Below are 57,671 nucleotides of genomic sequence, written 5' to 3' on the forward strand. Positions count from 1 at the left end.
ATTCCATTGATCAAAACTAAAGCTACCCGGTTCCCCCATAAGGTGAATGATAGTATTTTCATAATAATAGTCCCAGTCGTATCTATCAAATTCAATATTATCATCATTAATATTCAGATTTTTAATAAAAAAATCATTTTCTGAATAATTTACTATATCGAAGTGGTCGCCCAAATTAATGCTCCCGCCACCAAAATCAAGCGTATTATCGGGTTGCCCATCTTCCAGATTACATCCACTGTCATCACAGTAGTCTTCAGGCCCGATAGCGGCAGCATAGCCAGAGAATACCATGCTTAAAAATACGATAAGTAATGCAGATTTATTAATATGTTTCATTATAATTAACATTCCTTGTAGTGATATGTTTATGTGACTCGCTAAATGGAATACATACAATTAAGCGAAGTTTTGTTATCAAATTGTTTTAGCCACAGGCTGCCGCTGATTAATAGCTACATGAAAATTTATCGACTCCATAATGAGTAATTGAAAAGAAAGTAATCGTTAAATATTTTTGTGCTTTGGGTGTTTCACACTGATAAGTGTTAATAGACAAATTTAGAGATGCCGTCTGTTAATGGCATATTAAAACGATATTTTTTAATATCCCCTTCCCCAGCAGATACAATCTTATCGCCGAGAGAGAATACATTAGAAATAAATGTCAATTAGCCTGGTTAATTATTTCACGGCAGGAATGATAAATATTCATACAGTGATTTAACACTCTCATTGACGTATAACTGAATAAAGGAAATTCAAACCATTACAATCCCATTTAATGACTATGGATATCACTATACTCGATCTATTAATCTGTTTAAAACCAATAATATAGATCATTTCCCTATAACATTGAGCTTAACTAGTCATATAGACTATTGGTTACCTATTGCGCAGATTTTTCGATCGCATTCGCTAAAAAAAGTGAATTTATATATCAACTCTATGACTCAATCTGGTTAATTATATTTTTAATTGAAATACAAAAAATAAGTAAAATCCTTATCTACATTGGATATATCCTACAGTCGTAAATGAATTTACGCACAATCAGGGTAATATATGGCCGTTTAAATGCAGCAGACTGGGTGATTACCCTGTTGATGGGGATAACGGTCAGTGGTCACAGACGAAACATCTAATTCAAATTTTCAAACCTCATTTTAGATCTGAAATTAGAGTCTCAAATGTAGATTATTATCTTATTAGAATTGGCGCTGCGCATTGCCGAGTGGTTCATCCCTATCGCGCGGCAATGATCCCACTGGAAAATTTCCAGATAGCATTTGTGGTTATTGGTGCGGTCGCATTACTATCGCTAGTAGACACATTGACGCTTAGCGGGATGCGGGCGATGAAGTGTGTAAGAAGCCAGTCAGACGCGGAAATGTAAAATAGTGATGTCGCAATGGCTTCCTTGCAGACTCAAGGGTATGTTAATCATATCAATTATAATATTGGCAACGAAAAATAAGGAATGCATATGATCGTTTTCGTCACTGGCGCAACCTCAGGTTTTGGTGAGGCTATCGCCCGCAAATTTATCAGCCACGGTCATCAGGTTATCGCGACAGGCCGTCGTCAGGAGCGGCTGGAAGAGCTAAAAACAGAACTGGGCGCAAAGCTGCATATCGTGCGGCTAGATGTACGAAATCGTGCGGCTATTCAGCAAGTTATCGACGAACTCCCCGCCGAGCTGAAAAATATCGACGTGCTGGTGAATAACGCCGGTTTGGCATTGGGGTTGGAACCAGCTCACCGGGCCAATGTTGAAGACTGGGATACCATGATTGACACCAATACCAAAGGTTTGGTGAATATGACGCGCGCGTTATTGCCGGAAATGGTGGCGCGTAATGTGGGTCATATTATCAATATTGGTTCTACCGCGGCTAACTGGCCTTACGCCGGTGGTAATGTGTACGGTGCTACCAAAGCCTTTGTTAAGCAATTCAGCTTAGGTCTGCGCGCTGATTTGCATGGCACACATATTCGTGTGACTGACATTGAACCGGGGATGGTTGGTGGTACTGAATTCTCCGCCGTCCGTTTTAAAGGTGATGGCGAGCGCGTGAATAAAACTTATGATGGTGCAAACCCGTTGACACCAGAAGATGTCGCCGAAGCCGTGTATTGGGTGGCCACTCTACCTGCTCGCGTTAATATTAACTCACTGGAAATGATGCCAGTCAGCCAATCCTTTGCTGGATTAAGTATTCACCGCGAAGGTTAATCCAACGCATAAAATCACTGGGGCATAGCTCATTTATCTTCATGGGCTGTGCTACCAGCTTACCCGAACGCCTACCGTACCGCCGATGGCATAATTGTCATTAACATTGCGGGTTGCAGTGATTAGATTCACATTGCCATAGACTCCATAGCGCCCGTTCTGCCATTCATAAGTTCCCCCGGCACCGACCCCCACCGATTGCCGTTCATCTCGGGTAGTAAAATCAATGCCGGATACTCTGGTTTTAGTGCCATTCAGGAACTCATTATAAACATCAAGATTACTGTAGAGGTGTGAGCGGCTGGTTGTGCCATTTTCTGCAATCCACACATTCTCTTTGTCCAGCGATACTCCCGCCCTTCCTCGCAAGCTATCTCCATCCTGAAGTGAAACTTCGCTACCATATGGGTCGCGGAACGTATCAAAATCTACCCGTGAATAGGTCAGTTGCAGTTGGGGTGTCAATGAGAAACCATTGCCTAGTTGATAATGTTTACCCGTTTCGACCGAGGAAGCATACCCCCTGCCCGAATTACCATTAGCAACCGGGTGCCCTTCTGTTGTGGAGTTCAAGTCACTGTCAAACCACATGGTTTGTAATTGGCCGTCGATATACACGCCATCGGCACTGTACCAAGTGAGCGTTGTACCTACGCCATAACCATTGGTATCAATATTGCCGTAACCAAAGTAAGAGTTAATATCGGCTTTTGCTTTACCGTAGGAGAAACTCACCCCGCCGGTTAGCAATGAGCCGTCTTGGCTTTGATGCAATGGCACATCGATGCCGGTTTGTAATTTCCACACATCGATATTGCGATGTGAGCTGCTGGTAGAGTTGGCGGGATCGACGACTTGATGGCTACCTTCGATACGCCCCCATGCCCATTGATTATCATTCGAATTATTTGAGTCGAGTTCAGTTTGTGTCTGAGACCAGTAACGATTGCCAACACGTTGTTGCAAGGTCGGCAGTGTGTTAAGTGCAGCTAGCACTTGCGGATACTGTTCATATAAAGGTACCCCCGCCTGATAGCGCGGGCTGCCGGGTACAACATCGGTTCCCGGATCTGACTCAGTTGACAGCAGTTCAGAGGAAAGAGACCAATCGCGTCCAGCAACCGCTGCATTTCCATTGGCCTGTAAAGTGTAAGCATAGGCTCCGGCAATGACGGCTTGTTGGCCTGCCCCTGTGACATAGTCGCCAGCCAGCAAGAAACTCCCATCAGGTGCTAAGCCGCCGACATCAATAACATTAATACCGTTAATGGTGGTATTGCCAAGGCCGCCTAAATTGGTCACCCGAACCGTAGTAGTACCGCTCGCATTACCTGATATCAGTAATTTATCGGTGGCAGAACTGTCATTGCCCAGCACCGACTCAATTTGCAGTACACCATTATCCCCCACATAGTTGCCATCGACCGTCAGGGTTCCGATGGAATTCCCAGGAGAAATAATACCGGCGTTAGTGGTGTTACCGACGATGCCATTACCTTCCAACTGGCCGCCAGCGAGGATCATCGCCGTGGCGCCAGAGAGATTGCCGTTAACCTGTAGAATACCCTGATCACTGGCCTGCAATGTGCCCGTAAAATCGCCTTGGTTGCTGTTGAATATGGTCCGGCCGGCAACGGCGTCAATCAGCCCGGAACCCACTAAACCTGTTGCGGAACCTGCCGTATTGTTAGCGCCACCATTCAGAGTGGCATCAAACACATAATTAGCTGAGGTATGATTGAGGATGATGCGCCCATCGCCAGCGCCAAACAGGATGCTGGCGGTAGTAAGGGTACCGGCCTCCGCTGGTGCTGTACCAAGCAACCCACCGATCGTCAGTGTGCCGCTGCTACCCGCGTTGTTGGCAATCGTGACATTGGATGCTGCAACATGGCCCTGATTAACGATGTCTAGCGCAGCATTACCACTGGTGCCCACGACCAGCGTGCCGGTATTGTTCCATTGCGAACCGTTGCCGTTGACCGTCACGGTGCCCACACTACCCACCTGCTGTCCCACCACTCCTGACGCACTCTCCACCAGGCCACTGTTAGTAATTTCTAACGTGCCGTTCCCTCCTTTCCCCACACTCAAATAGCCTGAGTTTAACCATCTTGAGCCTGCGCCACTGACCGTGACTTTACCTATACCCGTGGTCAGGTTGGACGCTATCTCGGCGTCAGTATTTGATACCAAACCACTATTAATGATGTTCATTACTGCATTACCACCGGCACCCATCCCAAATGAGCCAGAAATAATCCATTGCGAATCCACACCACTCACTGTCGTCGCACCGATACTGCCGACTTGGTTACCAATAATGCCGCGCGCACTGGAAGCAGAACCGCCGTCGAAGATATTCAGCGTCCCGTTCCCCACATAGCCGACATACAGGACATCCGAGTTGTTCCATTGTGCTCCGGCACCACTTATCGTCACGGCCCCGGTGCTATTAAGCGCAGCAATACTGCCTTTTAAACTGGATACAATACCGCCACTACTAATGTTTAACGTCCCATCGGTGCTCGAGCCTACATATAAATCGTCGCCCACATTCCAAGGTGAGGCGTGCGTCCCCGGCACGGTAACAGTCTGACCGCTATCAATATTGACAACAGCGTGGGCATTGATTGGATAAAGGAGGACAACAAAAATAGAACCGCAAGATAAAGAATAAATAAAACGGTTTTCGCTGGCCATTTCGCTACACCTATATATTTACTTCAATGACTGCATACGAAAGGAACCTTGTCAGGTGAAGAGAAATCACCGGTAATCAACCACTGAACATAGCCACGTTTTTTTTATATTGATTTATGCATTATCCTCTGCCCAAAAAACACACAAGTCATCTATAAATTATATAGCTTACATTCAGACAAACTGCACAAGTCGAGATTTCAATCAGTAGGCGCTTTTGCAACAATGGCCCCCTTAATTTACCCGCCAACCGGCGATAATAATAAGCATACCCGCCAAAGCGACTCCCGCACCGACCCAATCAAATACCGAAAGTTTGATACCATCGACCACGCGTAGCCAAATTAATGCTGTTGCCACATATACCCCACCATAGGCAGCATAGACGCGCCCACTGGCAGCAGGATGCAGTGTCAGTAACCACACAAATAGAGCCAAACTCGCAGCCGCCGGTAGCAATAACCAGATTGTTGCGCCTTTACGTAGCCATAAATAAGGTAAGAAACAGCCGATTATCTCAGCTAATGCGGTAACAAAAAAAAGTAACGATGTCTTTAACACATGCAGATCCCTTGGTTTTGCTGGCATAAATAACACCCAACCAGCAGTGATAATTAACATCAGGTTACTCTACATAGTCTAAACAAGACTGTCGCTAGCTAGTGTATCGGCTACGAGCAATGATATAATTTTTGCATCCGCTGATAGCGTGCCATTAATTACATGATGATTTAACATCACCGACTGATAAAGGACTTAAGACGATGAAGATAAATAGCTTGCCACGCCTGATCCGCGCATTTCTGCCGGTCGCTGTGCTTGCCTTGCCACTGACCTGGCAAACCCCGGCGTTAGCGCAATCGGCAACCTGCACTCAGGGCAGCACCTGTGTTTCTGTCGGTGGGAACAACGACCCAATGTCCAAAGAGCAGGCCCGGCAAAGCCAGCAGCAGTGGGATGACACCCATCGTCTGCGCAATAAAGTGAATAGCCGGGTAGAAAAGAATTTTGATAAATATGATCGTGCTGAAGATGCTAAAGATAACTGCGATCGTAGCGATAATCTGAACGCTTATTGGGAACCTAACACTCAGCGCTGCCTGGATCGTCTGTCTGGTCGCCAGATTAATCCGTAATGGGCCGCGATGTGTCAGATTTACTTGAGGTTATGTGAGTCTGGGCTATCCTTTAGGTACCATTTAAGAATCAATACGTTAGGCAAGCCATTCATCCACATAAGGATTTTATGATGAAAAAAACGCTTATTATCAGCACATTGCTACTTTCTCTGGCGCCATTGGCTGCTTTGGCATCTTGCGAAACTGTCAAAGCAGATATCACACAAAAGATCATCAATAATGGTGTCCCGGAATCCGGTTTTAAACTGGAGATCGTCCCTAATGATCAGGTTCAGCAAGCCGGTGGACAGGTTGTTGGCCATTGTGAAAATGATACCCAGAAAATTGTTTATACCCGCATCACTAGCGGCGAGTAATTTCTCAATTTTCTAGCAGGGCGTACCCTTAGGTGCGCCCTTTTGTTTTATAAGTCATCTTCGAGCTTACTCACATGCCAGCCAGTTGCTTTATATGAAACGACCTGCCCACCTTTATTATTACCGTGCGATGCTGCGCCGGCTATTGATCGCTATTATGCTCGGCATGATGTCGGCATTGATTGTGTGGTTGTTCCATCAGGCTATGTTAGGGTTGGAGTGGCTATTATTCGCCCGCACGGATGGCAGTCTGGTTGCGGCGGCCTCTTCTATTACCGGCTGGCGGCGGGCACTAACCCCAGCACTCGGGGGCTTGGCGGCCGGTTCACTACTGTGGGCCTATCAGCGCTACCAACATCGTAAACCCAGTGCGCCAACTGATTATATGGAAGCCATTGAAATTGGTGATGGTCGGCTAGATGTTTCCGCCAGTCTGGTAAAGTCGTTGGCCTCTTTACTGGTGGTTTCCAGCGGCAGTGCCATTGGTCGTGAAGGTGCCATGGTTCTGTTGGCCGCTTTATTTGCTTCCGTTTTTGCTCAGCGTTATGCCAAACCTAAAGAGTGGAAACTTTGGGTGGCTTGTGGTGCGGCGGCCGGTATGGCCAGTGCTTATCATGCGCCTCTGGCGGGTAGTCTGTTTATTGCCGAGATTCTGTTTGGCACCTTAATGTTAGCCTCTCTCGGGCCGGTGGTGATCGCCGCAGTCAGTGCATTGCTGACCACCAATCTGTTACACGGCGGTCAGGAGACTCTCTATCAGGTACAGGCGCTACCTTCACCCTGGCCGATACAGTATCTGTTGATGGCATTATTGGGATTACTCGCCGGTTTTTGTGGGCCACTGTTCCTGCGGGGTATGACCGCCAGTGGACATGCATTCCGCTCGTTGAATCTATCGCCCCCACTGCAACTTGCACTTGGTGGTATTATCGTTGGGCTATTATCGTTGATTTTCCCTGAGGTCTGGGGGAATGGCTACAGTGTGGTACAGTCATTTTTGACCACGCCACCCGGGGTGTTATTAATTGGCGGCATACTGATATGCAAGTTAATGGCGGTATTGGCGAGCAGCGGTTCAGGCGCGCCCGGCGGGGTATTTACCCCGACACTGTTTGTCGGGGCAGCATTGGGCATGTTATGCGGGCAGATGTTTGCCTGGTGGCCAATACTCGGAGACAACATTGCAGTACTCATGGCATTGACCGGTATGGCCACATTACTGGCAGCCACCACTCACGCGCCAATTATGGCCGCGCTAATGGTCTGCGAAATGACGGGGGAATATACCTTACTCCCCGGGCTGCTACTATCCTGTGTTATTGCCACAACAATAGCCCGCTGGTTACGCCCTAATTCAGTATATCATTCGCGTTAAAATAGGCTGACAATATTAAAACGACAGAAATTATTTATTTAGCTAAGAATTATCGTCTGCAATATTTATATTATCGACTCATAGCCGTCAAATCTAAATATTTTGCCAGCGGCTTTTGTTCTGGATGAGGCAGATAAGGTAATTGTCCTAACTGCGGTGCCGGTAAACGGTCGCGTAACATTGCGATGGTTTCAGCATAATGTGCCAGCCCAGGGTTAATTCTATTCGCGACCCAGCCCAATAAAGGTAATCCATCATTGATAATGGCTTGTGCCGTTAATAAGGCATGGTTAATACAGCCTAATTTAATCCCGACCACTAAAATAACTGGCAATTGTTCTTGTACAACCCAGTCAGAATAAAAGCGTTGGTCATTCATCATGACTTTCCAACCGCCACAGCCTTCGACCACCACCGTATCTGCTTTAGCCGATAATTGCTGCAACCCTTCGGTCATCTTGTTGTAGTTTATCAGGGTATCCGAGCAGGCATGGATTACATCGCCGACTAACGGATAGGGGTTAACTTCCTGATAATCAACTTCAATTGATGATGAAGCTTGTAAAATCAGTGCATCCTGATTACGAAATCCATCGGGAGTTTCTTTGCTCTCGATCGCCACGGGTTTATAACCCACCGCTGTTCTGCCATTTTGGCTTAAGGCCTGAAGTAAGGCCCGTGACACTACGGTTTTACCAACAGCAGTGTCGGTTCCCGTCACAAATATCCGCGTTAACATAACAATACTCCGCAATCTGGCCACTTCGACTCACGTTTTTCCGCATAACATTAGCGAAATTGGCAACATGGTTAAAAGTCTAGGCGATGCCAGAGATGGACAGCTTGCGTTAGCGCAATGTTTTGCCGAACTGGGAGAGGTTTTTAACAGATAGCGCCAAATAACGTTGAGCATACCCACTAATAATTAACTCTTAATTATTAGTGAATACTTTATCCTTGCAGTAATTTAACCAGTAACGAGCCGTTATATAACGCTTCTTTTACTAATGCCGCACCTGGCATTGTTCCCTGATTAAAAAATGCGGTGGGTTCAACTAAAATATTCTCGCTGTAAGCGGGCAGCGCTTGTTGCCGAATACAGGATGCTATTGCCGGATGTAGAATAGCCGCCGCTTTATTTAGTGGCGAGCCAACCAGAATTTTTTCCGGATTAAATAAATTAACCATGATGGCAATAATTCGCCCCACACTGTGGCCGACACCCAAGATAATATCTTTAGCTAATTGGTCACCTGCCAAGGCGGCATCACAAAGAGACTCAACACTTAATGGCGTACCATGTAATAACGAGCTCATCGAACCATTTAAGCGCTGCTGAGCAAGCTCCAACATGCTTTCAATACTGGCCACTGTCTCAAGGCAGCCATGATTACCGCAGTAACAGCGTTTACCATAAGGATCGACTTGAGTATGACCAATTTCTATCACACTGCGGCTACCCGCATGCAATACCCGACCGGCGGTAATGACCCCCGCCCCCACATTATGATCAATCACCACCTGAATAACATTTTGACAACCACGGGAGGCACCATACAGTGCTTCAGCCATGGTCCAGGCGCAAATATCGTGTTGCAGATAGACAGGTAATCCGGTTCGCTGCTCCAATGCGGGCCCTAGCAGCATTTCATCCACATCATAAAATGGCATTTTATGCACAATACCTGCCGGGGCATCAATAATGCCGGGCATGGTAATCGCAATGGCTGTCAGCCTTTCAAGCTTTTCCTGATGGCGGATAAAGAATTGATCAACTTCGCTGAGAATACGATTAAGAAGTGGCTCTGGGTGGCTGTCCGGTAATGGAATTTGATCTTCGACCACCAGTTTACTGCTGAGGTCGCGCAGTGCGAGCGTGATAGAACCTCGGCTGATACGTCCAGAGACATAATGCCAGGCTTCGGTGTCGAGTACCAAGCCAATTGCTGGCCGCCCACGACTACCAACATCTTGATATTCGGTCTCTTTTACCAGATGAGCTTCCACCAATTCACGCACAATTTTGGTGATGCTGGCGGGGGCCAGTTGCGCCCTCTTAGACAGTTCAATGCGGGATATCGGGCCGAACAAATCAATCAGCCGATAAACGGCCCCTGCATTGGTCTGCTTGATTTGATCAATATGCCCAGGCTGTCCATCCGTTATCACTAAACCGGCTCCTTCTCTGCCACCGAGTATTTTTCGCGCTTCTAAATAAAGATTATCGGCTATGTTGGGGCTTTTAGCATATGGCGTCAACTATTTGATTAGTTATGTGATTTACTGCACATAATCACTGATTTTCTTGCACACTGTGCTGGTTATTTATACGAACTAAGCCCCGGGAGATCCGCGACCATCAGGCGAATCAATGCTTCAGCAGGAGCCGTCACGGGACGATGCTTATGATTGACCAACCAGACCTCGGTGGTGGCACTGACCTCAGCCAAGGGTAAATATTTCACCCCATCCACTTTTACCCGCGTAAACGACGCCGGCAAAATAGAGACCCCTAATCCGGAAGAGACCAAGCCGACAATCGTCATCGCCTCGCCAACTTCTTGCGTAATATAGGGTGTGATACCGGCCCGGGCGAGCAGCGTGAGAATTTCATCATATAAGGCCGTGCCCACCTCCCGCGCAAAAAAGACAAAGGGTTGCTCGGCCAGCGAACTGTATTGAATGCTCGGTAACGCCGCTAATGGATGCTCTTCGTGAACGACGGCCACCAATGGCTCACGTAGCAATAGACGATATTGTAATGCATCCGGCAAGCGGGTATTGCGCATCACCCCAAGATCAAGCCGCCCATCCAATAGCGGTTCGATTTGCTGCTTGGTATTGACCTCCTGCATTTTAATATGCACTTGCGGATGCAGTTGACGGAACGCCCGTAAATTCTTCGACACCGCACTAATAAAAGGAGCGGATGAGGTGAAACCAATGGTGAGTTCGCCAGATTCTCCACGATGCAGGCGGGCCGCCTTCTCAGATGCTGAGTTTACCTGCGCCAAAATTTGGTAAGACTCTTTTAAAAACAGAGTGCCCGCTTGGGTCAGACTGACATTCCGATTATTACGAGCCAATAGCCGGGCACCGATTTGCTCTTCCAGGATTTGAATCTGCTGGCTCAATGGCGGTTGAGAAATCCGCAAGCGCTCAGCTGCCCGCCCGAAATGCAACTCTTCCGCCACGGCGATGAAATAACGCAAGTGCCTGAGTTCTATACTCATTCAACCTCATTGAGACTTTAAACGTCTTATTTTGAATAATTAATATATTAGACAAAAAACTCTACTATTTCTATGATCTTGCTATTGCAGCAGATTGTTTTGATTTTTTTGATTGAAGGAAATACCGTGACCAGCTCTTTGCGCCCTACAGATACTGTAGCGCCGACTCCCGCAGCAAATGATGATGCCAGCGTGTTAGTGGCAGAATCGAAAGTGACTCGTTTAGCTAAACGCCCCTATATTCAACGCGGTACGCCAGAATTTATCCGCGTCACACTGGCCTTCTTTTCGGCCGGGCTTGCTACCTTTGCCCTACTTTATTGTGTCCAACCCATTCTGCCGCTGCTGTCGCAGGATTTTAATATTTCGCCGGCGGGAAGCAGTTTGTCACTTTCGACAGCAACCGGGATGTTAGCTTTTGGCTTAATGTTTACCGGCCCACTTTCCGACGCCGTTGGACGCAAGTCAGTGATGGTCGTCGCACTGATGCTGGCAGCAATCTGTACACTAATTTGCTCATTTATGACCAGTTGGCATGGGATTTTACTGATGCGGGCGCTGATTGGTTTGTCCCTTAGTGGGGTAGCCGCCGTGGCGATGACCTACCTCAGTGAAGAGATTCACCCGAGCTTTGTTGCGCTATCCATGGGGCTATATATTAGCGGTAATTCCATTGGCGGCATGAGTGGTCGTTTGGTCACTGGGGTGCTGAGTGATTTCTTTTCATGGCGAATTGCACTGGCGGTAATTGGTTTATTTGCTTTAGCGGCTGCTTGCATGTTCTGGCGTATTCTTCCGGCGTCGAAACACTTCCGCCCTACTTCACTGCGGCCTCGGACACTTGCCATTAATTTTAAACTGCATTGGCGCGATTCAGGTTTGCCACTGTTGTTTGCCGAAGGTTTCTTGATTATGGGGAGCTTCGTGACCTTATTTAATTACATCGGTTATCGTTTACTGACACAACCTTATTATCTCAGCCAAGCCGTGGTGGGATTATTATCGATTGTTTATTTAACCGGATCTTATAGCTCACCCAAAGCAGGCTCTTTGACCAGCCGTTATGGCCGAGGGCCAGTATTAATGGCATCAATAGGCATGATGTTGGTGGGTGTTATAATTACTGGCTTTTCACCGATAATTACGATTTTTATTGGCATGATGGTATTTACCGCTGGTTTTTTCGCCGCACACTCAGTTGCCAGTAGCTGGATTGGCCGCCGCGCCCGCCGCGCAAAAGCCCAAGCCTCGTCGCTGTATTTATTTTGTTATTATGCCGGTTCGAGTGTAGCGGGAACATTAGGCGGTATTTTCTGGCTTAATTTTGGCTGGACTGGGGTGGTGGTATTTATCGCCATCCTACTGTTGCTAGCCTTGTATGTCGGGCAACGGTTACGTCAACTTCCCGAAGCGGCAAGAATTTAATCTCTTTAATTCGCTACCTGACGTCAAACTACAATTTGACGTCCTCTCATTTATGTACTTATTATTAAAGTGAAACTTAATACCACGAGTGACTACGTAAAGTATTTAGGGATTTTTTACGATAAATGTTTCTTTAATTTATTTGATGTTAGGAGAACGTATGACAGCTCATTTTTTGACGCTTTGGGATATTCTTGCAACCACATTTTCAATTTTCTTCTTTATAGCGTACTTGCTGATCCTGTTTCAGGTAATTTCTGACCTTTTCAGAGACCATGAATTAGGCGGTGTTTATAAAGCGATATGGATTCTGTTTTTACTCTTTATTCCATTACTCACCTCTTTGGTGTACCTCATTACTCGAGGCAAAGGCATGGCGCAGCGCTACCGCGCATCAGTACAGAAGTCTGTTGCTGATACTAATGACTATATCCGTCATGTCGCCGGCAAATCACCCGCTGAGCAGATTGCTGATGCTAAGAAATTATTGGATGAAGGCACCATCACTGAAAGCGAGTACCAGCAGTTGAAAGCCAAAGCTCTGGCTTGATTTATAACGTTATCCAGCATATTTAACGGATAGAAAAGGCTAAATGTCAGCATCCCTGCCATTTAGCCTTTATTGTTATTTCACTCCCTAAATAAAAAGCAAAAGCACATTTCAGCTTTACCACCATTCCCCCTATAATGCCCTTTCACTATTCGTCTATTTAATTGCGAGATTCAGGAATGAAACATTCACCGTTGCGGCGTTCGCTATTATTAGCGGGAATTACCCTCCCCTTAGTCAATTTTAGCCTGCCAGCCTGGGCTGCGGCCCCATCCGACTTATTAGGCAATCAATTGGCTGAACTGGAGCGGAAATCAAATGGTCGTCTAGGGGTCACCATGATTAACACCGCTAATGGCAGGAAAATTCAATATCGCGGAACTCAGCGCTTTCCTTTCTGTAGCACATTTAAATTTATGTTGGCCGCCGCAGTATTGGGCAAAAGCCAAACCCAGCCGGATTTGCTCAATAAACACATAAAATATCGTGAGAGTGACTTATTGTCTTATGCGCCGATTACGCGCAAGAATCTGGCTCATGGTATGACTGTCTCGCAATTATGTGCGGCCACCATGCAGTACAGTGATAACACCGCGGCAAACTTGTTAATCAAAGAGTTAGGCGGTGTAGAGTCAGTTAATGCGTTCGCCCGCAGTATTGGCGATCAAGCATTTAGATTAGACCGCCTAGAGCCGGATTTAAATAGCGCCCTGCCAAATGACCCGCGTGATACCACCACCCCTGCGGCCATGGCTGCCAGTATGAACAAATTGGTGTTGGGTGATGCGCTCCCCGCCACGCAGCGAGAGCAGCTCACCCTATGGCTTAAAGGAAATACCACGGGCGCAGAAACTATTCAGGCGGGTGCTCCGGCGGACTGGATTGTGGGTGATAAAACCGGCAGTGGCGATTATGGCACGACCAATGATATTGCCGTGCTCTGGCCAACTCAGGGGGCACCGATAGTTATGGTGGTTTACTTTACGCAGCGAGAGAAAGACGCCAAACCGCGGCGCGATGTATTGGCTGCGGCAACTAAAATAGTGCTGTCGTCGTTATCCCCCGCAAAGTCATGATGATTGTAGGCAGGCGTGCAGCGGCTAATTTATCAAGCCAGAATATCATTGCGCTGCATGGGTAACATTCATGGAGTTATCGGCCGAACAAGGCTGACTGCGACCATTTTTGCTTATCAGCCAAAATGCGGCCTATTATGCGATTAGTACCCCAAGGACGGGGTATTATCTTATGTAACCGCCCTACGCTTCAAAAACAACTTTGCTATCCCTCCTAATTAGCGCCTTTAAATTGCAACGCCGGGCTTTCAGATGTTGCTTTTTACTGATATAAGTAATGTATGTTGTAACTAAAAAAGTAAAAAAGCTCTTATAAGAAAAGACGATGAATAAATATGATTTGATAGACCGGCTAAATAACCGATTCTCTTCTCTGGAGATCGAATTACAGCACCTCCACCAGCAGCTTACAGAGTTGCCCTTGCTCGCAGCGCGCGTTTTTTCTCTGCCTGAAATAGAAAAAGGCACTGAGCATCAGCCTATTGAGCAGATTTCGGTCAGCACTACGATAGGAAATGAAGCCAGAGACCTGGCTTTGCAGCATTATCAGCGTCTGTTTATTCATCACCAAGGGCAGAATATCAGTAGCAAAGCCGCGGTCCGTCTACCCGGGGTACTCTGTTTCTCCGTCACAGATAACCAATTAAACGCATGTCAAAAGACCATCTATCAAATTAATCAATTAAAAACCGAACTAGAGCACCTCATTACCGTCGAGTCTGGCTTGCCAAGTGAACAACGTTTCGAGTTTGTGCATACCCATTTACATGGGTTGATAACATTAAATACCTATCGCACTATTACTCCGCTCATTAACCCCAGTTCGGTGCGCTTTGGTTGGGCCAATAAACATATTATTAAGAATGTCACTCGCGAAGAAGTACTGGCGCAGCTAAATAAAAGTCTGAATGCTGGACGCGCAGTTCCCCCTTTCAGTCGCGAACAATGGATGGAATTAATCAGTCTGGAAATTAATGATGTGCAGCGCCTGCCCGAAAATACGCGCCTGAAGATCAAGCGGCCGGTAAAAGTACAACCCATTGCACGAGTCTGGTATCAAGAGCAGCAGAAGCAAGTGCAACACCCCTGCCCTATGCCATTGATAGCATTCTGTCAAGTTGAGTCGGAACTGGAATTACCGAAGTTAGGTGAGTTAACTGACTATGATGCCAACCATATTAGACACAAATATAAACCCGAAGCTAAACCATTACAGCTATTAGTCCCGCGGCTTCATTTGTATATTGAGACAGATAAATAGTACCGTGAGATTCAGAGGCGAATTGTGCCCTGCTTCATAAGTTGGATTCAAGTCGATTAAAATAGTTAATGGCACAATAATAACGCATTGAAATAATGCGTTTTCAGCCCAATAACATCATACTTATTTCACTCCATGTAATGGACTGACAATATCAATTCCTCGAGAAAGTTTTTCCTTATTACCCTGATAATCCTCAAGAAGGATGCCGATAAATAGGCTATCCAGCAAGTTAAGCTGAACAATTCTTGCCACAGCATTTTGCCCCAGTAGCGGCCCACTCATCGCCGGACTGAAAATAGACAGATCTGAACACTGCGAAAGTGGGGAGCCATCGTCGTTGGTGATACAGATAATTTTCGCTTTACGCAAACGAGCTGTGTTTACGGCCTCTAGTATTTCCCTGGTGTCACCAGTCTGAGAAATAGCAATCACTACATCATTTTCATCAAGTTGACTTGCTACCATCAACATCAGATGAAAATCACTGTATGTATGACAGATAATGCCGATACGTAGAAGTTTATGTTCAAAATCCATACTGACCGACGCTGAGCCGCCGACACCAAAAATGATCACTCTTCGGGCCTTAAATATAAACCTGGCAGCCTCTCCTATGGTGGCCGAGTCAGCCACTGAACGGGCCTCTTTTAAAACTTGAATGCTATTTGAAAAGACTTTATCCAGCACTGTATCAAGGTTGTCATGCTCGGTGATCTCTTCCTCTCTTTCATAAGGCAGGGCTTCAAAATAGCTGAGAAGTGCACTTCGTAGTTCACGAAACCCTGAAAAGCCAATCTTTTTGGCAACCTTAACGAGCAAAGGCTCAGAGACTTCAAGGGCACTTGCGACTTCACGTAGACCCGTTTTCTGACAAATATTCCCTTTTGTTATCAACCATTCAGCAATTCTGCGTTCAGTTGGATTGAGCTGGGAAAGAGACATTTTTATCCGTGCTCCTATCGCCAGCGCACTGTCCACGTCCCTGACTACATCCTGATTATCGGTCATTTTTACACACCCTAGCCGTGCTGAAAGTAAGTGACTCGAAGACTATCACAAGGTCTCAACCTATTGAATATTAAACTTGTGAATAGATTCTATTTTTTCACAACTAAAAAACCAAATGTGAAATAAAATAATTTCCATATATCTAGAGTTAGTTCAAACACCATTGTTTTAGGTGCCTAAAGCAACAAACCCTTATCGATGTCATTAAATAATTATACACAATTAACTTATTATGTGAAGTTGATCGCCATAAGCTCTTGCCTTTTGATTAACTTCACACTAATAATGATTCTCGTGAAGTTATTGCGCAGGTGACGATAAATAAAAACTCCATTTATGGCCTACACCTGATTCGAACGTTGTACCTGAACATAGTAAAGAGAATATTATGAAAACAACATTTTTCGGAATTCTTCAGCGTATAGGGCGCTCATTCATGCTCCCGATAGCTCTGTTGCCCGTAGCTGGTTTGTTACTGGGCATCGGCGCTTCATTTACCAACCAGACAACTATTGACTCGTACGGGCTTCAGTCTGTACTGGGTGATGGCACCATACTTCACGCTTTACTAACAGTAATGAAAAGTTCTGGGAGCGTGGTTTTCTCCAATCTCCCCATGCTGTTTGCTATTGGGGTAGCGATGGGCATGGCTAAAAAAGAAAAAGAAGTCGCCGCTATTTCTGGTGCTATCGGCTTTTTTGTTATGCATGCCACCATTAACGCCATGCTCGAAATTCGTGGCCTTCTCGTCGCCGGGGCACTTCCCGATGGTTCGCTGGGTATGACTCTCGGTATCAATTCCCTTCAGATGGGAGTGTTCGGCGGGGTAATTGCCGGGCTGGGGGTGGCTGCATTACATAATCGCTTTTATCGGATTGAACTGCCCGCTACGTTCTCGTTCTTTGGTGGCACACGATTTATTCCCATCATTTCAGCGATTACCTATGTCGGTGTCGGTATCTTGATGTTCTTCATCTGGCCTAGCATCCAGAATGCAATTTTGCATCTCGGTGCTCTGGTCAACAGTGCAGGCTACGCCGGAACCTTCATCTATGGCGTCATTGAACGGGCACTTATCCCGTTTGGTTTGCATCACGTATTCTATATGCCATTCTGGCAAACAGGGCTTGGCGGCACGGCCATCATTGATGGGGTGACCGTATCTGGCGCGCAAAATATATTCTTTGCCGAGTTGGCCAGCCCGAATACGCATGAATTTTCTGTTGAAGCAACCCGCTTTATGGCCGGGAAGTTCCCATTCTATCTGTTCGGTATTCCAGGTGCAGCACTGGCTATCTACCACACTGCCCGACCAGAAAAACGTAAACTGGTTCTTGGTTTATTGCTATCCGCCACATTGACTGCCGTGCTGACAGGGATAACCGAACCGATTGAGTTTTCCTTCCTGTTTGCAGCACCATTGCTGTATGTGCTGCACTGTATTCTGGCCGGTTTATCCTTCATGTTCTGCCACATCTTTAATGTGGGTGTGGGGCAAACGTTTTCAGGTAGTCTGATTGACTTTGTGCTCTTTGGTGTCATGCAGGGCAACACCAAAAGCCATTGGATCAACGCTATTCTGATTGGCATCCCACTGTTCCCCATTTACTACTTCAGCTTCCGCTATTTGATCACTCGCTTTGACTTTAAGACGCCGGGAAGAGAAGACGACGACACCCAGGAAACAAAGCTTTATACCCGCAAAGATCTAGAAGCCCGGGATAGGCCAGCCACTGCCAACAGCAATATGGCTGGGGACGATAAAGTTTCAGCACTGATTCTGTCTGGTCTAGGTGGCATCGCCAATATTTCTGACCTTGATTGCTGCGCCACCCGCCTTCGAGTCACCGTATTTGATGAAAATCAGGTTGATGACGCGATGCTAAAAAGCTCTGGAGCAAAAGGTGTAGTCCGAAAAGGTAAAGGTGTGCAGGTCATCTATGGGCCACACGTCACGCTGATTAAATCCAATCTGGAAGACTGCATGGAAGGTTCACATTAAATAACGGGGGCCTCGGCTCCCGGTAATTATCGTTATTGTTTATTAAGAGAATATGAGAGGAAACATGAAAATTGCTATTGGTTGCGATCACGTCGGTATTATTCTCAAACCGGCAATTACAGAACATCTTATTGCACGCGGTATTACTGTAATTGATAAAGGGGCGCATGAAGACACCCGAACTGATTATCCGATCTATGGCAAAGCGGTGGCAGAAGCTGTCGTTTCAGGAGAGGCAAATCTGGGAATTGTATTTTGTGGCTCAGGTATTGGTATCTCAATTGCCGCCAATAAAGTAAAGGGCATCCGCGCAGTTGTTTGCAGCGAGCCCTATTCTGCGAAATTATCCCGCGAACACAATAATACTAATGTGCTCTCTTTCGGCTCTCGAGTTATTGGTCCAGAGCTGGCAAAAATGATTGTGGATGCATGGTTGGATGCGAAATTTGAAGGTGAACGTCACCAAAAAAGAGTGGAAATGATCACGGCAATTGAGGAGGAACAAGCATGAAATTGCAATTTTGTCCGTCATTAATGTGCGTGGATTTCGCCCGTCTGAGTGAAGAGCTGGCCAATCTGGAGAATGCCGGAGCTGCAATGTTCCATATTGATGTGATGGATGGCCATTTTGTTCCCAATTTTGCACTCGGCCCGGAAGACATCAAAGCGGTATCAAAGCTGGCGACCATTCCTTACGATGTTCACTTGATGGTGACAAACCCGGACCCTTATATAGATCGCTTTGCCGATCTGGGATGCAGTATTATTTATGTCCACGCCGAGGCTCCTGTTCATCTACATCGTACTCTGTGTAATATACGTAGTCGGGGCATCAAAGCGGGGGTGGCCATCAATCCAGGAACACCGCTGAGTGTCCTTGACGAAGTATTAGATGTTGTGGACGTTGTCATGGTGATGTCGGTCAATCCGGGTTTTGCCGGTCAGCCTTTTATCACGTCCTCCGTCAGTAAAATTCGCCGACTAAAGGCAATGCTGCAACAACATCAAAGTAAAGCTCAAATTGCCATTGATGGGGCTATTTCCCCGGAGATAGTGAGAACGCTGGGTGCAGATGTGGACATGTTTATTCTCGGCACGGCAGGTCTATTCCGCAAAGATATGTCCTACAAGCAAGCGATTGATGTTCTAAATGAACAAGCTGCCCTTGCCCACAAGACAACACAACAGATGTCAGCCTAATATTACTCATTGATATAAAAACGCCGAGAATCAATCCCGGCGTTAATCTAACGAGCATGAGATAATTACTTCATACTTCCAACCATATCTTCCGGCTTAACCCATTCATCAAACTGTTCGCTGGTCAGATAGCCTAACTTCAGGGCCGCCGCTTTCAGTGTTAGCCCCTCTTTGTGCGCCTTTTTAGCAATCTCCGCCGCTTTATCGTAGCCAATATGAGTATTCAGCGCAGTAACCAACATCAGTGACTCATTCAGCAACTGTGTTATACGGTCGCGATTGGGTTCAATACCCACGGCACAATGCTCATTAAAACCGCGCATACCATCAGCGAGCAAACGGATGGATTGCAGGAAATTATGTATCACCAACGGGCGGAACACATTTAATTCAAAATTACCGGATGCCCCGCCAATATTAACCGCCACATCGTTACCCATAACCTGCGCGCATAGCATGGTCATCGCTTCACATTGTGTCGGGTTAACTTTACCCGGCATGATAGAACTGCCTGGTTCATTCTCTGGAATCGAAATCTCGCCAATCCCACACCTTGGGCCGGACGAGAGCCAACGCACATCATTAGCAATCTTCATCAGCGAAGTCGCCAAACCTTTTAAGGCTCCGTGGCTATGAACTAATGCATCGCACGTGGCTAATGACTCAAATTTATTTGGCGCAGTGATAAATGGTTGATGAGTTAAGGCGGCAATCTCATTTGCGACGCGCACCGCATACTCAGGATGGGTATTCAGGCCCGTGCCTACTGCAGTCCCCCCCAGCGCTAGCTCACATAAATGAGGAATGGTTGCCTCTATATGCTTCACACTGTGGGATAACATCGCCACCCAGCCCGAAATCTCCTGCCCCAGCGTCAATGGTGTGGCGTCTTGCAGATGTGTGCGACCAATCTTCACAATATCGCGATAGGCTTCGGCTTTGTCCGCGAGTGTCTGCTGCAATATCTTCAGTTCTGGCAGCAAATGTTCACGTAGCCCAATAACTGCGGCAACGTGCATTGCCGTCGGGAATACATCATTTGAACTTTGGCTTTTATTGACATCATCATTAGGGTGAACCAGACGATTATTACCCCGCTCTCCCCCTAACAGCTCGCTGGCGCGGTTTGCCAATACCTCATTCATATTCATATTGGTCTGAGTACCAGACCCGGTTTGCCAAATAGACAGCGGAAATTCACCGGGATGGCAATCATCCAACACTTCATCGGCGGCCCGCATAATGGCCTTTGCGCGCTCAGCAGGTAGCAAGCCAAGGTCCATATTCACCTGTGCCGCGGCCCGCTTAGTCAGCGCCAGAGCATGAATCAGCGCGGTCGGCATTTTCTCTTGTGAAATACGAAAATGCTCCAGTGAACGCTGGGTTTGCGCGCCCCATAATTGACTGGCCGGTACATCGATTGGCCCCATAGAGTCTTTTTCACTGCGGGTGGTCGCCATCACGGTCTCCTTAGCACTTAAAACAGTAGGTTGAGGTAAGTCATGCCACTCTTATTGGTTACACGACAACAGTAATAATGGCATATTTAGCGCCATCTTTATGCGATTGATTCGCATTTCTATCAATTAGTTATACCCGTTAGTCGGGCGAGTAGCATTACCACTTGCAACCCCTCTGGCCCCATTGTTTACTAAGAGACTATTTTTATTAGGGCGCTGGCCTTTTTAAGGCAATGAGTTTTCAGCTGACCTCGGCATAAAGCTCATTATAGCCCGCAACAAATGGCAGAAAGTAACCATGCAAAAAATGAAAAACGCGGTACAAAACTATGCTTGGGGCAGTACCAATGCACTCACTGAGCTGTATGGTATTGCTAATCCACAAGGTAAACCTATGGCCGAACTGTGGATGGGCGCGCATCCCAAAAGCAGCTCTGAAGTGGCAGATGCCAACGGCCAATGGCACTCACTGCGCGATGTGATTGAACAAGATCCCGATGCCAATTTAGGCTACGACGTTTTCCAACGTTTTGGTGAGTTACCTTTCCTGTTCAAAGTACTGTGTGCTGCTCAGCCGCTGTCGATTCAAGTACATCCCAGCAAGCGCGCCGCCGAAATTGGCTTTGCTAAAGAGAATCAGGCCGGTATTCCACTCGATGCCGCCGAAAGAAATTATAAAGATGCCAACCATAAGCCTGAGCTGGTTTATGCCCTGACACCTTTCCAGGCCATGAACGGTTTCCGCACCCTTGATGATATTGCAGCATTGCTACACCCCTTGGCGGCAGCGCATCCCGATATCGCCGCATTCCTGCGCGAACCGGACACTGAACATTTAGCCACACTATTTGCCAGTTTGCTGAGTATGGAGGGTGAACCCAAAACGCGCGCACTGGGCATATTGAAAGCAGCATTGAATAACCAGTTGGGCGAGCCTTGGGATACTATCCGCAGCATTTCGCGGTTCTACCCTGAAGACAGTGGCCTGTTCTCACCATTACTGCTGAATGTGGTGACGCTGCAACCGGGCGAAGCGATGTTTTTATATGCCGAGACTCCTCATGCCTATCTGGATGGTGTGGCGCTAGAAGTGATGGCTAACTCAGATAATGTGTTACGCGCCGGGCTAACCCCTAAGTTTATCGATATTCCAGAGTTAATGGCGAATCTGCAATTTATTTCTAAACCAGCCGATACTCTGCTTACCCAGCCGCAGCAACAGGGCAACGAGTTGGTCTTCCCTATCCCGGTTGAAGACTTCGCTTTTTCGCTGCATACATTAACTGCCGATCCGCAACTATTAGCGCAAAATAGCGCCGCTATCGTGTTTTGTGTTACCGGTCAGGCGGTACTGAAAAAACAGCAGCAAGAAATTACCCTGCAACCGGGCGAATCTTGTTTTATTCCGGCCAATGAATCCCCGGTTAGCGTGCAAGGTGTTGGCTCAATTGCCCGTGTCTACAACGCAGGGTGAACGAAGTACCTCATTTTGTTGTCTATTGCTGGCCTTTTACTGCCTGAATAGATAGATTTCGGGGTCGCAATTAACATTTGCACCGCTAAATGGGTTTTTAGGCTCAGGATCGTTTCTGTTATAGGTTATAAATGATTATTCGCCGCAATAATATTTGTGTAAGTTTAATCAAGGCCTATATTATTTTGGGGGGTGCTATTTCTAGCACTCCCTTAGTGTCATACCCAGTAGTTGCAAGATGCTGGGTATATTTAACTAGTGACTCATTACCGCGTTCAACGTAGTGAATTTGGTGTATTAAAAAAGGATGAACAGAACAATGAAAAAATCGTTAGTGGCTGTCAGCGTCATTGTGGTACTTGGCGCAGCATGGACTGGAGCCTCGTGGTATACCGGCAAACTGATTGAACAACGTATGGGTGAATTGGTTAACAATGCAAACGGTCAGATCAGAACCTTGCTACCAAAAGCCGGGGTGAAATTTGCCTATACTGACTACCAGCGCGGCCTGTTCCGTAGCCAGGTTCGCTATGTGTTACAAGCAGATAGCAGCGTTGCCGGTGAAAAAGCCCTAAAAGATGGTGACGAAGTGGTCTTCATCGAAACTATCGATCATGGCCCGTTCCCGTTAGCCCAGTTAAAAAAATTCAATCTGATCCCCAGTATGGCTTCGGTACATACCGAGCTTGCCAACACGCCAGCATTGAAAAAGCTGTTTGAAGTGACTAAGGGGCAATCACCATTTACTGCCGACTCCCGCATTTCATACGGCGGTGATACCTCTTCTGCCATTACCTTCATTCCTATTGATTATCAGCAAAATGCCACCAGCGTGAAATTCTCTGGTGCCAAAATTGATGCTGATGTTTCGCGCGATATGCGTGATGTGAAAATGAGCGGTTCTAGCGATAGTCTGGTAGTCGCCAGCAAAAACCAGTGGGATCAAGTGGAGCAATTCACGCTGCAAGGTCTGTCAGTCAAAAGTGACAGCAAAACCGGCAAGTTTGATCTGAGCATTGGCGAGCAGCAACTTGGCATCAAGCAGATCGGTTTCAGTCTCGAAGGCAAAGATATTGCCACCTTGGTTGGTTTTAACCTGAATACCCAGTTAGGTGAAACCGATAAAGACCTGAACGGTAAGCTGACCTACACGCTAGATGCGTTGAAAGTTCAAGGTAATGACTTTGGCTCTGGCAAACTGGCCTTTACTTTCGCTAACCTCGATGGTCAAAGCCTGAAGCAATTCGCCAGTGCTTATAATCAGCAAGTGATGAAAGCCGTGCAAGCGGGTGAAAATCTCGATCCTGAAGCTTATCAGCAACAAATGACCGAGATATTGCTGGCCAATCTTCCGGGCTTGCTGAAAGGTAACCCGACAGTCAGCATTGCACCACTGAGCTGGAAAAATGCCAAAGGGGAAAGTACCTTTACCCTGAATGTCGCACTGGCGGATCCAGCACAGGCCAAAGCCACTAATCAGCCACTGTTAGCACAGTCAGTGAAAAAAGTAGATGCGGCGCTGACCATCCCGATGCCAATGGCCGTCGAGTTGATATCCCAGGTTGCCCGTCTGCAAGGTCACTACAGCCAGGAAGAAACCCAGAAATCGGCGCAGCAGCAGGTTCAGGGTATGGCGGCTATGGGCCAGATGTTTAAACTGACCACCACCAAAGATGATGTTATCAGCAGCAGCTTCCAATATGCTGATAACCAAGTCGATTTGAATGGTCAGAAAATGTCACTGCAAGAATTCGTCGGGCTGTTTGGTATGTTCGGTGGACCAGATGCAGAAGATGACAGTAATGAGCTTGAAACAGTTCCCGCCACTCCAGTACCAGATGCTCCAGCAAAATAAGTCTTTTATCGGCGGAATATCAAGCGGAGCCTGCGGGCTCCGTTTTTTATGGTGGCAAGGTTTTGATTCGTCGTACCTGTTCCAAAAATGAACGCAGTACCGGTGACTGATTATCCGATAAATAGGCAATGCCAATCCCCATGGATAAAGCAGCAAACTCATGGTTAAGTGCCCGGAAAACAACACCCTCTCGTTTTACCTTCTTCAGTGATGAGGGGATCAGCCCAATGCCTTGCTCTTCAGCAATCAGGCCCAGCAAGATATGGTGATCCACCGGTTCGGGAATTACCGGAAAAGTAAAACCAACCCGATCAAAAAAGGCCTGACAATAGTCATAAAAACCTGGGTTTAAGCGCCGTTTAAACCAAAAAATGGGCTCATCTCTGAGGTCATTTAAACTCAATTTTCGTTTACTGGCTAACCGGTGATGTGCGGGCAAAGCCGCAATAAAAGGCTCCTGATAAATCGACTCGATGGCTAAACCCGCCCCGGCGATGCTGGTATTTAGTCCGATAAAAGCAACATCCATCACACCATTCTTGATATCGCGCAGCAGATAGAGTGACGTCTTACCCTTGGTCACAATCTGCCAGTTGGGGAATAACTGACTAAGTTGTTGCTGCATATCGGGAATAACACTGCGATCAAATACCGTGGTATAGCCAATAACAAATTTTCGGTATTCAGGGTCCTGAGCGGACCGCGCCACAGTAATGGCTTTCTCGGCCTGCAACAGTGCCAACTTGGCTTCAGGCAAGAATGCCACTCCTGCCCCGGTCAATGTGACACCGGATTTACTCCTGAGAAATAACTGCACTCCTAGCAACTCTTCCAACTGCTGAATTTGCCGACTCAGTGGTGGCTGAGAGATATGCAACCGCTCAGCCGCCCGCCTGAAGCTGAGTTCTTCGCTGACCGCCACAAAGTAGCGGAATTGTCGTAAATCAATCGCTGTATTCATACCTAAAAAGTATCACCTAAAGGGTATTGGATACAATGCTTCTTCGTAGCCTAGAGTAACGCTCAGTAAAAGATGAGTTTGTTGAAAATCCACTCTAAAGATAAGGTTGCGACCGATGAAAACTGGCCTGTATTCCCTGATATTAGGATGCAATACCCTTTTGCTTCCTCTCGCCTTCCCGTCAATTAGCCTAGCGCAGCCAATAGCGGCTGAAAATATTAGCCAATGGCAAGGATTTAATGCCCCAACCGGCATCGCCACCGCAAAAGATGGAACGGTCTATGTGACTAACTGGGGCGGTAATAGCGTCGAAAGAATCGCACCTGATGGCTCCCGTAGCGTTTTTCTGACTGGAATATCCTCGCCAGCAGGTATTGTCATTGATAACGATGGCACCCTTTTCGTGGCATCCTATTCCGGTGACTATATCGAGGCCATAGCGCCCGACGGGGCCAGAAAACGACTGGTTGAGGGACTTGCCACTCCAACTGGACTGGCCCTTGCGGCTAATGGTCAACTGCTCGTGGCCAATAGAGCAGCCGGTCAGATTCTGTCGATCAATAAATCAAACGGCCAACAGCGTGTTGTTGCCCGCTCACTATCCCTGCCGGTAGGCGTTGTGGAAATGAAAGACGGCAGTCTGGTTTCGTCGCAGTACGGCGGGCGAGTGACCCGGATTAAACCCGATGGAACCACACAGGAGCTGGGGAAAGACTTTACCCGACCGGGTGTAGGTATTCTGGCTGATGGCGATGATGCCGTTTTTGTCATTGATAATGGGGCTAACGTGGTACGGCGGGTTTCATTCTCAGGGCAGACACAGACCATCGGCCCGGAAATGACTGGCGGTAGCGCGGTCGCACTGGGTTGGGGCAATAGCAACGAACTACTGGCAGGCGCTTGGGGCAGCAATCGGATTTACCGTATCCAGTTGACGCGTTAGCCTGAACAACAGAGACAAAGACGCGGCCAAGAGAGTTCGGCCGCGTTTGTTTCTGCCTGTAGTGACCGACAAGGTGATCGTTGCGATCAGGCCGAACCACGGCGGATCAGCACCGGCGGTAATATGACACTTTGTAGTTGCAAATCGACCCCAGCGATCCGTTGTAGCAGCCGCTGGCCGGCGCTGTAGCCAATCTCTCTGGCAGAACTGGTGATAAAGGTTAACGGCGGCTCGGTGAGTTCGGCTTCCGGAACATCACCAAAACCAATCAATGCCACTTGCTGATCGAGATAAGTATCCACCCCGGCACTGCCAATAGTCCTGCCAGTACGTAAAATACCAAAATAAGCCCCTAAGGCAACTGACGCCTGATGGCACACAATGGCGCTGACATTGGGATGATGGCGCAATAACTCTTCCGCTGCATCGGCGGCTGCTTGTTGGTGGCTATCACACTCTACCACCCACTCTGAGCGAAACGGCAGCCCATATTGCACCAAGGTGGCACAAAAGCCCCCTAGCCGCTCAGCACGCGTCAATGAGTGCGAATGCCCGCCCAGATAAGCTATTTGCCGATGACCGCGCTCAATAAGAAACTCCGTGGCCATTTTAGCCGCTTGCATATTGTCTGGCCGCACCACGTCCACGCCATCCAACACATTCGATCGCGCTGCACAAATCAGCGGGATATCATGCTCGGCGGCTTTTTCTTGCAATCCCATTTCCCGTTTGGCACCGCCCCCCAGCACCAAGCCATCAACCCCTTGGTCAATCAGCGTATCAAAACAACGCAATAGCCCTTTCCCTTCGCGACCACTTTGGGTCAAAAACAACAGCTTGCCCTCGGCTTCAATGGCCTGACTCAATCCCGCGGTCATCTCGGCATAAAAGGGATCGCCGATATCGCGCACGATCAAACCAATCACGCCAGACTCCCCGCCGCGTAATTGGGCCGCCTGACGGTTACGCACATAACCTAATTGTTCTATTGCCTGATTAACCCGGTCGGAAGTAGCCGGAGAAATACGCCCTTTGCCACTAATAGCGAGTGAAACCGTCGCGACTGAGACGCCCGCAAATTTGGCCACATCGGTAATTGTCGTTTTTTTAATTGTCATAACCGCTGATAAGCATTGTTAACGTAGTCTGGTCAATCTTCGTACTTCAGCACGAAGCCCAATACATCTGGATAAATGTTACACCCACAGCCTCAAATTCATCCTACAAAACACGCCAAGTTAAACGTTTAATCTGATGATTTACTCTAATACAAAAATAGGATCCGTAATTGTGACTTGTCGCTCATATTATCTGGGTTAAACGTTTTATCTTGTTTTACCTCCAGACAGGGAGACGATAGACCCGCCATGGCACCGCAATCAATATCAGCGGGTGGCGTTTTTAATATCAGCATTTTTAACATCAGGTGTGTTAAGCACAGGAGTCACTATGTCAGCGGTAAAAAAACAAAAAATTACGCTGTGGGAGTTTTTCCAAAGTTTAGGGAAAACCTTCATGCTACCCGTCGCCCTGCTCTCCTTCTGTGGGATCATGCTGGGTATCGGCAGTTCACTCAGCAGCAAAGATGTCATCACTCTCTTGCCATTCATTGGTCATCCTGCCTTCCAGCTATTATTTACCTGGATGAGTAAAGTTGGCTCATTTGCCTTTAGCTTTTTGCCGGTGATGTTCGCTATCGCCATCCCTCTGGGTATGGCGCGCGAAAACAAAGGTGTGGCGGCTTTCTCTGGTTTTGTCGGCTTTGCGGTACTGAATCTGGCCACCAACTTTTACCTCACCACCAGCGGTGTGTTGCCGACGACCGATCCATTGGTACTGAAAACCCATAACATTCAGAATATTTTGGGTATTCAGTCTATCGATACCGGTATTTTGGGTGCAGTCATTGTCGGGGTTATTGTTTACCTGCTCCATGAGCGCTTCAACACCATACGCCTACCTGATGCATTAGCTTTCTTTGGCGGCACCCGCTTTGTCCCAATTGTCACAACCGTGGTGCTCGGGCTGGTTGGTTTATTGATCCCGCTGATCTGGCCTTGGTTTGCTGCCGGTATTAATGGATTAGGCCGCTTGATCAATGGTGCCGGGATGTTTGGCCCAATGATTTTCGGTAGTGGCGAGCGCTTATTACTGCCCTTTGGTTTACACCATATATTGGTGGCGCTGATTCGCTTCACTGAAGCAGGCGGTACCATGGATGTTTGCGGTCATAGTGTTAGTGGTGCATTAACCATCTTCCAGGCGCAATTATCCTGCCCGACCACCACTGGCTTCTCTGAAAGCGCAACACGCTTCTTGTCTCAGGGCAAAATGCCGGCCTTTCTTGGTGGTTTGCCGGGTGCGGCACTGGCCATGTATCACTGCGCCAAACCTGAAAACCGTCATAAAATTAAAGGATTGCTGATTTCTGGTGTCGTGGCCTGTGTGGTCGGCGGCACTACCGAACCGATTGAATTCCTGTTCCTGTTTGTTGCGCCATTCCTCTATCTTATTCATGCCATCCTGACCGGTCTGGGCTTTACCGTCATGGCCTTACTGGGTGTCACCATCGGCAATACTGACGGCAATATCATTGATTTCGTGGTGTTCGGCATTCTGCATGGCACCGCCACCAAATGGTACTGGGTGCCGGTAGTGGCGGGGATCTGGTTTGTGGCTTACTACATGATCTTCCGTTTTGCTATTCAGCACTTCAATATCAAAACACCGGGACGTGAGAGTGAAACCACCGCCAGTAGCAATGCTGAAAAAGCCGCCAGTAGCGCAGTTACCGGCAAATCCGGCTATAACTCTCCGGCTATCCTCACCGCGTTGGGTGGTGCAGATAATATTGTCTCATTAGATAACTGTATTACTCGCTTACGTATGTCAGTGAAAGATATGAGTCTGGTAGACAAAGAAGCTCTGAAAGCCAACCGAGCCATCGGGGTTATTCAACTCAACGATCACAACCTTCAAGTGGTTATTGGCCCGCAAGTGCAATCAGTGAAAGATGAATTAGACTCACTGATAGGCAATGAACAATTTGCCACGTCCTAACTCGATAATCCGTTAAGCTATTACTAAAGACCGATTATTTGCCCATCAAGACCCAACGTATTTGACCTGGCGGCTAACCCGCCAGCGGCGTCAAATACCGCGGGTCTCTTTGATAAGCGAGATGCGAATGTTTGATTTCTCCACCCCTGTCGATCGCCACGGCACTTGGTGTACCCAATGGGACTACATTGCTGACCGTTTTGGCGCCGCAGACTTGCTGCCCTTTACTATCTCGGATATGGACTTCCCCACCGCACCGGTTATTTTACAGGCGCTAAATCAGCGCATTGAGCATGGGGTGTTGGGCTACAGTCGCTGGCAGCATGAAGATTTTCTGGGCGCAGTTCGTCATTGGTATCAGCAACGTTTTCATTGCCATATTGATACCTCAATGGCGGTTTATGGCCCATCGGTGATTTATATGGTGGCCCAGTTGATTCGCTGCTGGTCAGCACCTAGCGATTTCATCGTCACCCATACCCCGGCTTATGATGCTTTTTACAAAGTGATCCTGGGCAATCAGCGTCAATTACTGAGTTGCCCGCTGCATAAAGTCGATAACCAGTGGCAATGTGACATGGCCCATCTGGAGGCTTTGCTGGCGCGCCCTCAGACTAAAATTTTGCTACTGTGTAGCCCACATAACCCAACCGGTAAAGTCTGGACACCGCAAGAGCTGGCGCAGATGGCCGAGTTATGTGAACGTCATCAGGTCAAAGTTATCAGTGATGAGATCCACATGGACATGACCTGGGGTGATCAGGTTCATACGCCGTGGAGTGAGGTTGGTCAAACACCTTGGGCGTTACTGACCTCTGGCTCCAAGACGTTTAATATTCCCGCGCTAACCGGCGCTTACGGTTTTATCAGCGACACTGAAACCCGCGATATCTATACCCAGATGTTAAAGGGCCGAGATGGCCTCTCTTCCCCGGCGGTGCTGGCAATCGTCGCGCATATTGCCGCGTATCGGCAGGCAGAGCCTTGGCTGGATGAATTGCGCCACTATCTGCAAGCTAATCTGGCTTATGTTGCCCAGCGGTTGAATGAAGCCTTCCCGACATTGGACTGGCAACCGCCACAGGCAACCTATTTGGCATGGATAGATTTGCGTCCACTGAATCTTGATGATCACCAATTACAGAATGTGCTGATCGAGCAACAGAAAGTCGCCATTATGCCCGGCTTTACCTATGGTGAAGAGGGCCGCGGTTTCCTGCGCCTCAATGTCGGCTGCCCGCGCAGTAAAGTGGTAGCCGGTATGGATAAGCTGATTGCTGGCATCCAATTTTTGCAAGGAAAATAGCTACTCTTAACCAGAAACTTGATTCTTGTGCGCCACTCTATCCCAGAGTGGCGTTTTATCCCTTCCCCGGCATCATCCCTACTGATAATCAAATAAAAGATATACTATTGAGCCACCTAATGGGACGAGGTCAATTTATATGCGCCGGGCCAGTCAATGAAAAAGAAAGAATTTATTGCGCAGGATTTACTGAGCAAAATGTACCAATATGGTGAAAACTTACCTGAAAAGTTACCGCCAGAACGCCAGTTGGCCGAGGAGTACGGCGTGTCGCGTTTTACTATTCGTAAAGCGTTGGAAAAACTGGCAGCCATTGGTGCAGTGCATATGGTGCAAGGCGCGGGGATCTTCATCAACCCCGGTGTTGGTAATAATCCGCTCGTGTATAACTCAATCACTGAAAAGAAATTCAACCAAATCAGCTTCCGTCTGATTAATCTGCATAAGCGCCGCCCCGATAATGAAGAGCAACAAATATTTAATCTCACTGCAGATGATTTTATCTGGGCATTTTCGCGTTTGCGTTACATTGATAACCGCAAAGTTCAAATTGAGAATTCCCGCATGCCGGTGTCAGCCTTCCCTGATTTAACACCCAAAGTCATCGAAAGCTCGATCCAGCAATATATCCTCAGCAAAGGTTATCGCCTGTCTCACTCATTAACCCACTATCAGGCAATTAATATCAATAAAGAGCAGGCTGAATTACTCGGATGCAAGAAAGGCATTGCCGCCATGCATATCCTGAACCGAGGAATTTTGCAGGACGGCAGTGTCTATACTTTCAGTGATATCGTCGATATCGACTATTCCTGTACCTATATCATTCCATTCAATCAGGACAACCTGAAATTTCGCCAAAGCTGAGCTGGATACCCGTCAATGCCTTATGCCACCGCCCTCTAAGGCGTATGAATGGTGCCATTTGGTAGGCGGCTTTGCGTCCATTCATGAGGCCGATAAACTACTGGGAATTCATTCGCTAGTTTGCCATCAAAATCAACGCCAATTCCGGCTTGCTCAATCGGATAGAAATACCCTGACTCCGGGACCACAGCTCCGGGGAAAACATGGGTGGTGTTGGTCGGATAGGCCACAAATTCCTGAATTGCCGCATTGTGCAGGTAAATATTTAGATGTGTATTAACTGCCGCACCAATGGGGGTCATATCCGGCGGACAATGCCAGGCGAGCCGCACGCCAAAACTTTGGCAGAAACTGCCCAATTTTAATGCCGGCGTAATCCCGCCAATCTGCGAAACATGGCAGCGCAGGAAATCGATGCGGCGATGAATAATCAGATCTTTCCATTCTGCGGGGTTATTAAATAGCTCACCGGTGGCAAGAGGAACCGCAGTCTGATGACGAATCTGCTCCAGCCATTCATTCTGATTAGGCGGCAAAATATCTTCAATATAGTAAGGCCGGAAAGCTTCTAACTGCTTGGCGAATTGCACGGCTTGCTGTGGGAACAGACGCTCATGGACATCATGTAATATATGGAATTGATTGCCATATTTTTCGCGCAGCGCCTTGAACATTGCCAGCGTGTTATCCATATATTGGTCTTGGTCATAATAGGCCCCTTCCGTTGGCTCACGAGTGACATGTAAATTTTCAGCATTGCCGCCATAGAAACCCAACTGACAGCGAATATGCCGATACCCTTGCGCCAGAAGTTTATCCACCTCAAGGTAGAGCCCTTCGAGAGTATCGCTGGCGGCATGGCTATATACCGCAATAGCATCTTTCGATTTACCACCAAACAGCTGATACAGCGGCATATCAGCTAACTTACCTTTAATATCCCACAGCGCCATATCAATGCCTGCGATAGCATTGTTAATCACCGGGCCGTTGCGCCAATAAGCATTGACCATCATCATCTGCCATAAATCTTCAATATTATTGGCATCACGTCCCAGTAATAATGGCCGCAGATATTCATCCACCATCACTTTAACCGCCAAAGGACGCTGCTGAAATGTGGCACAACCCAAGCCAACCACCCCTTTATCGGTTTCAATTTTAACCACCACCAAATTATGGCGATCAGGTCGAGTTATTTGACATTCAATGCCAGTGATTAATGTGGGTTGCATGCAACGCTCCTTGACAGCACTCAAGTAACCACTCTTTCGACGGGTTACAAGCTATGCGAAAATAAATAAATTTGTATGAAGTATTTGCTGATTTCACCTTATTTCGCCGGGCGTTGTAAACCTTAAATTTAAATGTTTTTTTTGGTCTGTAATTCACGCTATTTATCATAAAAAACCATACCAATTTACTGAAAACACCCTCAGATAAGCTCAACACACCGAATAGTGTGATACAGAGCATGATTTATTGGTTTGTTTTTAATATTTAGTAAATCTATTATCTTTCACAGTTAATAAAAATAATTATTCAGGTGCGAGGGCTTTATGGGCAGGACTGAGGCATGTCAATTAATAATCAAACTGGTTGGTGGACAGAAGAATATAAATAAAGTCTGGCACTGCATGACGCGCCTGCGTTTTGATTTAATTGATGATAGTCAAGTTGACTGGGAAAAAATCAAAGCATTACCCGGCGTATTAGGGGCGCAAAACCAGAGCGACCAGGTGCAAATTATTATCGGGCCCAAGGTTAATGCCTGGTATCAGGATATTGTTGATAACCTGGAACCTGAAGAAAATAAACCTTCAACCGCCCCTAAGGCGCGCAAAAGCCTGATCTCGCTGTTTATGGATACCGTTTCTGGCGTATTCGGCCCTATCGTGCCAGCAATTGCCGGTGCGGGGATGATTAAAGGCTTATTGGCAGGATTGATCGCGCTGAAAATCATCTCGGCCAAAAGCGATACCGTCATGATTATTGACTTAATTGCCAGTGGCGTATTCTATTTTCTGCCCTTCTTCCTTGCCGTCTCTGCGGCCAAAATATTTAAAACTAACGAATATCTGGCTGCCGCAGTTGCAGCTTGTCTGATGTACCCCACACTGATTGATGCCGCCAAAGCACTGGCGGCACATACTCCGGGCGCCGTTAACGTCATCTATTTTATGGACATTGTTCCGGTGTCGGTATTTAACTATTCCGCTAGCGTAATACCGGTTATTTTCTCGATTCTGGCACTGAGTTACATTCATCGCTGGGTCGATAAAATTATGCCCGATGTGCTGAAAACCGTCTTTACCCCGACCCTAACCCTGTTTATCACCGCCCTGGTTTCATTAACACTGATTGGCCCTGCGGGGATTTATTTAGGCAAACTGCTGGCATTTTGTATTCAGGGATTATTTGATATTTCGTCAGTATTTGCTGGCTTTATTGTCGGGGCCATTCGCCCGGTCGCCATTCTGACCGGGATGCATCACGCCATGACGCCGATTGCATTGCAAAACTTTACTGACAAAGGTTTTGATATGTTGATGCCGATGATGTTTATGGCCAATATGGCTATTGCCGGTTCCACTTTTGCTATCTATTTCCATGTTAAAACACGAGAAGAGAGAACCGTGGTACTGTCAGCGGCGGTTTCTGGCTTACTGGGAATAACCGAGCCAGCCCTGTTTGGGGTATTAACCAAATACAAGAAAGCTTTTATTGCCACCACCATCAGTAGCTCCATCGCCTCTGCATTTATCGCCTTCTTCGGTGTCCGACTTTATGGCTATATTCTGTCGAGCATATTTAGCCTGCCCGCCTATATTGGCCCTTACTTTATCTATATTTTGCTGGGGGTCACTCTGGCGCTTGGGCTGTCCTTCACCCTCACTTATCTGCTGGTGGTGCGATCGGAAAAGAAACTCGTCGCGGTAGAGTCTTAGTCGGTAATTAAAAATTGAGTGAGATGATGGGTGGACTGTGTCGTTCACCCATCATTCATTTGTGATGCTAATCACTTTTCTATGCAACAGGATGGATATTTTCATCGATTTGTTTTTATAATGTTCTGCACTTTACCTACTAACAGCAAAATCTAAGTGAGTGCACAATATGATCGACGCCCGCCTTCCTCTGACCGACATTCATCGCCACCTTGATGGCAATATCCGTGCGCAAACTATTTTGGACCTGGGTCGTCAGTTCAATTTATCATTACCGGCCAATGAGTTAGATGCCCTGCGTCCGCATGTACAAATCACTAAAACTGAACCTGATTTAGTCAGTTTCCTGCAAAAACTGGATTGGGGCGTGGCGGTGTTAGGCTCACTGGATGCTTGTCGTCGCGTGGCTTACGAAAACGTCGAAGATGCGGCAAACGCGGGTTTGCATTATGCCGAGTTACGCTTTTCTCCTTTCTACATGGCCATGAAACACCAGTTACCGGTGGCCGGGGTTGTTGAGGCGGTGATTGACGGTATCAAGTCCGGCTGCCGTGATTTTGCTATTGATATTCGCCTTATCGGCATTCTCAGCCGCACCTTTGGTGAGCAGGCCTGCTTGCAGGAGCTGGATGGCTTACTGGCCCATCGCGATAGCATCACGGCACTGGATCTGGCCGGTGACGAGCTGGGTTTCCCCGGCGGCCTGTTCCGCAGCCACTTCAATCGCGCGCGTGATGCGGGCTTGCGTATCACCGTCCATGCCGGCGAAGCGGCTGGCCCAGAGAGCATTTGGCAAGCTATCCGTGAGTTAGGGGCTGAACGTATTGGTCATGGTGTTAAAGCGGTAGACGATATTAAGCTGATGGATTATTTGGCTGAGCATAAGATTGGGATTGAATCCTGTCTGACCTCCAATATCCAAACCAGCACGGTCGCCTCTTTGGCAACCCACCCTTTAGCCACCTTCCTGCGTCATGGCGTGATGGCTTCCATTAATACTGATGACCCTGCGGTTCAGGGGATTGAAATTGCCCATGAGTATCATGTTGCCGCACCTGCCGCAGGTCTGACAGCGCAAGAAATTCGCCAGGCACAAGAAAATGGCCTGACCATGGCCTTTATCAGCGAGCAAGAAAAACAGGCGCTGCGTGACAAAATTCGCGCTTAAAGCCGTTCGTGGCTCTGCCGCCGAGATAATGACATAAAAAACGCCCGTATTTCATTGAAGTACGGGCGTTTTATTTTTGATATTAGCTATGCTGATAAATTACTTGGTTTCTACGCCATCAGCAGAAACCGACGCGATAGCCACTGCCTCTTTATCCGCCTTTTCTTTAGCGATCCTTTTAGCATAACGCTGCGCCAATACTGCACAGACCATCAATTGAACTTGATGGAATATCATCAGCGGTAAGACCATAACCCCCACCACGGCGGCAGGAAACAGCACGTTAGCCATTGGAATACCATTCGCCAGACTTTTCTTCGAGCCACAGAACACGATGGTAATCTCATCGGCGGTGTTGAAACCGAGCCAGCGCGCCGCGTAGGTATTGACGACCAACACAATGGTCAGCAACACCATTGAACACACCAATATGGCTAACAGTGACCAGCCGTCGATTTGATGCCAAATTCCCTGCACCACCGCCTCGCTGAAGGCCACATATACCACCAGTAGAATTGATGACCGGTCAGTGATATTGACTAACTTTTTATGGCGCTCGACCCACTTGGCAATCAGTGGACGTGATAAATGGCCCACAATAAATGGCACCATCAATTGCATGACGATAGAACCAATAGCATGCAAGGTATCAGTATCGCCGCCCTGGGTTTGCATTAACATGCCCACCAGAATCGGTGACAAGAAGACCCCAAGAATACTGGAGGCCGAGGCGCTACATATTGCCGCCGCCACATTGCCCCCCGCCACCGAGGTATAGGCAATGGCGGATTGGACTGTCGCGGGCAGCGCGCACAAATAGAGAAAACCCAGATATAACGTAGGCGTTAAAACACCGGGCACCAGCACATTCATGCCCAACCCCAGCAGCGGGAATAAAGCAAAGGTACTGAGGAACACCACCAGATGCAGCTTCCAGTGCCCCATACCGGAGACTATCGCCGCACGCGAAAGTTTGGCTCCATGCATAAAGAATAATAAGGCGATGGCTGCCGTCGTCAGGTGTTCAAACCACACTTTAACTTCCCCTTCACAAGGGAAAATCGAGGCAATGATGACCACCAAAATTAGGACTAATAAAAACTTATCTATTTTTAAACGCTGTAACCAAGACATGCCACTGTAATCCTTCTCCCCAGTGAACTTGACGCCACAAAGTGATTAGCGGCCTCGCTGCGACATCAAGTTCTTTAGGATATCTTTTAAATAAAAAACTGAGTGTCTGATAACACTCAGTTCAGTGTGGCAACTCAGTTTGCAGATGAAACCGGCAGCGCTTTTTTCTGTTGATCAGAGGCGATACCCAGCTCAATCAATTCCATCACTTTAATCGCTTCAGATGCTGGCACCGGATTGGCGGCAATACCTAAAATAGCATCGCGAATACCTGCGTAATAAGCAGGATAATTACCCGGTAATGTCAGTAACGGTTGCTCTGCCAGAACACCATCATGTGACAGTGTCACTATGCCATCGCGCATATCATAGCCCCAGTCAGCCTGAGGTAGACGCTCACCCGCCTTCAGCCTATCTTCCTGAGGGTCCAAGCCAAATTTAATATAGCTGCCTTGCATACCATGGACGATATAGCGCGCAGTTTCTGCCGCTGCCAATACCGTGCCGTGCAGCACCACGCGCTGCCCCGGATAGCTAAGAATGGCATGGAAATAATCAACCGACTGCGCACCTGGGCGCAACATCCCCAGATCCACATTCAAGGTTTCAGGTAAGCCAAACAGTTGCAGCGCCTGATCCAGCAGATGCGGCCCCAAATCGTACCAAATGCCACTGCCCGCACCGGCTTGTTCACGCCAGCGTTGGCGGATCTCCGGGCGATAGCGGTCAAAATGAGATTCAAAATAGACCACTTTCCCCAGCGCACCTTCTGCCAGCAAGGTTTTGAGGGTGAGAAAATCGCTATCCCAACGACGGTTGTGGAACACCGATAGCAATAAACCGGCGTCATCTGCTTGTTTTTTCAGCTCATTAGCTTGTGACAGTGTCACGGTAAACGGCTTATCGACCACCACATTTTTACCCGCTTCTAATGCTCTTTGCGCCAGCGGGAAATGGGTATCATTGGGGGTTGGAATAACGATGAGGTCGATGGCAGGATCATCAAATAGTGCTTGTGGGTCAGCAACGACAGTCATTGATGGCCAGTCGGCATGAACTTTACTGGCATCACTGCTGGAAACGCCTGCCAGTTCCAGTCCCGGCGTCCCCATAATCAGCGGTGCATGGAACGTTTTACTGGCGTAGCCATAGCCCAGTAAACCTACTTTTATCTTGTCGGCCATTTTGTTTCCCCTTGCCCGGAATATTCGTCATCTTTACACTTCAAGTGGATCGATTTGACACCATGATGAATCCCGCGACAAGAGGTAATTTTAGACTTAACATTTCTGGCGGGATTAAATCCGCACCATCGCCTCCGAATTATCGCGCCATTCTGGCTGGCGCAAACTGCGTTGCGGGTAGTTGGTTTCAATACTGCGCCGCCTGAAATCACTGGGGCTGACCCCAACACGCTTGCGGAAAACACGCGAGAAATAGAGCTGGTCATCATAGCCCACCACCCGGCCAATAGTGGCTATCGGCTCTTGGGTGGTTTGCAGCAATAATTTAGCCCGAATAACACGTTGGTCTTCGCGCCAGCGCAGGATATTGATCCCCACTTGCTCGCGAAATAGGTGCGCTAACCGTGACGGCGACAGGCATACATGGCGGGCAACCTCATCAATGCGCAGTTCACCGGCCAGATTGCCGGTAATAAACTGGCAGGCTTCGATAACTCGCGGGTCCATAATACGTTGCGGGCTAAGAGGATCTTCTTCCATGGCACGCAGCAGCAGCCGCTCCAGTAAGTTCATCCCCAACTCTTCACCAAAACGGCGGCCCGACTTTTGTGTCTGCTCAATATTGGCGAACAGGCGGTCAAACTCCAGCAGCAAGTTATTATTAGGTAAAGATAAGCGCCCAACTTCGTGGGTTTTGCTGTGCCACTCTAACCAGTCGGCCCAGTAGGCCCGTGGTCGGAAATAGACCCAACGATGATACCAGCAGTCACTGTTCGGTGAGCGGCCATAGTAGTGCGATGCTTTCGGCGGGAATAACAGCAAGTCACCGGGATTACTGTAAAACGTATTTTCACCGTCAAAAATCTTACCCTGACCTTTAATCGTCAGATTTAGAATATAGCCCTTCATGCCACCCGGCCGGTCGATAAAGAAATCGAGTGGTCCATCTGCCAGAATCGGGGTTAATCCCGCGACCAGATAGGCGTTAAAGGTGTAGCCTGGCAGTAAGGGATTGGGTTGCGGTTCCTGAACCATTCGATGATACATTTAGCCTCCCTGGAGTCTTTGTCTGTTATGTATTCAAATTCGCATGCTTATTTCAGTTTATCGGGCAGATTTCGCGCTGCCCGATAGTGATGACAGAATTGTGAGCCAGATAGGCTTTTTATGGACTTTTCTGCCACTTGCGTGTTTATACCGTCCGTTTAGCCAGCTGTTTGTAGCGGTCGAAGATAACCGCCGCCAGTAGGATCAAGCCACGTACCACGTATTGAGAGAATGGCGAAATATTCAGCAGGTTCATGGCATTTTCAACTGTCCCCAGAATCAAGATCCCGGCAATAACATAGGAAATTTTGCCAATCCCGCCTTTGAGTGAAACGCCACCCAACACACAAGCAGAGATAACAATCAGCTCGTAACCAATGGAGGTCATGGGCTGACCACTGGTCATGCGCGAAGCCAGAATAATCCCCGCGGCGGCAGAAACCAGGCCAGATAATACGAAGATGATAATTTTGGTGCGCACCACCGGCACCCCAGCCAGGCGGGCGGCATCTTCATTCCCACCGATAGCCAGTGTATTGCGACCAAAAGTAGTTTTATTCAATAAGAAGCCGAACAAGGCCAGACAAGCAATGGTTATCCAGATCGGTGCCGGTAAGCCGAACCAGTTGGTATAACCGAGGGCAAAGAAGCGTTCATCTTCGATACCCACCGCTTTACCATCAGAAATGATATACGCCAGACCACGGACAATCTGCATGGTTGCCAAGGTGGTAATCAGGGCGTTAATTTTCAGCCGGGCAATAACAAAGCCATTAATTAAGCCACACAGCGCCCCCAGCAGCAAACCCGCGCCAACCCCAATCCACAGGCTTTCAGTCATATTAATCACCACCGCCGTGGTGACACCCGCGCAAGCAATAACCGAGGCTACCGATAAGTCAAAATCACCGGATGCCAGACAAAACAGCATGCCGCACGCCACCATGCCCGACATCGAAATGGCCAGCCCCAGCCCTTTCATATTGATAAATGAGCCAAAGTTCGGCACAAAAATGACACAGCCGATAAAGACCACCGCAAACACCACCAGCATGCCGTAGCTGTCCCAAATGCGGGATAACCCTAGCCCCCCTTTAGCGGGAGCCTCTTGCGGTGGCGGCGACTGAGGTGAGGTCGGGGTCTTCTTATCTGAATTCAAAGTAACGCTGGACATAGTTAACTCCTTCACAATCAGGCAACCGCAGGCGCGGCATTAGTAGCAATATTCGGGGCACGCAGCATCGCCAGACTTAGCGCCTGCTCTTCAGTGGCATGACCGTGATCTAATTCACCGGAAATAGCCCCTTCACGCATCACCACAATCCTATCCGCCAGCCCAAGAACTTCGGGCAAATCGCTGGAGGCGAACAGCACGGCAATGCCCTGTTTCGCCAAGGCATAAATCACGTTATAGATTTCATGCTTAGCGCCGACGTCAATACCGCGCGTCGGCTCATCCAGCAGGATCACTTTCATATCCTCGGATAACCAGCGGCCTAAAATGGCTTTCTGCTGATTACCGCCAGATAAATTCATAATCAACTGCTGGGGGCCAGGCGTTTTGATATTCAATGACTGAATGCGTAATGCTGCATTTTCCTGCTCCCAGCGATTATTAATCAGGCAGCCCGCCGTCAGTGTCTTGCGCCGGGCGCTGATATTGATGTTGTCCTGCACCGAATGCACCGGAATGATGCCGTCTGCTTTACGATCCTCAGGACACAGCATGATCCCGGCAGTGATAGCATCAATGGGTGAGCGAATAGCCAGTGTTTTTCCATCCAACAAGACCTGCCCACTGGTCAGTTTGGTGCCGCCAAATAGCCCTTTCAGTAATTCACTGCGCCCAGCGCCGACCAAACCAAACAAGCCGACAATCTCGCCTTGATGCACCGTCAGACTGATCGGTGATTTCACACCAATGGCTTTCACCTCTTGCAGCGTGAGACGTTCAGGGCCGATCTCCCGTGGCTGATAGCCATAAATATCCCCCAGATTGCGCCCCACCATGGCTTGCACCAGCGAGTCATTATTGACCTGCTCCATATCAGCAAAGGTGCGCACATAGCGGCCATCTTTAAACACGGTAATGGCATCACTCAGTGCAAAAATTTCTTCCATACGGTGGGAGACATACAAAATAACCCGCCCTTCGGCGCGCAGTTCGCGGATGACCCGGAACAGTTGTTCGATTTCTCTGGCGGAGAGCGAGCTGGTGGGCTCATCAAAGGCAATGATTTTGGCATTGCGGGCCAACGCTTTGGCAATTTCCACCATCTGCCATTGGCCGATGGAGAGGTATTTCAGTGGCGTGTCGGGATCAATATCCAGCCCTAAATGTGCGAGCTGCAAACTGGACTCATAGCGCAGTAATTTGCGGTCAACCATGCCCATCTTGGTAGGCAATTGGCCTAAATAGATATTTTCTGCCACGGTCATTTCTGGAACCAAATGTAGCTCCTGATAAATGATCGCTACTCCGGCGTCGAGCGCCTCGGTGGTATTGGTAAAATTAACCACTTGGCCTTTAATGTGGATTTCGCCCTGCGTCGGCTGATAATTACCACTGAGAATCTTCAACAGAGTGGATTTTCCTGCACCATTCTCCCCCATCAGGGCGTGGATTTGACCGGCCTGACAGGTAAAACTGATATCATCCAGCGCTTGAACACCGGGGAAACTTTTGCCGATGCCACAAAAAGCCAGATAAGGTGACTGCTCGGCTTCCAGCTCGGCTTGTAACGCAGAATGGAGTGCTGACATGATGGCTTCCTTATAAAGTTTGGGTTGCACTGCACCACGTAACACGATGATAAATAACTGTGTGGTGAGGTGGGCAAGCCGTAGCCTGCCCCCAGTGCGTCAGAGCCTGTATCTCCATAAGATATGGCAGGATTACATCAAGCCTTTTTTCTCTAATTCGACTTTGAAATTATCCCGCGTGATCAGCACCACATCCGTAACTTCAGTAAATTTGGCCGGTTCAACATCTTTGGTGACCCAGTCATGCAGCATCTGAATACTCTTGTAGCCGTGAATATCCGGGCTTGGTAACAGAGAACCATAGAAGCCGGTAGCCTGGCCTTTCGACAGCTCACTCACCGCATCCACGCCATTAATACCAATCCCAATCACATTCGGTGCCTTGAAGCCTTGGCCTTCAGTGGCCCGCACGCCGCCCAAGACGGTGTTGTCGTTCATCCCAACAATCAGCCAGTTTTTCACTTCAGGGTGCTGTACCAGCATGGAGTTGGCGGCATCAAATGCCCCCGGAATATCATTGGATTTGGTCGGCACTTTATAGATTTGTTTCTCTGGGAAGCCCGCCGCTTTCAGCGCGTCCATTGAGCCACTGGTACGACGACGGGCAGTATCCAGCTCGTCAGAAGTGATCGCCATAACCGCGGTTTCTGCTGGCTGCCAGCCGCGTTTATTCATCTCTTTCCACAGCTCCTGCCCTTGGCGCTCACCAATTTTGGTCGCCGCCATCATTACCAATGGCACGCTGTCCATCGGTTTGCCTTTGGCATTGACGAATTGGTCGTCAACAGCGATCACTTTCAGGTTATAACTGCGCGCCTTCGCCTCGATGGCCGGCCCCAGTTTCGGATCAGGGGTACAAATAACAAAACCTTTCGCGCCACTGGCTGCCAGACTATCAATGGCATTTAGCGTTTTTTCACCATCGGGCACGGCAATTTTTATCACTTCGAAACCTAAATCTTTGCCAGCTTTATCGGCGAACTTCCATTCGGTCTGGAACCAGGGCTCTTCAGGCTGTTTGACCAGAAAGCCGAGTTTCATGCTTTCTGCTATAGCTGAATGTGACATAACTGCCGCTAACCCAACCACTGCCAGCGCCTTAGTTAATTTATGCATAGTGTTCTCCGGACTGTTTTTGTAGGAAGAGATGTTTTTTGTTTATTAAATCGTCAACCACACCAATCAACCGATTTTTTGTGGAAACGTTATCAATAGTATTTTTCAGCTTCAGTGCGGCTGTATGCTTTATTAAAAGCCACTTAACCTCACCACACCCGGTAAGACGGTGATAGTTTTAGCGTTAATTCCCCTTCAGAATGTAGAGCGCTATCACATCCAGGGATTACAGTTTATTTATCCATATATTCAGCAAATTTAACCTCTCTCTAACTTTTGACTGACATCACAAAAACGCTGTAGGAAGCAAGAAAGTACATACTTCCAGCTATTGGCTCCTCACATCTTGCGGCCACTCACTCCTATGGTTATTGCCAATGAACTCTTGTTTTCTGTAATCGTTAGGAGCCCCCCATGGCAGGCGACGTTATATCGGCAGGCGGTCCTTTATCGGAAAACCGCCTTTTATCCCCCCATAGCGCTATCGCACTTGGGTTGGATTTTGGCAGCGATTCCGTCCGGGTATTGGCGGTGGATTGCCAGCATGGCACCGAGATCGATACCGAAGTGGTCTATTACCCTCGCTGGCAGCAGGGTCTCTACAGTCAGGCAGCACAAAATCAGTTTCGCCATCATCCCCTCGACTATATAGAAGCCATGGAACAGGCGATCCGGCAGGTGGTGAATCGCCTGTCGCCCCAACAGCGCCAGCAGATTGTCGGTATTGGTGTTGATACCACCGGCTCGACGCCAGCCCCGATTGATGAACAAGGTCAGGTATTGGCGCTGCGTCCGGATTTTGCCGACAACCCCAATGCCATGTTCGTGTTATGGAAAGACCACACCGCCATTGAAGAAGCTGAAGAAATCAACCGTTTATGTCGTAGTGGTGAATTTGCTGACTATTCGCGCTACATCGGCGGTGTTTACTCTTCCGAATGGTTCTGGGCCAAAATTCTGCATGTGACCCGCGCGGATAAAGCAGTGCGTGATGCTGCGGTGTCATGGATTGAACTGTGCGACTGGGTTCCGGCGCTACTCTCAGGCACCACTGCCCCACAGGATATTCAACGTGGCCGTTGCAGCGCCGGGCATAAAAGCTTGTGGCATCCCTCTTGGGGCGGCTTACCACCACGGGAATTCTTGGCGGCTCTGGATAGCAGTCTGGTTAACAAGCTTGATTACCCGATGTTTACAGATACCTATACCGCCGAACGTCCGGTGGGGATGATTACAGCTGAATGGGCCGAGCGTTTGGGATTACCGGCCACGGTGGCTATTTCCGGCGGCGCATTCGACTGCCATATGGGTGCGGTTGGTGCAGGTGCCCAGCCTTATACCTTGGTCAAAGTTATTGGCACGTCTACTTGTGATATTTTGATTGCAGATGAGAAATTGGTGGGTGACCGGGCCATTGCCGGGATCTGTGGGCAGGTTGAGGGCAGCGTGGTTCCCGGCTGGATTGGCATGGAAGCGGGTCAATCGGCATTTGGTGATATGTATGCCTGGTTTAGCCGATTATTAAGCTGGCCATTGCAGCAGGCCGCACTGGCGCAACCCGAATTGCAGCCCCAGCTCAAACAGATTGAATCCACCCTGCTCGCCGCGCTAACCACTGCGTGGGCTAAAAACCCCTCCCTTGATCACCTGCCGATAGTCTTGGATTGGTTCAATGGCCGCCGCACCCCGAATGCCAATCAGCGGCTAAAAGGTGTGATTACCGACCTTAATCTGGGAACTGACGCCCCGACATTATTTGGTGGATTTATCGCGGCCACTGCCTTTGGGGCGCGCGCCATTATGGAATGCTTTGAACAGCAGGATATTCCGGTGGAGAACGTGCTGGCATTAGGCGGTATTGCGCGGAAATCACCGGTTATCATGCAGGTTTGTGCTGATGTGATGAATCGACCATTACAGATAGTCGCATCAGATCAATGTTGTGCTCTGGGGGCCGCCATTTTTGCGGCAGTGGCTGCGGGGGTCTTTGCTGATGTCCCGGCGGCACAGCGCCAGATGGCGTGTAAGATTGAACGCACCCTGACGCCGAATGCGGCACAAGTCGCACGCTATCAACAGCTTTATCAACGCTATCAACAGTGGTGCATATCGGCAGAGCCACACTACGCGCCGGTCACCGACGCTAAGCACTGATTGATAACAAAACCTATTTTTCCCCAAAGAAATTGGAGTGCCAGATGGACGTATTCAAGCAATCAGAAGTGTGGTTTGTGATCGGCAGTCAGAACCTGTATGGCCCTAAAACCCTGCAACAAGTTATGGATAATGCCCATCATGTCGTCAATAACCTGAACAGTGAGGCGGGTTTACCGGTCAAATTGGTGCTGAAACCTTTGGTCACCACACCGGATGAAATCACCGCCCTGTGCCGTGAAGCAAATTACGACACCGCCTGTATCGGCATCATGACTTGGCTGCATACCTTCTCACCTGCCAAAATGTGGATTGGTGGGTTGAGTATTCTGCATAAACCGTTACTGCAATTCCATACCCAGTTTAATGCCCAGATCCCGTGGGAAACCATGGATATGGACTTTATGAACTTGAACCAAACAGCCCACGGTGGCCGTGAGTTTGGTTTTATCGGTGCCCGTATGCGCCAGCAACATAGTGTTATCACCGGCCATTGGCAGGATAAAGCGGCCCACCAGCGCATTGGTCAGTGGATGCGTGTCGCTGCCGCCAAACAGGAAAGCCAACAGCTCAAAGTGGCGCGTTTTGGCGACAATATGCGTGAAGTGGCCGTCACCGATGGGGATAAAGTTGCGGCGCAAATCCAGTTCGGCTACTCGGTAAATGCCTACGGCATCGGTGATTTGGTCAGCGTAGTGGATGCGGTCAGTCAAGGCGATATTGATGCTCTGGTTGAAGAGTATGAGGCAACCTATCGCTTGACTGATGCGGTGAAATTGCACGGCAATAAACGTGAAAACCTGCTGGATGCGGCACGCATTGAGCTGGGTATGAAGCGCTTCCTTGAGCAAGGCGGCTTTAAAGCCTTTACCACCAACTTTGAAAACTTGTATGGCCTGAAACAGTTACCGGGGTTAGCGGTTCAACGTCTCATGCAACAAGGCTATGGTTTTGGTGGCGAAGGCGACTGGAAAACTGCGGCGCTGTTGCGCATTCTGAAAGTGATGGGAACCGGCCTGAAAGGCGGGACGTCCTTTATGGAGGATTATACCTATAACTTCCAGCCGGATAATGACTTGGTGGTTGGCTCTCATATGCTGGAAGTGTGCCCATCGATCGCCAAAGAAGAGAAACCGCTGCTGGATGTACAACATTTGGGTATTGGCGGCAAAGCAGACCCGGCGCGTTTGATCTTCTCGACCCCCGCTGGCCCGGCATTGAATGCTAGCCTGATTGATATGGGTAACCGCTTCCGCTTACTGGTCAATGTGGTTGATACCGTTGAGCAGCCGCACCCGCTGCCAAAACTGCCGGTCGCTCGCGCTATCTGGCAAGCCCAACCGTCACTGGCAACCGCCGCCGAAGCCTGGATTATTGCCGGTGGCGCGCATCATACCGTGTTCTCTCAAGCTATCGGTGTCGATGAATTGCGCCTGTATGCCGAGATGCACGGGATTGAATTCCTGCTGATCGATAATGACACCACTTTGCCAGCGTTTAAAAATGAAATCCGCTGGAATGAAGTCTATTATCACCTGAATCATTGAGTTACGTGCAATAACAACTTAGCTTTTTGATTATCAACGCCGTAAACAATGCCGTAAACAATGCCGTAAACTCCGGGGGCTTCACCGCCCCCTTATTATCTGCTGTTTCCAATCCCCTGCTTCTAACGCTTTGGCCAGCACCACTCAGGCGTAGTTTCTTGCTGTATGGTTGTTTCACTGAGTTGCTTAGCCAGCAAAAAATGACGGCAATTCTCTTCCTGCTGCAATGCCGCCACCAACCCGGCAGCATGAGAAACCACAATCACTTGAGTGTGTTGCGCCGCCTGAGCAATCAACCGGGCTAAGGGTTGCAGCAAATCGGCATGCAGACTGATTTCCGGTTCGTTCAGAATCATCATCTCGGGGGGACGTGGCGAGAGTAATGCTGCCACCAGCAACAAATAGCGCAAAGTGCCATCTGACAACTCCGCCACTTTAAGCGGCCTCAGCAAACCCTGTTGCGACAGCAGAATCTCAAAATTGGGTAGGATTTCCAGAGTGGTGCCGGGGAAAGCATCGGCAATGGTATAGTTCAGCGCGGCGGAATCGCCTATTTCGATGATGGTTTGCAGTGCAGCAGCCAGATCTGCGCCATCACTGGCGAGTACCGGCGTATAAGTTCCGACTTGCGGTTGGCGTGCCGGTGCATAGCGATCGGTGCGTAAATTGTCATAAAAACGCCATGCCCGCATGCGTTCGCGCATCACCAGAATCTCCGGGGCATCACGCGGATCAGTACCGTGCGTCATCATGCTGTCATAGGGAGCCAGTCCGTGATGTGCCTCCTGCCAAATACCGCGCTCATCACGAATACGAATACTCGGGCCACGGCGTTCAGCGAAAACATTGCTGTGGTGCAGTGTGTCGCCGCACCACAGGCTTTCAATCTTAATTTCGGGATCTTTGGCAAAATAGGATTCTGTCGGGGGCGCTAATCCTAAATCAATGGCATAACCGTAGTCTTCACCAGAAAACCCCAATTTCAAGCCGACCGGATGATGACGCACCACACCCTGAATAGGTTGCTCCCCGCGTTTCACTGCTGTGGAGAATGATTCAGGCCCGGCCCAGAGTGTGGATTGCAATCCGCCCTCGGTGGCCAGTGATTGAATAATCCGCCCCTGACCAATATCGGACAGCAATCTTAGCGCCCGATAGAGGCTGGATTTTCCGCTGCCATTCGCCCCGGTAATCACATTCAATTGACCTAATTCAAGCACCACATCGCGTAAAGAGCGATAACCAGAGATAGCAAGCCGAGTAATCATAATCCTCTCTTTTGAAATAACCTGTCCCGCGCTAACCGAGCCATTGATTATAGAAATCCACCCGGTTCATGTTACTTCAGTGTAAAGCGGTAGAATATAGGCAAAACTTTAGGTTAAATTGATTTTTAATTTTGGAAGTAGTAGTGTTGAACTACGTATAATTACATAAAAATCAGACGGTTTGTTATGCCAATCATTCAATCTGTTGAGCGTGCTTTACGCATTCTGGATCTTTTCGATGAACACTCTACCGAATTAAAGATTACCGAGATCAGTACCCTGATGGGGCTGCATAAAAGTACACTTCATTCTTTACTAAAAACACTTCAAGCCCAAGGTTATATCAGCCAAAACCCCGACAACGGAAAGTATCGTTTGGGCATGAAGCTGGTAGAGCGTGGGGATTTTGTTGTTCATTCGATCGACATCAGGCAAAAAGCTAATAATTATCTGGTTGATTTATCAGTAAAAACAGGTCAAACCACGCATTTAGGTATCCTTGATGGCAAAGAAGGTGTTTATATCGACAAGGTCGAGGGTAAAAAAGCCATTATTACTTATTCCAGAATAGGTCGTCGGCTCCCTATCCACTCCACGGCGATTGGTAAGGTGCTGATAGCTTTCAAAAATCAAAATGAAATTGACGCGCTGCTAAAAGATTATCTCTACACCAAGCAGACAGAACAGTCGATTACCGATAGTAAGCAATTTCTTGCAGAACTTGAGCAGGTCAGAGTTTTGGGTTACGCCGTCGATAATCAAGAGAATGAACAAGGTGTAAAATGTGCTTCCGTGCCTATTTGGAATCACGAGAAGCGGGTTATCGCGGCAATAAGTATTTCTACCTTGATTGCACGTGTCAATGATCAAGAACTACAGGAATATATAGAATTATTGAAAACTGCCGGACATGAGTTATCGCAACAATTAGGTTTTAAAAATAGTTAATCTTTAAAAATAATTAATTTTTGAAAGTGGTTAAATTAAAAAAAACCGAACACAAATATCACCTATCAATGTTAGAAAATAATAATAAACCAGTAATAGCGCATAGGTATATTACTGGTTTATTCAACCGGTTTATTTTAGAGCTTATCTATCAGACGATAGTTTTATATAAAAGAATTGAGTAACAAGATGAAACATAACCCAGATACCGAGACAATGGTTGAAAGAATTGTCCAAGTACCAAATGTTTCTTTCATGGTTAAGCCAAAATATTCTTTAATCATCCAAAAACCAGCATCATTAACATGAGAAGCAATCGCACTTCCTGCACCTGTCGCCAGTGTTACCAAAGCCAGATTAGCATCGTGCTGTCCGAGTGTTGGTAGAACGAGCCCGGCAGTAGAGATAGCCGCTACCGTCGCTGAACCAAGCGAAATCCGTAAAATTGCGGCAACGCCCCAGGCGAGAATAATAGGTGACGCCGAACTACCGGCAAATAAATCAGCGACATACTGCCCGACACCGCCATCAATCAGTACCTGCTTGAAAGCACCACCGCCACCAATGATTAGCAGCATCATACCGATACTGGCAACAGCGGAAGAACAAGACCCCATCAGATTTGTGATTGAGATTTTACGAGACAATCCCATGCTATAAATGGCAAACAGCAAGGAGAGCAACATGGCAACCGAGGCATTACCAATTAACTGAATGGTCGTGATAAATGCATTATCCGGTAACTTAATTTCTTGCTGAATCATTGTAATAATGGTTGCTACCGACATTAGAATAACCGGAAGCATGGCAGTAAAGACACTGATCTTAAACCCTGGGGTGTCATCCAGGTTAAATGTTTTTTGCTCACCCAAAGAGGCAATATTGCCCACTCTTTTGAATCCATCAGGAACGATTTTTTTAGCCAGTTTGTTAAACACCGGACCGGCAAGAATAACGGTGGGGATCCCGACAATAATGCCATAAAGCAGGACGGAGCCAATATCAGCACCATACTCGGCGGCAATCATGGTGGGTCCTGGGTGCGGCGGTAGGAAACCATGAGTAACCAGTAATGCTGAAGCCATCGGTATGCCAAGATGCAATATTGAAACTTTCAGCTGCTTGGCAATAGTGAACACAATCGGAATCAATAATACTAAGCCGACCTCGAAGAACAGTGCAATACCAACAATAAATGAGGCAACCACAACCGCCCATTGAATGTTTTTCTCGCCAAATTTGTTAATCAGGGTTATTGCAATACGTTGAGCACCGCCTGCATCTGCAATTAATCGCCCTAACATTGCCCCAATACCAAAGATTAAAGCAATGTGGCCAAGAGTTCCCCCTAGCCCTCCTTCGATTGATTTAACAATTTTATTGAGTGGTATCCCTAAAGCTAATGCTACACCGAATGAAACAATAATAAGGGAGACGAAAGTATTTAACTTAAATCGCATAATGAGGATGAGTAAAGCAATGATCCCCATCACTACTATTAGTAATGGCATAATAAACCCTCGGATTAGAAAGTATTAAAAATTAAATTTTTTCTTATATATCAAGGGAAGCCCTATAATTAAATTTATAGAGCGTCCTATTATAATAATGGATGCAGTAAATAATTCAGTTCTTACTTTTCTTAATTATAAGTAAGGAATAACACTAGCTATAGATTATTCACTTATAATAATCTCATCGCCATATATGAATTCTTTATTGCATAACATGCCCTGGTGTTGGCTTTAAATTTTAATTTATTTCCTTTTTGGCTTTATCGGCCAATGTTTGTTGTCCTACGGATATAACTTCGATAATTTTGTCTACGTCATAAATACTCCCAGTCCATGTACCGCCGCTCACAGATTGAAGCGCTGCCCATAAACGCGTATCGTCAGGTAAATCAGCATGAGGTTTCAGATCAGGATGTAGCGATCTTTTTTCCAGAACTGCCGCTGCATCAGTGAAAGAGAGCGGATTATCTTCGGTACCGATAAAGTTAATTGAGCCGACTAAATTATTACGATCAATGATCATTTCAATTATGTCACCATCTCTTAACTTACCAATAGGCCCGCCGACTAAAGCTTCTGGCCCTATATGACCAACACAAGCTCCGGTAGAAACTCCAGAAAAACGCGCGTCAGTCAGTAAGGAAACATATTTACCGTAAGATAAATGCTTAAGGGATGAAGTTAATTGATAAGTTTCTTCCATTCCCGTACCTGACGGGCCACCGCCGATAACAACCATAATATCGCCAGAGTGGATCTCGCCATGTTTGATCGCCGCTATGGCGGCTTTTTCGGAGGTGAAAACCTTAGCTTTGCCGGTATGGCTGTAAATACCATCTTCACCAACGACAGCAGCATCAATTGCCGTGGATTTGATCACTGCACCCTCGGGAGCAATATTTCCGGTTGGGAAAGTGATTGTTGATGTGAGTCCCCTACTTTTAGCTTGCTCGGGGCTCATAATAACCTCGTCGGGATTGACGCCATCAAGCTCCAGCAATCGCTGTTTCAATCGTTCACGCCGTTCAGAAGCCTCCCACCAGTCAAGATTTTTGCCCAATGTTTCACCGGTGACTGTCATAACATCTTCATGCAATAGGCCCAGTTTACGTAAATGCAGCATGACTTCCGGCACACCACCGGCAAGGAAAGCGCGGACTGTTGGATGATAAACTGGACCATTGGGTAAAACACTCACCAAGCGCGGCACCCGCTTATTAATGGCAGTCCAATCTTCAACCGTCGGAATTTTACATTTTGCGGCATGTGCAATCGCGGGTATATGTAAGAGTAAATTGGTTGAACCGCCAAACGCCGCATGGATTGTCATCGCATTTTCAATAGCTTTATCGGTGATAATGTCTTTGGTAGTTATGCCTTTCTGTTTAAGGACTAATACTGCGCGCGCGGATTGTTTAGCAACCTCGAGCCATATTGGTTGACCTGAAGGGGCTAATGCCGAATGAGGTAAAGCGAGCCCCAGCCCTTCAGCCACAACTTGCGAGGTACCCGCCGTGCCTAAAAATTGACATCCTCCTCCCGGCGAAGCGCAAGCTCTGCAACCTAATTCTGCGGCCTCTTGCAAGGTAAGTTCGCCATTAGCAAACCGCGCACCAATAGTCTGAACTTTACCGGCATCCTCACCTTTGGTCGGCGGTAATGTCGCCCCGCCAGGAACAATGATTGTCGGTAAATCATGCATGGCAGCGAGGGCAATCATCATCGCTGGTAAACCTTTATCGCAAGTTGCTACGCCAATAACGGCTTTACGCGTAGGTAATGAACGAATCAACCGGCGAAAAACAATAGCGGCATCATTCCGATAAGGTAAAGAATCAAACATGCCTATGGTGCCTTGCGAACGTCCATCGCAAGGGTCACTGATATAAGCTGCATAAGGAATACCTTTGGCTTTGGTTATTTCTTCTGCGGCGGCCGTCATTTGCAAACCAATTTCCCAATGCCCGGTATGGTAACCTAAGGCTATTGGTGAACCATCGTGAGCACGAATCCCGCCTTGAGTGCCTAATATCAAGACTTCTGTGCCTAATAATTTATTAGGGTCCCATCCCATCCCGGTATTTAGCGTCAAAGCAAAAATGTTCCCGCTCGGGGAGTCAATCAACATTTCTGGTGTTAAAGGAAGTTCTCCCTTAGGACCTTCGGCATGGGTTTCAATATCGTATATTTTGCTGTTTTCATTATTGAAAATATATTTTATAGACATAAGCAACACCACTCATTTAAACCGCACTGTATCGACTTCGTTAAAGTCGTCTGGTGATGACATATCAGACTAGATATTGAGGTTTAATATCACTATCTGACAATATTGGCATTTTGTAAAATACGCTTAACTTGTTCTCTTTTTTCCTCACTCAGGGGTCGGGTTGGCGGTAATGAATAAGTGGAAATATCCTGTCCACATAATTTCATTGCTTCTTTAACAACATTGACAAAAGGTGAATCAATCTTATAAATCAATGGCAACTGTAACAGTGTTTTATGTAACTCTGCGGCTTGGCCCAAATCCCCAGAAGAAAATGCCTGGAAAATATCAATCGACAATTCCGGTACAAAATTAGCACTGGCGGAAATGGCGCCGTCGCCCCCGAGCAACAGGGTATTTAATAGATGGTCATCAAAACCACAGAATACTGAGAAATTCGGATGTTCGTCTTTAAGAGAAAAAATCATTTCACGAAGATGAGCGATGGAGTCAATCGTTTCCTTGATACCAACAATATTAATATTCTTATCAACGAGTGATTTAACAAACGCTGGAGAAAGATCCTGTCCAGTTAAATTGGGGAAGTTATATAAAATGACAGGTAAATCAACGGATGAGGAAACCTCACTAAAATAGTTAAATAAATTATCTTCAGTCAATTGCCAATAATAGGGATTGATAACAACAATCCCACTCGCGCCAATTGATTGAGCGTGAGTACTTAGCTCAATGGCTTCTCGGGTATTGGTACTTCCGGTACCAATTAATGTCGGGACACGTTTGTCTACATAATTAACCGAAAACTCAGCAACTTGCTTTCTCTCTTCAGTGGACATTTGTGAAAATTCGCCCCCAGTGCCGAGAAAAAATAACCCATCAACCCCTGAGCGGATTAGGAAGTCAATTACCCCCCCCATTCTCACTTTGTCCAATATGCCATCATCGGTAAACAGGGTGGATACCGGTGGAATTATCCCTGAGAACTGCTTGGTTTTATTCATTCTAAAGCCTTATTGTTCGAAATGATGATGACGACAGTCTGTGTATCAATTTCCCAACAGATTGAGACATCCTTATTGTTTTGTTCTACATTATAGAACTTGGTTTTATAATGCACACTATGATATTGCGCCCGAATTTCTCAGGTGTAAATAGTCAAGCTTTATCTGCTTGTTCAATATCGACTGTGGATCACAAAAAAATAATTGTCGCAAATAGGATCATCTCCGCGCCGCCACTCTCGTCAACAGGCACGGATATTCCCTGATAACTGGCCCTCAGCGCCGATACGTCAGATTCGCCCTCAAACAGAAACCGGTTACAGAAACCGGTTGCATAAATAATGGATTCACGAATACACTGGTGGCAGATGCTCTAACAACCTCCCTTTCATTCATTACATAAGAGAGATTTTATGTCTGCTTTCCCGAAGGATTTCTTATGGGGTGCTGCCAGCGCCGCTTATCAAGTTGAAGGTGCCTATGACACTGATGGTAAAGGCCCGTCTATCTGGGATACCTTTTCTCATCTGCCAGGAACCACTTATCAGGGCACCAATGGTGATGTCGCCGTCGATCACTATCATCGTTTTCGTGAAGATGTGGCGCTAATGGCGGAAATGGGCATGAAAAGCTATCGTTTTTCTATTTCATGGCCCCGATTGCTACCCACTGGACGTGGCGAGGTCAACGCCGCTGGGGTCAAATTTTACAGTGAACTGATTGATGCCCTGCTGGAACACCATATCGAGCCGATGATCACCCTGTATCACTGGGATTTACCGCAAGCTTTGCAGGATGAAGGCGGTTGGGAAGCACGCAGCACTGCCGATGCTTTCGAAGAATATGCCCGTTTGTGCTATCAGCACTATGGTGACAGGGTCAAACTTTGGTCTACGTTTAATGAAACCGTCTGTTTTATTGGTTTTGGCTATATTGTCGGCGCTCACCCACCGGGTGTTCAGGATACAGGCCGTGCCATTCAAGCTTGCCACCATGTTTTTGTCGCGCATGCCAAAGCGGTTGCGGCATTCCGCGCCAGCGGTATTGATGGGAAAATAGGTTTTGTGAATGTTTTGCAAACCCATACCCCATTTAGTGATTCACCTGAAGATATGGCGGCCTTCCATTTAGCTGAAGGGATCTTTACCCACTGGCTGTATGATCCTGTATTGAAAGGCGAGTATCCGGCTGAATTATTGGCACAAACACAAGCCATCTGGGGCGTGCCTCAATTTGCGCCAGGTGATGACGCATTACTGCGTGATAATATCTGCGACTTCATTGGGCTGAATTATTATAAGCGCGAGACTGTTGCGGCTAATCAGCAGGAAACCCATTTCACGCTCAACACCTCGGGCCAGAAAGGCTCAGGCCACCAGCAAGGCAATGAGTTTGGCTTTAAGGGATTGTTTAAGTTTGTGCGTAATCCTAACGGGGTTTATACCGACTGGGACTGGGAAATTTATCCTCAAGGCCTAACTGAAGGCATCATGAATATCAAAGCCCGTTATGGCGATATTCCCATCTATATCACCGAGAATGGTTTGGGCGCCAAAGATGCCATTATTGAGGGTGAAGTGGTTGATGATGATCGGATTGATTATCTGCGCCAACATATTATCGCTATCGAAGACGCCATCAAGCAAGGTGCTGATGTCCGTGGCTACTATCCATGGTCATTTATTGACTTGCTGAGTTGGTTGAATGGGTTCCAGAAGCAATATGGCTTTGTTTATGTCGACCACCAAAAGCAGTTGGCACGCCAACGTAAGAAAAGCTTTTTCTGGTATCAGGAAGTGATTAAATCCAATGGAGAAAAGCTATAATTAGCTGATAAATGTTAATAAATTAAAATGGCTGGGTGTAAATTCACACCCAGCTTTATGGCGATAAATGGAGAGGAAGCTTAGCCGCGATTGATGCTACTCGGTTTGTAATCGCCACAAATGCGCGTAAACCCCGGACTGCGCCAATAACGCTTGATGACTCCCTTGCTCTAAAACTTGCCCCTCCTTTAATACCAAAATACGATGGCACAAGCGCAATGTATTCAAACGATGTGCGATGCAAATGACAGTGCGGTTACGGATAATCTCTGGCAACTGGCGCATGATAGCCGCCTCCGATTCATAATCCAGTGCGCTGGTGGCTTCATCAAGAATTAATATTTTGGGATCTGCCATTAATGCCCTTGCCAATGCCACCCGCTGGCGCTGCCCGCCGGATAGCATGCCACCCCGCTCACCCACGGGTGTTTGATAGCCCTGCTGCAATGACATAATAAAGTCATGAGCGCCCGCCAGCCGCGCAATGTGTTCAACTTGCGCATCATCCGCATCAGGCCGACACTGGCATATATTGTCCCTGATGGTGCCGGAAAACAGCACACTTTCCTGCAATACCACACTCATTTGGCAACGCAAACTGGTGGCATCGGTAATGGCTAAATCCTGCCCATCGACCAGAATCTGCCCGTGCTGCGGGGTGTATAGCCGCTGGAGTAACTTGGTCAAGGTTGACTTGCCGCAACCGGATGGCCCGGTAATACCAATAAATTCGCCCCCGGCAACCTCTAAATTAAGATTTTGGATAACCTCGGCCGTATCAGGCCGATAGCGAAAACGCACCTGCTTGAAGGCCAAACTCCCCGCCATAGCATGGTTTGACACTAGTCCAACACTGCCCGGTTCTGTCGGATAATCCAGAATGCTGCCAATGCGCTGCAAAGAGACTTGGGTATGCTGGAAATCTTGCCATATCTGGGCCAGACGTAAGATAGGTTGCGTGACATAGCCTGAAAACAGGGTGAAAGCGATAAATTGCCCCGGGCTAAGCTCCCCGGCCAGTACCAACATCACGCCACTCCACAGCAAAATCGCCGAAGTCACTTTATTGATCAGCATGATGCCTTGTTCAGCAACATTGGCCGCCCAAGAAGAGGCAAAGGATGCTCGCACATAAGCCGCCAATGAATTGCGCCAACTGCGGTTAAACAAACTCTCAGTAGCCGAGGTTTTGATGGTTTCCAAGCCGCTGATCGCTTCGGTTAGAAAAGCGGTATTATGGGCGCTGGCTTCATATTCACGTTCCACCCGCCGGCGCAACACGCCGCTCACTGCCCACCAAAACAGCAAATAACACCCGAGCGAGAAGATAACTATCCAGGTCAGTTGTTGGCTGTAGCAAAACATCACCGCAATAAAGGTACTGACGAAGACTAAATCCAGCAACATGGTCAGGGCTGAACCGGTTAAGAAACTGCGGATTTGCTCCATTTCCCGGACTTTAGCGATGGTTTTCCCGGTTTGCTGTGCCGCGAAATAGCCCAGTGGCAACCCTAATAAATGACGATAAAGGCCGGTATTGAGTTCTGCGCCTACCCGGCTGGATAAATGTGAAAACAGCCAGCCGCGCAAAAAGGTATAGCAAGGCTCGGCAATCGCCAATGCAATCATGGCGGTACCCAGCACCATTAAACTGCCTACCCCACGGCTCACCAGCACTTTGTCGATCACCGTTTCAAATAGCATCGGCGTCACTAACAAGATGCCCTGCAACAGCAGTGAAACCAAAATAATGTTACGTAACTGATGGCGATACTTAGTGATTACCGGAATAAACCAGCTAAAACCAAAAGCGGTTTTCTTTCGTGCTGAGGGTTCCGCTTTCGCTAATAAGATAGCCTCGCCACACCACAAACCGGCGAGTTCCTGCTGGCTTATCTGTTGCTGTTGCCCAGTGGCTGAGAAATAAATGAGCGCCCCTTGTTCATTAAGCGCCAGTAGTACATACCACTCAGTGCCATTACGGAACAAAATAGGCAGCGTCAGATGGCGTAAACGCTCAAATGATTGGCTAACAACTCTGGCACGCAAACCAATCCAACTTGCACTGCGGCACAGGGCAATGTTATCTATTTGCTGGGGAGCTAATCCAAGTTTGTGCGCTAACACCGGGACCTCGACGGCAAGATCAAAACAAGCCGCGGCGCGTACCAGTGCCTCCAATGGTTGAATAACCGGAGTTGACGTTGAATGCATCATCTCAACGCTCCCTCATGGCTTCTGATTGATACTGCTGCAATGGGCTCAGCAAGTAATCAATCACCCGGCGACGGCCGGTTTTAATTTCCACACTGACCGCCATGCCCGCA

The 57,671-nt window shown here is 47.8% G+C and carries 46 protein-coding genes and 1 pseudogene (1 of these 47 running past the window's edge); 23 read left to right on the plus strand and 24 right to left on the minus strand.

The annotated features are described in order from the left end of the window. Positions 1-339: hypothetical protein (locus tag FTA96_RS22485; protein WP_145574936.1), on the minus strand; the 339-nt coding region annotated here is incomplete at its 3' end. 1,150 nt (positions 340-1,489) lie between these two features. Here FTA96_RS22485 and ydfG point away from each other — a divergent pair. Beyond that, entirely contained in the window at positions 1,490-2,239 is a 750-nt protein-coding gene (ydfG, locus tag FTA96_RS22495) for a bifunctional NADP-dependent 3-hydroxy acid dehydrogenase/3-hydroxypropionate dehydrogenase YdfG (protein ID WP_050121342.1), read from the plus strand. A 51-nt stretch (positions 2,240-2,290) separates the two neighbouring features. Here ydfG and FTA96_RS23825 read toward each other — a convergent pair whose 3' ends face one another. The 3 genes and pseudogenes from FTA96_RS23825 to FTA96_RS22505 all read right to left on the minus strand — a co-directional run bounded on the left by FTA96_RS23825 (position 2,291) and on the right by FTA96_RS22505 (position 5,503). Beyond that, positions 2,291-4,456 carry an autotransporter family protein gene (locus tag FTA96_RS23825; RefSeq protein WP_261172632.1) on the minus strand — a complete coding sequence of 722 codons (2,166 nt, stop codon included), beginning with the start codon at positions 4,454-4,456 and terminating at the stop codon, positions 2,291-2,293. Further along, positions 4,436-4,942: pseudogene (locus FTA96_RS23885) on the minus strand (hypothetical protein); the annotation flags it as partial. The pseudogene FTA96_RS23885 and the gene FTA96_RS23825, both read right to left, overlap by 21 nt. A gap of 234 nt (positions 4,943-5,176) precedes the next feature. Beyond that, complete coding sequence (locus tag FTA96_RS22505; RefSeq protein ID WP_050121420.1) at positions 5,177-5,503, minus strand: YnfA family protein; 327 nt, start codon at positions 5,501-5,503, stop codon at positions 5,177-5,179. A gap of 203 nt (positions 5,504-5,706) precedes the next feature. Between FTA96_RS22505 and FTA96_RS22510 the strand changes: the two genes are divergently transcribed. The 3 genes from FTA96_RS22510 (at position 5,707) to clcB (ending at position 7,812) form a co-directional block, all read left to right on the plus strand. Next, entirely contained in the window at positions 5,707-6,078 is a 372-nt protein-coding gene (locus tag FTA96_RS22510; RefSeq protein ID WP_050106992.1) for a DUF1283 family protein, read from the plus strand. 113 nt (positions 6,079-6,191) lie between these two features. Next, positions 6,192-6,437, plus strand: a complete 246-nt coding sequence (locus FTA96_RS22515) for a DUF1161 domain-containing protein (RefSeq protein WP_145537685.1) — start codon at positions 6,192-6,194, stop codon at positions 6,435-6,437. A gap of 94 nt (positions 6,438-6,531) precedes the next feature. Next, positions 6,532-7,812: a voltage-gated ClC-type chloride channel ClcB gene (clcB, locus tag FTA96_RS22520; RefSeq protein WP_050106988.1), complete on the plus strand. Its 1,281-nt coding sequence runs from the start codon at positions 6,532-6,534 to the stop codon at positions 7,810-7,812. Between the two features lie 70 nt (positions 7,813-7,882). Here clcB and bioD read toward each other — a convergent pair whose 3' ends face one another. The 3 genes from bioD to FTA96_RS22535 all read right to left on the minus strand — a co-directional run bounded on the left by bioD (position 7,883) and on the right by FTA96_RS22535 (position 11,045). Beyond that, positions 7,883-8,551, minus strand: a complete 669-nt coding sequence (gene bioD / locus FTA96_RS22525) for a dethiobiotin synthase (protein WP_050106987.1) — start codon at positions 8,549-8,551, stop codon at positions 7,883-7,885. A gap of 212 nt (positions 8,552-8,763) precedes the next feature. Next, complete coding sequence (gene mlc, locus FTA96_RS22530) at positions 8,764-9,981, minus strand: sugar metabolism global transcriptional regulator Mlc (RefSeq protein ID WP_050106985.1); 1,218 nt, start codon at positions 9,979-9,981, stop codon at positions 8,764-8,766. Between the two features lie 152 nt (positions 9,982-10,133). Beyond that, positions 10,134-11,045: a LysR family transcriptional regulator gene (locus FTA96_RS22535; protein WP_050106984.1), complete on the minus strand. Its 912-nt coding sequence runs from the start codon at positions 11,043-11,045 to the stop codon at positions 10,134-10,136. A 126-nt stretch (positions 11,046-11,171) separates the two neighbouring features. On the opposite strand from FTA96_RS22535, the gene FTA96_RS22540 reads away from it, so the two are divergent. The 4 genes from FTA96_RS22540 (at position 11,172) to tus (ending at position 15,357) form a co-directional block, all read left to right on the plus strand. Continuing rightward, on the plus strand, positions 11,172-12,470 hold the full coding sequence (locus FTA96_RS22540; protein WP_050107191.1) for an MFS transporter: 1,299 nt from the start codon (positions 11,172-11,174) through the stop codon (positions 12,468-12,470). 160 nt (positions 12,471-12,630) lie between these two features. After that, positions 12,631-13,020 carry an SHOCT domain-containing protein gene (locus FTA96_RS22545; protein WP_050106982.1) on the plus strand — a complete coding sequence of 130 codons (390 nt, stop codon included), beginning with the start codon at positions 12,631-12,633 and terminating at the stop codon, positions 13,018-13,020. A gap of 179 nt (positions 13,021-13,199) precedes the next feature. Beyond that, entirely contained in the window at positions 13,200-14,096 is an 897-nt protein-coding gene (gene bla / locus FTA96_RS22550) for a class A beta-lactamase (RefSeq protein ID WP_050145866.1), read from the plus strand. Positions 14,097-14,421: 325 nt separating this feature from the next. Beyond that, complete coding sequence (tus, locus tag FTA96_RS22555; protein WP_050134447.1) at positions 14,422-15,357, plus strand: DNA replication terminus site-binding protein; 936 nt, start codon at positions 14,422-14,424, stop codon at positions 15,355-15,357. 123 nt (positions 15,358-15,480) lie between these two features. Here tus and FTA96_RS22560 read toward each other — a convergent pair whose 3' ends face one another. Next, positions 15,481-16,368, minus strand: coding sequence for an SIS domain-containing protein (locus FTA96_RS22560; protein ID WP_050121346.1), 888 nt, complete (start codon positions 16,366-16,368; stop codon positions 15,481-15,483). A gap of 388 nt (positions 16,369-16,756) precedes the next feature. Between FTA96_RS22560 and FTA96_RS22565 the strand changes: the two genes are divergently transcribed. From FTA96_RS22565 to rpe, 3 genes are all read left to right on the plus strand, one after another. Further along, positions 16,757-18,370 (plus strand): PTS transporter subunit EIIC, encoded by a 1,614-nt coding sequence (locus tag FTA96_RS22565; RefSeq protein WP_050121347.1) that lies wholly within the window; start codon positions 16,757-16,759, stop codon positions 18,368-18,370. Between the two features lie 64 nt (positions 18,371-18,434). Further along, the gene (gene rpiB / locus FTA96_RS22570) at positions 18,435-18,881 is read left to right on the plus strand and encodes a ribose 5-phosphate isomerase B (protein ID WP_050121348.1); all 447 of its coding nucleotides are present in this window, start codon (positions 18,435-18,437) and stop codon (positions 18,879-18,881) included. Then, positions 18,878-19,570: a ribulose-phosphate 3-epimerase gene (rpe, locus tag FTA96_RS22575; protein ID WP_050134445.1), complete on the plus strand. Its 693-nt coding sequence runs from the start codon at positions 18,878-18,880 to the stop codon at positions 19,568-19,570. Before rpiB ends, rpe begins: the two co-directional genes overlap by 4 nt. Positions 19,571-19,635: 65 nt before the next feature. On the opposite strand, the gene fumC is transcribed toward rpe, so the two are convergent. Beyond that, positions 19,636-21,030, minus strand: coding sequence for a class II fumarate hydratase (fumC, locus tag FTA96_RS22580; protein WP_050121350.1), 1,395 nt, complete (start codon positions 21,028-21,030; stop codon positions 19,636-19,638). 298 nt (positions 21,031-21,328) lie between these two features. Here fumC and manA point away from each other — a divergent pair, with 298 nt between their 5' ends. Both manA and FTA96_RS22590 read left to right on the plus strand, forming a co-directional pair. Then, positions 21,329-22,504, plus strand: coding sequence for a mannose-6-phosphate isomerase (manA, locus tag FTA96_RS22585; RefSeq protein WP_145574943.1), 1,176 nt, complete (start codon positions 21,329-21,331; stop codon positions 22,502-22,504). A 319-nt stretch (positions 22,505-22,823) separates the two neighbouring features. Continuing rightward, positions 22,824-24,359, plus strand: coding sequence for a YdgA family protein (locus FTA96_RS22590; RefSeq protein WP_050106973.1), 1,536 nt, complete (start codon positions 22,824-22,826; stop codon positions 24,357-24,359). 46 nt (positions 24,360-24,405) lie between these two features. On the opposite strand, the gene FTA96_RS22595 is transcribed toward FTA96_RS22590, so the two are convergent. Beyond that, on the minus strand, positions 24,406-25,320 hold the full coding sequence (locus FTA96_RS22595) for a LysR family transcriptional regulator (RefSeq protein ID WP_050121352.1): 915 nt from the start codon (positions 25,318-25,320) through the stop codon (positions 24,406-24,408). 115 nt (positions 25,321-25,435) lie between these two features. Here FTA96_RS22595 and FTA96_RS22600 point away from each other — a divergent pair, with 115 nt between their 5' ends. Continuing rightward, the gene (locus FTA96_RS22600; protein WP_235895553.1) at positions 25,436-26,263 is read left to right on the plus strand and encodes a Vgb family protein; all 828 of its coding nucleotides are present in this window, start codon (positions 25,436-25,438) and stop codon (positions 26,261-26,263) included. Between the two features lie 86 nt (positions 26,264-26,349). Here FTA96_RS22600 and FTA96_RS22605 read toward each other — a convergent pair whose 3' ends face one another. Then, a complete protein-coding gene (locus FTA96_RS22605) occupies positions 26,350-27,381 on the minus strand; it encodes a Mal regulon transcriptional regulator MalI (protein WP_050106969.1) in 1,032 nt (343 codons plus the stop codon). A gap of 331 nt (positions 27,382-27,712) precedes the next feature. Here FTA96_RS22605 and malX point away from each other — a divergent pair, with 331 nt between their 5' ends. The 3 genes from malX (at position 27,713) to FTA96_RS22620 (ending at position 31,496) form a co-directional block, all read left to right on the plus strand. Then, positions 27,713-29,323, plus strand: a complete 1,611-nt coding sequence (gene malX / locus FTA96_RS22610) for a maltose/glucose-specific PTS transporter subunit IIBC (protein ID WP_050106967.1) — start codon at positions 27,713-27,715, stop codon at positions 29,321-29,323. Positions 29,324-29,450: 127 nt separating this feature from the next. Continuing rightward, positions 29,451-30,629: a MalY/PatB family protein gene (locus FTA96_RS22615; protein ID WP_186371268.1), complete on the plus strand. Its 1,179-nt coding sequence runs from the start codon at positions 29,451-29,453 to the stop codon at positions 30,627-30,629. 156 nt (positions 30,630-30,785) lie between these two features. Beyond that, entirely contained in the window at positions 30,786-31,496 is a 711-nt protein-coding gene (locus FTA96_RS22620) for a GntR family transcriptional regulator (protein WP_050106966.1), read from the plus strand. Between the two features lie 35 nt (positions 31,497-31,531). On the opposite strand, the gene FTA96_RS22625 is transcribed toward FTA96_RS22620, so the two are convergent. Then, positions 31,532-32,731 (minus strand): enolase C-terminal domain-like protein, encoded by a 1,200-nt coding sequence (locus tag FTA96_RS22625; RefSeq protein ID WP_050151227.1) that lies wholly within the window; start codon positions 32,729-32,731, stop codon positions 31,532-31,534. Positions 32,732-33,055: 324 nt separating this feature from the next. Here FTA96_RS22625 and FTA96_RS22630 point away from each other — a divergent pair, with 324 nt between their 5' ends. After that, positions 33,056-34,444: a PTS transporter subunit EIIC gene (locus tag FTA96_RS22630; protein WP_050106963.1), complete on the plus strand. Its 1,389-nt coding sequence runs from the start codon at positions 33,056-33,058 to the stop codon at positions 34,442-34,444. A gap of 169 nt (positions 34,445-34,613) precedes the next feature. After that, on the plus strand, positions 34,614-35,612 hold the full coding sequence (gene add / locus FTA96_RS22635; protein WP_145574945.1) for an adenosine deaminase: 999 nt from the start codon (positions 34,614-34,616) through the stop codon (positions 35,610-35,612). A 99-nt stretch (positions 35,613-35,711) separates the two neighbouring features. On the opposite strand, the gene FTA96_RS22640 is transcribed toward add, so the two are convergent. The 6 genes from FTA96_RS22640 to FTA96_RS22665 all read right to left on the minus strand — a co-directional run bounded on the left by FTA96_RS22640 (position 35,712) and on the right by FTA96_RS22665 (position 42,856). After that, entirely contained in the window at positions 35,712-36,746 is a 1,035-nt protein-coding gene (locus FTA96_RS22640; protein WP_050106959.1) for a bile acid:sodium symporter family protein, read from the minus strand. Positions 36,747-36,880: 134 nt separating this feature from the next. Beyond that, entirely contained in the window at positions 36,881-37,930 is a 1,050-nt protein-coding gene (locus FTA96_RS22645; protein ID WP_145508075.1) for an oxidoreductase, read from the minus strand. A 114-nt stretch (positions 37,931-38,044) separates the two neighbouring features. Further along, positions 38,045-38,977, minus strand: coding sequence for an arabinose operon transcriptional regulator AraC (gene araC, locus FTA96_RS22650; RefSeq protein WP_050106955.1), 933 nt, complete (start codon positions 38,975-38,977; stop codon positions 38,045-38,047). Positions 38,978-39,122: 145 nt separating this feature from the next. Continuing rightward, on the minus strand, positions 39,123-40,151 hold the full coding sequence (gene araH / locus FTA96_RS22655) for an L-arabinose ABC transporter permease AraH (protein ID WP_050106952.1): 1,029 nt from the start codon (positions 40,149-40,151) through the stop codon (positions 39,123-39,125). A 17-nt stretch (positions 40,152-40,168) separates the two neighbouring features. After that, the gene (gene araG, locus FTA96_RS22660; RefSeq protein ID WP_050106951.1) at positions 40,169-41,740 is read right to left on the minus strand and encodes an L-arabinose ABC transporter ATP-binding protein AraG; all 1,572 of its coding nucleotides are present in this window, start codon (positions 41,738-41,740) and stop codon (positions 40,169-40,171) included. A 132-nt stretch (positions 41,741-41,872) separates the two neighbouring features. Next, entirely contained in the window at positions 41,873-42,856 is a 984-nt protein-coding gene (locus FTA96_RS22665; RefSeq protein WP_050106949.1) for an arabinose ABC transporter substrate-binding protein, read from the minus strand. A gap of 414 nt (positions 42,857-43,270) precedes the next feature. On the opposite strand from FTA96_RS22665, the gene FTA96_RS22670 reads away from it, so the two are divergent. Then, entirely contained in the window at positions 43,271-45,010 is a 1,740-nt protein-coding gene (locus FTA96_RS22670) for a ribulokinase (protein ID WP_235895892.1), read from the plus strand. 44 nt (positions 45,011-45,054) lie between these two features. After that, on the plus strand, positions 45,055-46,557 hold the full coding sequence (gene araA / locus FTA96_RS22675; protein ID WP_134957141.1) for an L-arabinose isomerase: 1,503 nt from the start codon (positions 45,055-45,057) through the stop codon (positions 46,555-46,557). Between the two features lie 122 nt (positions 46,558-46,679). Here the strand turns inward: araA and FTA96_RS22680 are convergent, their stop codons facing one another. Further along, positions 46,680-47,825, minus strand: a complete 1,146-nt coding sequence (locus FTA96_RS22680) for an AAA family ATPase (RefSeq protein WP_145574949.1) — start codon at positions 47,823-47,825, stop codon at positions 46,680-46,682. A 186-nt stretch (positions 47,826-48,011) separates the two neighbouring features. Between FTA96_RS22680 and FTA96_RS22685 the strand changes: the two genes are divergently transcribed. Further along, positions 48,012-48,773, plus strand: coding sequence for an IclR family transcriptional regulator (locus FTA96_RS22685; RefSeq protein ID WP_145537673.1), 762 nt, complete (start codon positions 48,012-48,014; stop codon positions 48,771-48,773). A 164-nt stretch (positions 48,774-48,937) separates the two neighbouring features. Here FTA96_RS22685 and FTA96_RS22690 read toward each other — a convergent pair whose 3' ends face one another. The 3 genes from FTA96_RS22690 to FTA96_RS22700 form a co-directional block, all read right to left on the minus strand. Next, positions 48,938-50,284: a GntP family permease gene (locus FTA96_RS22690; protein ID WP_050106940.1), complete on the minus strand. Its 1,347-nt coding sequence runs from the start codon at positions 50,282-50,284 to the stop codon at positions 48,938-48,940. Positions 50,285-50,525: 241 nt separating this feature from the next. Then, positions 50,526-52,514, minus strand: coding sequence for a YjhG/YagF family D-xylonate dehydratase (locus FTA96_RS22695; protein WP_145574952.1), 1,989 nt, complete (start codon positions 52,512-52,514; stop codon positions 50,526-50,528). Positions 52,515-52,606: 92 nt separating this feature from the next. Further along, positions 52,607-53,518 (minus strand): dihydrodipicolinate synthase family protein, encoded by a 912-nt coding sequence (locus FTA96_RS22700; RefSeq protein WP_050106937.1) that lies wholly within the window; start codon positions 53,516-53,518, stop codon positions 52,607-52,609. A gap of 413 nt (positions 53,519-53,931) precedes the next feature. Here FTA96_RS22700 and FTA96_RS22705 point away from each other — a divergent pair, with 413 nt between their 5' ends. Beyond that, positions 53,932-55,344 carry a glycoside hydrolase family 1 protein gene (locus FTA96_RS22705; RefSeq protein ID WP_050134427.1) on the plus strand — a complete coding sequence of 471 codons (1,413 nt, stop codon included), beginning with the start codon at positions 53,932-53,934 and terminating at the stop codon, positions 55,342-55,344. Between the two features lie 96 nt (positions 55,345-55,440). Here FTA96_RS22705 and FTA96_RS22710 read toward each other — a convergent pair whose 3' ends face one another. Then, the gene (locus tag FTA96_RS22710; protein ID WP_145574955.1) at positions 55,441-57,561 is read right to left on the minus strand and encodes a type I secretion system permease/ATPase; all 2,121 of its coding nucleotides are present in this window, start codon (positions 57,559-57,561) and stop codon (positions 55,441-55,443) included. Between the two features lies 1 nt (position 57,562). Then, positions 57,563-57,671, minus strand: partial view of an HlyD family type I secretion periplasmic adaptor subunit gene (locus FTA96_RS22715; protein WP_145506313.1) — the final stretch only. It continues 1,286 nt past the right edge of the window; 109 of the gene's 1,395 nt are visible here — the last part of the coding sequence; its start codon lies beyond the right edge, outside the window — the gene reads right to left on this strand; the stop codon is at positions 57,563-57,565.

Source organism: Yersinia alsatica, from assembly GCF_902170305.1.
Lineage (GTDB): Bacteria > Pseudomonadota > Gammaproteobacteria > Enterobacterales > Enterobacteriaceae > Yersinia > Yersinia alsatica.

Coding starts and splice junctions, on each gene's coding strand:
- bla (WP_050145866.1), top strand. CDS start 13,200: ATGAAACATTCACCGTTGCGGCGTTCGCTATTATTAGCGGGAATTACC.
- FTA96_RS22625 (WP_050151227.1), bottom strand. CDS start 32,731: ATGCAACCCACATTAATCACTGGCATTGAATGTCAAATAACTCGACCT.
- FTA96_RS22705 (WP_050134427.1), top strand. CDS start 53,932: ATGTCTGCTTTCCCGAAGGATTTCTTATGGGGTGCTGCCAGCGCCGCT.
- FTA96_RS22600 (WP_235895553.1), top strand. CDS start 25,436: ATGAAAACTGGCCTGTATTCCCTGATATTAGGATGCAATACCCTTTTG.
- FTA96_RS22690 (WP_050106940.1), bottom strand. CDS start 50,284: ATGCCATTACTAATAGTAGTGATGGGGATCATTGCTTTACTCATCCTC.
- araC (WP_050106955.1), bottom strand. CDS start 38,977: ATGTATCATCGAATGGTTCAGGAACCGCAACCCAATCCCTTACTGCCA.
- FTA96_RS22510 (WP_050106992.1), top strand. CDS start 5,707: ATGAAGATAAATAGCTTGCCACGCCTGATCCGCGCATTTCTGCCGGTC.
- FTA96_RS22665 (WP_050106949.1), bottom strand. CDS start 42,856: ATGCATAAATTAACTAAGGCGCTGGCAGTGGTTGGGTTAGCGGCAGTT.
- FTA96_RS22620 (WP_050106966.1), top strand. CDS start 30,786: ATGAAAAAGAAAGAATTTATTGCGCAGGATTTACTGAGCAAAATGTAC.
- FTA96_RS22710 (WP_145574955.1), bottom strand. CDS start 57,561: ATGATGCATTCAACGTCAACTCCGGTTATTCAACCATTGGAGGCACTG.
- tus (WP_050134447.1), top strand. CDS start 14,422: ATGAATAAATATGATTTGATAGACCGGCTAAATAACCGATTCTCTTCT.
- rpe (WP_050134445.1), top strand. CDS start 18,878: ATGAAATTGCAATTTTGTCCGTCATTAATGTGCGTGGATTTCGCCCGT.
- FTA96_RS22680 (WP_145574949.1), bottom strand. CDS start 47,825: ATGATTACTCGGCTTGCTATCTCTGGTTATCGCTCTTTACGCGATGTG.
- FTA96_RS22700 (WP_050106937.1), bottom strand. CDS start 53,518: ATGAATAAAACCAAGCAGTTCTCAGGGATAATTCCACCGGTATCCACC.
- FTA96_RS22535 (WP_050106984.1), bottom strand. CDS start 11,045: ATGAGTATAGAACTCAGGCACTTGCGTTATTTCATCGCCGTGGCGGAA.
- FTA96_RS22605 (WP_050106969.1), bottom strand. CDS start 27,381: ATGACAATTAAAAAAACGACAATTACCGATGTGGCCAAATTTGCGGGC.
- FTA96_RS22590 (WP_050106973.1), top strand. CDS start 22,824: ATGAAAAAATCGTTAGTGGCTGTCAGCGTCATTGTGGTACTTGGCGCA.
- araH (WP_050106952.1), bottom strand. CDS start 40,151: ATGTCCAGCGTTACTTTGAATTCAGATAAGAAGACCCCGACCTCACCT.
- FTA96_RS22560 (WP_050121346.1), bottom strand. CDS start 16,368: ATGACCGATAATCAGGATGTAGTCAGGGACGTGGACAGTGCGCTGGCG.
- FTA96_RS22685 (WP_145537673.1), top strand. CDS start 48,012: ATGCCAATCATTCAATCTGTTGAGCGTGCTTTACGCATTCTGGATCTT.
- FTA96_RS22545 (WP_050106982.1), top strand. CDS start 12,631: ATGACAGCTCATTTTTTGACGCTTTGGGATATTCTTGCAACCACATTT.
- FTA96_RS22595 (WP_050121352.1), bottom strand. CDS start 25,320: ATGAATACAGCGATTGATTTACGACAATTCCGCTACTTTGTGGCGGTC.
- FTA96_RS22630 (WP_050106963.1), top strand. CDS start 33,056: ATGGGCAGGACTGAGGCATGTCAATTAATAATCAAACTGGTTGGTGGA.
- bioD (WP_050106987.1), bottom strand. CDS start 8,551: ATGTTAACGCGGATATTTGTGACGGGAACCGACACTGCTGTTGGTAAA.
- FTA96_RS22515 (WP_145537685.1), top strand. CDS start 6,192: ATGAAAAAAACGCTTATTATCAGCACATTGCTACTTTCTCTGGCGCCA.
- ydfG (WP_050121342.1), top strand. CDS start 1,490: ATGATCGTTTTCGTCACTGGCGCAACCTCAGGTTTTGGTGAGGCTATC.
- araA (WP_134957141.1), top strand. CDS start 45,055: ATGGACGTATTCAAGCAATCAGAAGTGTGGTTTGTGATCGGCAGTCAG.
- FTA96_RS22640 (WP_050106959.1), bottom strand. CDS start 36,746: ATGTCTTGGTTACAGCGTTTAAAAATAGATAAGTTTTTATTAGTCCTA.
- FTA96_RS22670 (WP_235895892.1), top strand. CDS start 43,271: ATGGCAGGCGACGTTATATCGGCAGGCGGTCCTTTATCGGAAAACCGC.
- rpiB (WP_050121348.1), top strand. CDS start 18,435: ATGAAAATTGCTATTGGTTGCGATCACGTCGGTATTATTCTCAAACCG.
- fumC (WP_050121350.1), bottom strand. CDS start 21,030: ATGGCGACCACCCGCAGTGAAAAAGACTCTATGGGGCCAATCGATGTA.
- malX (WP_050106967.1), top strand. CDS start 27,713: ATGTCAGCGGTAAAAAAACAAAAAATTACGCTGTGGGAGTTTTTCCAA.
- add (WP_145574945.1), top strand. CDS start 34,614: ATGATCGACGCCCGCCTTCCTCTGACCGACATTCATCGCCACCTTGAT.
- araG (WP_050106951.1), bottom strand. CDS start 41,740: ATGTCAGCACTCCATTCTGCGTTACAAGCCGAGCTGGAAGCCGAGCAG.
- manA (WP_145574943.1), top strand. CDS start 21,329: ATGCAAAAAATGAAAAACGCGGTACAAAACTATGCTTGGGGCAGTACC.
- FTA96_RS22695 (WP_145574952.1), bottom strand. CDS start 52,514: ATGTCTATAAAATATATTTTCAATAATGAAAACAGCAAAATATACGAT.
- FTA96_RS22615 (WP_186371268.1), top strand. CDS start 29,451: ATGTTTGATTTCTCCACCCCTGTCGATCGCCACGGCACTTGGTGTACC.
- FTA96_RS22565 (WP_050121347.1), top strand. CDS start 16,757: ATGAAAACAACATTTTTCGGAATTCTTCAGCGTATAGGGCGCTCATTC.
- FTA96_RS22645 (WP_145508075.1), bottom strand. CDS start 37,930: ATGGCCGACAAGATAAAAGTAGGTTTACTGGGCTATGGCTACGCCAGT.
- FTA96_RS23825 (WP_261172632.1), bottom strand. CDS start 4,456: ATGAACATCATTAATAGTGGTTTGGTATCAAATACTGACGCCGAGATA.
- clcB (WP_050106988.1), top strand. CDS start 6,532: ATGAAACGACCTGCCCACCTTTATTATTACCGTGCGATGCTGCGCCGG.